Genomic DNA, 57,671 nt, shown 5'->3' with positions numbered 1-57,671 from the left:
GGCTAAGACAATTTGTTGACCAACTTATCTCAGAGCTACCCAATCAGGAGTAGTAATGGGTAGCTTTGTCCAGAAATTAAATTACAGTTTCAAGCCCCCTACACCCTGCACCCCTACACCCCTGCACCCCTAGTTTTGGTCAATTGCTTTTGGTATTATGCTAGGATTAGTCATCAAGAACGACTTACGCTACAATCACCACTCGACCAATTAGAAACGCTCCTAGCCGAGGTAGGGGATGTAGTATTACAAAACGCTCTCCGTGACTGCCAATCACAGCAATCCCCCTAGAATTGTCTCATTGTCAAATCCTCTGGCTCACTTATTTTCAGCAATGTTAAGAAAGATCCGGGTAATGGATAGCCCGCAAGCGGGGAACTCACCGGTCTGTTCTGGGGATTAGGGGTAGGGACGTGAAGCGCAGCTTTACCGGGGTGGAGTTCTTAGAGGATGTTTGGAAAGTGTCGTATTGTACCAAAATTTATTGATGATCTCCCTAAATCCACCTTAAAAAGGGGGACTTTTACCCCCCTTTTTAAGGGGGGCTAGGGGGGATCAAGTAAAATATTTGATACTTCTCAAACATCCTTTTAGGGTAATGATAAGTATTTAACCGGACTTGATATAACTTATAAAGACATACTTTTGCAAGAGTTATATTAGTTAGTTGTCAATTGTTAAGCAACATTCGACTAACGACTAACCATAATTTAATTTCAAGGAATAGATGAAATGGCTGTTAAAATTGAGCTTTTAAATCGCTATCAACTGCGTATAAAAAGTAATGACACATTACTCTTGCCGATTATTGAAATTAAACCTACTGATAGTTTTAACTTTCCTCATATCTCCAAAATTGATATTTCTGTGAGCGGAACGCCAGAAGACATGGCAGCAAAAATACAATCTGTATACAGAAGCGTTAGCTTTAGTAATAAACTACTCAAGCTTTCTACACCACAGCGATTAAAGCAAATTGACTGTGTGTGGAATGAGCCATTACCAGCAGGTGTGAACTGCACTTTGCTAGTGACTGTAGAGTATTTTGACTCGGATGAAACGGGTAACCCAAATCTGTCTTTGAGCAAAAACTCTACGTCTGAGTGCAATATATGGACTTATGCAGGCGTTGAAGATACCGTAATACAAATGTCAGTGAGAGATACGCTACCATTGCCACTACCAGGACCTTTTTACAAACCCGAACCAGTTCAAGAAAGTAAGAAGCCAGAAATTACTTATCCAGGCTGGTTTGCCATTGATTTTGGCACGTCTAACTCGACAGTGACACTCTATGATCCCAAAGTCATCGTAACTCCAGATAGTTTGCCTAGCGAGCAGGAGGTGCGGTTACGGGAACGTATGGCGGCGTGGTTAAATCAACGTCCCGTGGATGATGTACCGGGGATCAGCCGTAATGCTTGGGATCAGGAGTGGCAAAAGTTTGTAACTGAACTGAGTAAAGATTTTGTTTCCATTCCTGAGTCTGTTCGTCACAATTTGGGGGAACAACTCTTTCGAGGCGTTGACAGTGGTGAGTTGTTGGAAGCTATCCGACAGATAGAAATTTGTTTGAGCAAACGCCTAGGCTGGTTTCGTCGCGCCGCTAGCAAACGGTTGAATCAAATATATCACGAAGTTTTCCGTGTACCACCTTTAGAGTGGCAAAGTTTGATACCCGTAGAACTGGACAAAGACCGTCGTCTTAATGAAATTCCTAGTGAGTTAGAAGTCGTCAATTTGGAACCTTCTTTACCTAAAGATGATCCAGCAAAAGTGAAAGTCGTCTTGGGTGAACAAGCTAGACAGCACAGGCTAGACACGATTGGGAATGGGGAGGAAATAGAAGGGAGGTTTCTCCACTCACCTAAGCGCTATTTTGGTCAAGAACGTTCTTTTAAAATTACGGTTGATGGTGAAGAAGATACAATTGAGGTCAATAAGCTGCTGCAATCTGCTTATGCTGAACTGATTGAGTTAACCGAGAATTACCGCCAACGATATCCAGGTAAGTGTTCTGAAGGTAAATTCTACCGCGCAGTGGTTACTTACCCAACGATCGCCTCACCATTTGTGCGCCGCGAGATTGAAAATCTGGTGAAACAACTGGATATCGAAGATGTACAGATGGCTTATGACGAAGCGATATCAGTAGCCGTCTTCTTTTTGTGGCGAGAGTTTGGCGGTGATTTGAATGTGGGGATTGAGTCGTTCAAGACCCGCTGCCGTTACGATGGAGATAAATGGTGGCAAAATGTCCTCGTTTTGGATATTGGTGGCGGAACGACTGATTTAGCGCTGATTCGTCTTGCACTCGAAGAAATTAACCCGTTTGAAGCTGGGGAAGACCGAGGCGACGGCGGACGCTATTATAAATTGACTCCTAAATTATTAGGTTCTTCCGGTCATTTGCAGTTGGGAGGGGAGTTAATTACCCTGCGGTTGTTTTTGTTGTTGAAGGCGGCGATCGCAGATTGTTTACTCACAGCCGTGACTGAAGAACAATTGCCAAAAGATGTGTTGAAAGTGCAGCCAGAAGAGTTGAGCGATCGCTTTCTTGATAACGGCAAATTCTTACCTGGAAGTCTGCTGGCTTGTGTAGACAAAGAAATTCGAGAAGGCGATGCTTACAAAGACGCTTTAAATGCAGCCGAGAAAGTGCTACCCACACGCTGGAAAAATTCGTTGTCTCGCGCACAAACTTTCTACACTCTTTGGGAACAAGCGGAAAATGCCAAAATTACACTCGGTCAAAAGCGCCAACAAGGTGCACCCGAACCCATTTTCATTCTTGATGGGCAAAAAATCTCGGAACTACTGCAACAAAATGACATTGAATTATCAAGCGAAGTTGTGGATAACCTGAGTGTAACGCTCACAGTACAGCAATTTGAAAAAGCAGTATCTCCTGTGATTCGAGAAGCAGTTGGAATTGGCCAAGGATTGATAGAGAATGCTTTAGGAAATAAATCCTTTAATTCCCAAAGTCAGAAAGAGCAAGTCGATTGGTTAATTTTATCTGGAAAAACCTGCAACCTGGAATTAGTTGAGCGCGAACTTTATCGGGTATTTAGCAAGTCTGACTATTTGATTTGGAATGAAGACCGAGTTACCTTTGAACCCGAATATACAAAGCTTGCAACTTCGGCTGGAGCCTGCTTTGCAGAGAAACTAAGACAACTGGGTTTTGCGCCGAAAGAGTCCAAAGAATTGCTGCGTAGAGGAGCAAATCAACTTTATATTGATGTCAAAAATTTGTTTTATTTTCTGCCTTGCTCCTTCAAAAGGGAAGTCATTGGAGGAAATTTAGACCCAATTTTTCAGGCAGGTCAAGAACTTTATCAACTTAAAGCTGACGATGCGATGGCGAAATTTCGCAGTAGTTGGCAGGGTATGCAATTGACCAACAACATCATTCGTCAGGATTTTGAGAATATCAAACCTCAGCTTTGGGGAAGTTATAACGGTGATGCATTGAGAAAGAAACTGGAAATGAGTGAGGAGGATTTTAAAAGCCATATTAAAGTTCAGTTTGAAATTAATCAAAAGCTTGATATCGATTTGCTGCTTTGCCGAGGAAATCCTCACTATTTAATTCCTGTGAATATTCCCTGTGTTGATGCGGCAAAAGCGATAGGTACATCAGAAGTTATTGCTGATGATAGTCACGTGGTTTGCGATATTGCTGTTAATGTTGCTGAATCTGCAAATGCTCTAAAAACAGATGCTCATACTGTTCTCTTTCATGCCGAGAAAGACTACAGCAAAGATATGAGAGTTTTTCGTTATGACGATGGGGCTATACAACCACAAATCATGGGGTTAATTGCTGAATTACCGCCGTTTCCTACCAGCGGCAAACATACATTCTACTTCCAATTTCACAACCCACAATCTAATAAGTGGGAACTCATTGGTGAATTGCCTCAACCAGAAGTCAAAAGTGAGTATCCTTGCCGATACTATGTCTCTCTTAACAAGAAGGGTATGCTGAGAGTACATGCATTTGAGGTACCTTATTGGACATCAACAAATCCAGAATCTCTCAAGCAAGGAGGATGCGTTTTTCGCGACACTCTCCAACCTCAGCCTAACGATGTTAAGGCAGAACGTGACCCGTTTTCTGGAGAACACTGACGTGTTGATAAAAATATCCAGTCGTAGGGGGAGCAGAATCTGAATAGCCATGTGTTAGATGCAGGAATTGGATGATTTATTTTTTGGTCATTCACTCTTCCCCTGCGCCTAAAACTTGGGCTGCAGTCAGTTTCAAGTCAGGAAAAATAGCTGAGGCGATGTAATTGCTGCCACCAAACACTGCTTCTTCGTACAATCCGTCTACCAGCGTCAGCACTGTAACTCTTGCGTTACCAGAATCGACAATCCAGTACTCAGGAATTCCTCGTGCGGCGTACTCAGATCGCTTGTAGCGGTAGTCCCGGTCTTCGTTAACTTTACCAGGAGAGACAACCTCAACTACTAGTGCCGGAGATGGCATATCCTGAGTAATCGTAGCGCGTCTTTTATTAATTGCTGCGAATAACTCTTCAGTTAATATCATCAAATCTGGTAAGCGAACGCGAGTGCGATTACCTGTTACCACAATTTCAGTATCTTTATGGCGTATGAGTTGTATGGGAACGAGTTTGAGGAATTCCACAAGTAAGTAGAGAGAAATCAAGTTATTTTTATCACTTTCTGGTGGCATTTCCACTAATTCTCCATCAACTAGCTCATACTTGGTGTCTGTACCATCGTCATAAGCCAGGTATTCTTCCAGGGTCAGTTTTTTTGTTGCTGTGGTCATGGCGATCGCCCTCACAAGCCCTGTTGTTAGCACTACTTCAGGTATGCATCTGAATTATAGCCAAGGTCATGCCCCGTTCATCTGCCACGTCCGCTCCAACTTTTGATGCTTCCGCGCCGCCTTAATCAAATGCGACATCTCAATTGCACTTCCATCACTCGCCGCATAAAACGCCGCCGCCAAACCAATATTTTTGATATTTTCACTAACTCTCATCTTATAGTTTCGACAGTGAACCGTATTGGGTTCAAAATCATAAAACCCGGACATTTTCCAGCAGTCCACTCAAAACTTAATTTAAAACTCAAAACGGAGGAAATATGCAGCACCTCAGCAAGTTATTGAAAATTGACAACTCAAATTTAGCTTGGGTACTGCGGTTGGGTTTGCAGGGACTGCGGACTCAATTACAGGAAGCTTTAAAAACAGCAACCACAGATCCAGGAAGTCATGCTTGTCAAGAATTGCTGAGGGAATTGGATATTCTTTTAGAAGCTGCAGCTCAACAGCAGTCTTTAAGCGACGAGACAGTCTTGTCCACGGAGGATAGTTCCTCTTGGGAAGATGTGTTAGAACCAGTCACGAGTGAACAAAAAGGTGAACTCAAACTCAAACAAATTGCTGAGGCTTTGCTATCTGACCGGGAATTATTAAATTATATCGGTGATTACCAATTTCTTAGCACTAATGATGCTGATTTGTGGAACGAGATGCAACGTTTGCTGCTGCGTGTTCCTGAAAAAGTGGCTCATGCTTGGCAAGAGTATATCTTGACACAGGCGAGCCAAGTAGGTGCGACAGAAGATAAGCTGCACTTGTCACTACCTTTCACCCGCAAAGAATATATTTACCCTGGGTTGACAGGAAAGATAAAAGCGACTGGGTTGTGTTTGTCAGACCAAGTTGATTTCGATCCGCGATTGATGATGGAAACAAACCACGGGGAAATTGATTTTTTGGCTGGGGTTGTTTCTACTTGTCTTAAATTTATTGAACTAGATTTATCTTTGCACCACGCTCTTAAAAGTGTAGATAGATTCGGTGTCAGGTCTTTGAACGATGAACGAGAAAAGTCGAAATATGTCACAGCACTGATAGACCGCTTTCGCCGGGTGCAAACAACTGCGGATCATGTCGATCCAGTTGTTGCTTTACGTGCCAGACTTGATTTGGATGAAGCAATTCACTCTTTAGTATACTTACCATGTGCTGACCGTTACTCTTGGTGGGGTAAACTGCAACAAGAAGCGCGGCGTACCCTTGACCAAGTTGTTGAGAAGACGCGTGATGCTGGTTACCATGTGCAAATTCGCCCGTTATGGGGAACTTATGCAGATGTTTTTAATTGGTCAAAGGACGATTTGCAATTAGATATCGGAGGGGTACGCGGGGAGGTGTCTGCATGTTTGCGGGTTTATGCCAAAATTAACGATGAAGTGCTTCCGGGAAGAGTTCTTTTTCGTTCTTCCTGAGTGAAAATAGACACACGTAAAAAAGATTCACAACGCAAATGCTGGCTGAATATCCTATAGAAACTCTTAAGCAGGGGTAGTCGTACTGAGCGTGTCACCAAGTGCCAAGTCCTGGAATAAAGCAAAGTAGCCGAACTTTGCTCCTAATGACAGTGATCATCAAGCTACCCCTGAGTTCGGACGCTTCAATGTTCAAGAAGTCGAGTTAGCTCGTAATATAATAATTAAGGTCAAAATAATTGCCACGATACTACATATAAGAAATACTATATCAGTTATTATGAACTTGAATTTTAGCAGTGCAATTACGATAGCTAAAACTTGAGTAGTTAAGACAAGACCACTAGTAGATAAAGTTCCCAATAAGCTAAAAGGGCTAGAGGAATTCAATCTAATTGTTCTTTCTTTTAAATAGGATTCCCATCTTAATTCCGGAATATTTGTTTCAATATTTTCCCTAATGTAGGTTCCTATTCGTTTTAAAATGATGCCGTTGTAAACCCATCCAGAAGTCAAGAACAAAGCTAAGATTGGATATACAAGTAGAACTGATACCGATACGTTAGGCTGCACACCAACTGACAAAAAAGTTCCGGAAACAACCAGAATTATGTTGATAAGTTGGTAACGAAATTCGATGCGTTTCAAAATTTCATTACGTAGAGCCTGGTATTCCTCTAGCATTATTATTTTATCTTCTGTTCGTTTGGGATCAGAGGGCTGATTAGATAAAATTTTACCACTTGGGTCGCTGCTCATTTGACACTAGAACTAACGGTTATTACGGTTATTGACTGAAATAATGATACCAAGTCCTACCTTTTATGTGTGTGACAACTCATCCCTACTTAGCACTTGGTGACACGCTCAGTACGACTACCTCAAGCACAAGACCAGGGCAAAGGCATCTTGTCAATAACAACGTCTCAATCTCAATAAACTATGAAATAATCGCAGTCTTCGTCTGCTTATTGATAATCTTTTAGGCGCTCGTTTTGACACGCGCAAAAGTCACTCAAACGAGAAACTTGGTTCTTTCGTTTATACATTAACCAACTTTTTTGTCAAGAGTCATTTAGATGCGTTCGCTCTGAGCACAAGACCTAGTTAGTTTTGTGTACTTTGTAAAAATTTTTTTAACTAAAAACTTTAAATCGTAATCAAAGTAATTATATATTAAATTTTGGTTATTTATACAGGATTTGTGGCAGTTTATGTCGGTATAATCGCCTATACAAACTTAAAGCCAAAAGATTATTGGGACTCATGACACGTCATTCATCTAGGTGGATATATCAATACTTAAACACTAACCGTCGTGGGTTCGTAATTGGGACGCTGTCAGCAGCTTTTGGCGGTGCAGTCGGAATTTGCCATAAGTTGTTACCTACAGCAGCGCTACCAAAGCGATCGCGCGGAGCGCAGACGCCTAAAGGCGTATCGCCGCAGAGTACACCTAGCCAATCTGAGACTAAGGTGATCAAGTTTGCCAATGGTATTTCTTTAGAACTGGTGACACGAGACAAGGAATTTCTAGGCTTTGGTCGGATTGCAGCTGGTAATTTTCCCTTGCGTAGTGCAAGAAGACCAATGTTTGTAGAAATTCGTAATCCTAATGCAGTCACTTTTTGCAATTACACTATCACGCAACAGCAAATCACAAATCAATCCGCGATACTTGAGTTCTCGATGGACTATCGCGAAGGTGGTCTTATGGATTGGATGGTTCATAGCGTTCGCAATCGTTACAACACGGTTGATTGGACTGCTGAACCTCAACCAGCCAGTGATACTACCTTGCGGCTAGAAATCCGTCCAGTGACACGCAAGCTTGGCGATCGCAAATATATTGGTTTTAGCTATCAGTACCACTATAAAAGTCAAAGCTTTCCAATTTACAAGATTCTTGACCGTAGCACTTGGGAACCAGGTGGAAACGCTGTGGGTAGTGAGTTTTGGTTGCGTAACTCTTTTGTGCCATCTATTGCACGCATTGATACTGTGGAACAACCTTACTCAAGTGAAGGGTATCTATCTTCTGCAACGAACCCTAGCGTCTTTCAATTTCTGCCACTACAAACTGCACTCCAAGGTTTCACATTCACTGCAACAAATGCGGGTACGTTAGTCACTTGGGGAACAAAGGTCAGTCACATCCTCTCGCTGTTTGAGAAACCGCGTGGTCTTGATGAGTTCGTACACTTGCATCAACACTGTGATGATTTGGGTAATGAATTAGTCACCTCTCCTATAGAGGTACTGTGGGCACCAGGTGGCTTGGACTGGGTTGGACGAGCTAACGCCTATGAGGCAGTGCGCGAACTGGTACACGAAACTCTGCATAATGAACTAGGTATGCGCCGCGAGCGGGTGACCACTTACGGACAAATTGAGGAATGGGTCAACGCTGATTTAAAACGCTACACCGAAATTGGTTTGCCAAAACTCCTTGCAGCTGGGATCAAAACGGTGGAAGTGTCAAACCATTTCCAGAACAATATGAACACCTTTGGGGTCGCCAACATGGCTTGTACCATTGACTACAAAGTTGCAGATTCGGTGGGCGAGGACAACCTACGTACTTTCTGTAACACAGCCAAAGCGAATGGAGCCAAAGTCTATATGTGGGGTAACACAGCCCTATCAACTTTTGGTCTGAAACAATGGGAACGCAACGGCACATCTGATCGCCTTAAGTACCTCCCCAAGGAAGGGTCAATCATGGAAGTGATAGAACGTTCACGCGATCCGTTTGTCCGCAACCCCTCCAACGCAATTGAAGCTGACCACTACACCCCAGTCTTTGCCGTGCTGAACCTGCGGGACCCGGACATACGAAAGTACTGGCTCCAGCAGTGGAAACACGCACATGATGCCATCGGTCTTGAGGGTATCTTCTTCGATAGCTCGTCAAATCTTTCCAGTGATAAATTCCACTTTATTCAACTAGCTGATGCTGAGTTTAAAAGTGCGAAAGCCAACCAAGCCTTCGGCTACTACCGCCCTGCGAAAGAACCACTATCTGCCATTCTCTCGCAATATAGAGCACATTTAGAACTCGTGACAGAAATGCAGAAGATAGGCTATCGCTATTGTGGTGAAGACACTGGTGTCTTTGGCATTCACCGCAGTGGTCCTAGGGTTGAAACCCGGATTGGTAGTTTGCCATTGTGGGCGGAATGCATTACTATTTTTGATACACAAGCTTTACAAAAAGCAGGTAGTAATCCTGATGACATTTTCTTCCGTGGATTGGCTTACCGGATGATGTGGGACATTTACTGGGACGTCCAGCGCAACCAACTGAGCTTCACTTTCAATAATCGTGGTGATTTCGACCGACCAACTGATTGGCAGATATCACAGCTAAAGGTCTTCAATCAGGTCAACGATTTGATGGTTAACCGCGAAATTCTACCTGATGAGAAAGGTGTTGTGTATCGTGCAGACGGTGAGCAAGTTCTTTGGGCTTTCCAGAATTTTGACTTCAAACTGCCTGCCAATTCATCGGTTTTGAATGTCAACACAGGAGAAAAAGTACAAACTCGTCTCCTGCAAGCTGTCAAAAATCATGTTTATCATGTTAAGCCAAGTAGCAGATAGACTGAACCTTGAGAGCAGAACTCAGAACTCAGGAGTCAGAAGTCAGAAGTAAAAAGGGCTTGATGTCTGGCTTTTAGGGACTCAGGGCTTAGCAAGAATCCCCTGGCGCGTCTTTCCGTGGGGAGTGTCAATCCGAGCAAGCAGCGGTGTTCCTACTACTACGAAAAAAATCGCTCTGGTTGACTAAAACGTTCTTTCAGGAAGTCAACTAATAGTTGGATCTTGATTGAAAGATGGCGGTTTACCGGGTAGATCGCGTAAATAAAGATTTCGGGTGGATGATAGTCCGACAAGACAGTTTGCAGCTTGCCTTGTTGGAGTTCTTTGCCAACAATAAACGTAGGAAGTAATGTAATTCCTAACCCCCGAATTGCTGCATCTTTGAGTACTTCACCATTGTTAGAACACAACACGCCACGTACAGCGATCGCGTGTTCTCCATCAGGTCCAATTAACGTCCACCGATCCTCTGCTGCCACTTGACCGTAATGCAGGCAAGAATGATCACGTAGTTCGTTGGGATGGGTGGGAATGCCATGATTTTTGAGATAGGTAGGAGCCGCACACAAAACTCGTTGAGCTGGAACTAACTGATGAGCGATTAAACTGGCACTTTCTTGTAGTTTGGAAATCCGCACAGTCAGATCGAAGCCTTCCTCAATCGGGTCAATGAAGCGATCGTTGAGTGTCAGTTGTACCTCAAGAGCAGGATATTGCACCAGGAAATCGGCTAAGGCTGGAGCTAAGTGCATTGTACCAAAAGACATCGGTGCATTGACTCGCAGTTTACCCTGCGGTTCCTCATGCATTTGCATGACCGCTCGCTCTGCTGCTTCGAGACTTGCCAAAATCTCCACACAGCGATCGTAAAATGCTAACCCAGTTGCTGTCGCACTGACCCGCCGAGTGCTGCGATGCAGCAGTTGAACGCCTAGTTCATTTTCTAAGCCAATAACGAGTTTATTAACTGCCGATCGCGAAAGCCCTATTTTTCTTGCCGCCGCAGCAAATCCACCAGAGGCAACCACTTGAGTGAAGGCGCGAATACTATCAAACTTATCCATAACTCAGATATTGTAGAAACATTAGAGACAATGTGTTTAAAAAATAGTATATTGTCTTTTATTTAGAATCAATTCATAATAATAGTGTTCCTGCAAAAGATTCGCTCTAGTGAATTAGGAGATATTAAATATGATGATCGTGCGACCTGCTCAAGAACGTGGTGCTGCTAACTTTGGTTGGCTCGATAGTCGTCACACCTTCTCATTTGGCAACTACTACGACCCCAACTATATGGGCTTTGCCAACCTCCGTGTCATTAATGAAGACAAGGTGAATCCCGCAAAAGGCTTTGCTACTCATGGTCACAGGGATATGGAAATCATTTCCTACGTCCTAGAAGGTGCGTTAGAACACAAAGACAGCATTGGTACGGGATCTGTGATTCGACCAGGAGACGTGCAGCGGATGTCTGCGGGTACAGGCATTATGCATAGCGAGTACAATCACTCGGATACTGACCCCGTCCATTTCTTGCAAATCTGGATTTTACCAGACAAAAAAGGCATCGAACCCAGTTACGAGCAGAAAACGTTTACTCAGGAAGAAAAAAGCGGAACACTACGACTAGTAGGATCTCGTGATGGTCGCGGAGGTTCAATTACAATTCATCAGGATGTCGATTTGTATGCCACTTTGTTAAAGGATGGGGAAGAAGTGAGCCACCCTTTAGCAAACGGACGTGTTGCCTGGATGCAAATCGTACGTGGAGCAGTGCAATTGAATGATCAATCTCTCACAGCAGGTGATGGAGCTGCGATTTCTCAAGAAGAAAACATCACTTTGCGCGGCGCTAGTAGTGATGCCGAAGTGTTGCTGTTTGACATGGCAGCATAGCGTCAAGTGTATGGATCTCTCGAACCTAGATAGTCTGCCAGCTGCTTTACGAAGTGCAGCAACGTTCCAAAACCTAGTAGCCGGACAGGTGCTATTTCACGAAAGAGAGCCAGCACAGGCTATTTTCGCTGTTGCAGTCGGCAGATTTAGGCTCGTGCGTTATACGAGTGAAGGACAACTGTTGACCTCTCCCTGGGCTGAAGCCGCAGGGATTCTAAACTGTTGCTACAGGGAGGGCTTCAGCCGCTCCCTTCCGCTTTTTAGTTTTGGTTTCCCAGAGTTTAACCCTGGTAGGCAGGGTCAGCACTGCCCTACAGACCTTAGCTAGGCACAAACCTAACTGTGTCTCTACTTTGCGGAGGATATTGGCTGCACCGTTGCAATCCGCATTGATAAATTCACCACACTTAGTTCTATACTGTCCACGCTTCGGTCTTGTTCCTGACGCCTTCCAGTTATCGGGTTTTTCACCGTATTTTGGCAAACTGTCTGCATCCAAAAAAGAAGCCTTGGAAGTGTACGATTCTTCTATTTCAACGAACTGAATTCTATGTTGTTTACACAGTTCCTCAATTCGTTTCTTTAAACGTCCGGTTGGTGTTTGAACTATCTTCTGATTGTTGACTTTTCCGGTTTCAATACCATCTTTGTTTCCTTGGTTCCAACCAAAAATAACAGTTCCAATATTGTGAGTCAGGCAATAGTTAACAATCAGCTTTGCAGCCTTGTTAACTGCATCTTTAACTTGGCGATTGCGCTTTTCTGTTATTTCGGCAAGTCTATCGTTCCAAAAACCTTGAGGTTTGCCTTCTTTGATGATTGCAACTTGTTTGTTGTACCATTGTGTCAAGGATTTTAGCTTAAACCCATCAACAATAAAACTGTTGTCACCCGTATTTGGTACACAAGTCAGCCAATTATTTATTCCAGGGTCGATACCCAACGCTCTAGATTGATCTAGTTCACAGTTTACAACATCAGGCTGCTTGCAAACAAATTCTGCATAAAAACAACTATTTCGTGGCAGTATTCTTAGTTCTTTGATTGCCTCAAACTTAATGTTGTGAGGCATAGTCACAAACAAACTATCAAAACCAAATAGCGTTTTAAATGTATTACCAAGCGGTAATCTAATCAAACCAGTTTCGATATCAAAACTTAATGCTTGCTTGGGATAAGTCCACCCTGCCAACCCGTTTTTCTTGCGGTATTTGGGTAGACTAGGTTTATCTTTTACCTGACCTGAATACCATAACGGCAACAATTCTTTTAAGCTCGTGAATGATTCCGCAACTTCTGTGCAAATTTGCTGTGCCGCTTGTGAGTAGAAGATTTGATAGTGTGGGTTAGTTTTCAATTCTGCATGAAGTCCAAATGGATCATCCAAAATTTCTCCAAACGTGAAATAAGCTTGTCGCAGCAAATAGATTGCACAGTTACGTAGTTTATTGGATTGAAGACCTAGAAATTCCAGCACATTCATATTGTGTTGGTCTAATTTGATGAGCATTTGTTGTGTTGCGTACAGTGGTATCACCTCGTGTATTTGTGATAAGTATACAAGTATACATCTATATACACCAATTGTCTATGCCATTCCGCAAAGGTCACAAAAATAGATATACAACAAATCGAGACAAACCGTTAACCAGTAGCCCTGTATGTTTTCGATTAGATGAAGAATTAACAATTAAACTAAAGTCTGTTCCTAACTGGCAAGAGCGGTTAAGACAGATACTCCCATCGCTCATAGAGAAGTGGATGGCTGAATAAATGAGCGCCGTGCTCTCCTTCCTGCCCCTGGCGTCGATCACGGAGTACGGCACTACGTGGGGTGCTCAAGAGGGGCTTTCACGCTCCCGTCAAGTTTTTGGTAATTTTTCAGGTAGTACGCGCTGGTGAGAGCTTTTCCGAGTCGGTACTGTTTTCAGCTTAAACCGCATGAAACTACGTCTCACCCCGACCTGCATACCAGATTTCGTATCTGGGAAACCAAAACTAAAAAGCGGAACAGGACGGCAATAGATGCTCCTGTTCCGCAACAGTTTAGAATCCCCGTCTATGCACGAGCGGGGAGAGGTCAATCAAACCCCAGAGCTAGCTACTTGTCTAGTCACTTCTAAAAACTTTTGTAAAACAGACGATATTTTATCCGATCGCCAAACCATTGCCAATTCTACCTGTGAAGTTGATTCTGCCAAAGCTTTGTAAACAACCCCAACTCGTCGAAGATTTTGCACAGATGCAGGGACTAGAGCTACTCCCAACTCTGCTGCAACCAAGCTGATAATTGTTTGCATTTGAATTGCTTCCTGCGCGACTTGAGGTTGGAAACCGACTTGTTGGCACATACTCACAATTTGGTCATAAAAACCCGATCCCAAATAACGTGGGAACAAAATGAAGGGATCATTGGCTAGCGTAAGCAGCGAGATTTGTGTTTCATTTGCCAAGGGATGAACCTCTGGTAGCACCGCTACAAATGGCTCTTTGTAAACCAACTCAATCATCAGTTCCTGCTCATGTATGGGGGGACGAACAAAACCCAGATGAATTCTGTCTTCATGCAGCGCTTGAACCTGTTGAGTTGTCGTCATCTCATGCAAGCTTAGAAGAACCTCTGGAAACCGCCTGCGAAAAACTTTCAAAACTGCTGGAAGAATGCTGTAAGTTGCAGACCCCACAAAGCCTAACGTTAAACGACCAGTTTCACCTCGGTCAGCTCGTTGGACAATTTGGATTGCTTGCTCAGATCGTGTGAGAATCTGACGGGCTTCCTCTAGGAATAGCTGTCCAGCTTCGCTTAATTGAACACTGCGCTTAGTGCGGTGAAAAAGTTGAACACCTAACTCTTCCTCCAGTTGGCGAATTTGCTGACTTAGTGGCGGTTGAGCAATCTGTAATCGTTGAGCTGCTCGACCAAAGTGCAATTCCTCCGCCACAGTCACAAAATAACGCAGATGTCGAAGTTCCATCTAGTCTAATACTTTTTAGATATTAGTTTAAAACAAAAATTATATTGGACATATTTAATCAGGATTTTTACTCTGGTAAGTAAGGCGCTGCGGGTTTAGCGATCGCGCAGAGCGCCCGCCGTAGGCGATGCTCTCAGAGGGAGCCGCCCTCTGGGAACATCGCAGCAATCTCTTGATGGATAGAGCAGTTTTATTTGTAACTTTTGCTACTTATTTTTTTCACGATTTTGTTGCAGCAAAGGAGGTAAGAAATGAAAATACAGCATTTAAAAATACATGGTTTGAAAGCTTTAACGGTTGCACTCCTGTCAACTACACTGACTGTCTCGTGTAGTCCAATACAAGCACAAAACGTCACCAAACTAATTCAAATCATAAGCCAAGCATCATCTCTTAACCCTCAAATTACCCGGGAAGATAATTTTGTCAATAGTGATCCCGGTATTCAAATTTTTGTCCGCAAGGTGCAATTTAATAGTCCTTCAAATAATACTCGCGTACCCGTTTTACTGATTCACGGCGGCGGACCAGGCAGTGTAACATCATTTGATATTGATGTCCCTGGATATTCAGTTGCAGCAGACATAGCAGAAGCTGGACATCCTGTCTATCTCATGAATGTACGAGGATGGGAACAATCCACTAGTCCCACGGCACTTAATCAACCACCTCAGCAAAATCCGCCAACTGTCACCTCTTTTGAAGCAGTACGAGATATTAGCGCAGTAGTAAACTGGATTCGGCAACGTGAATCAGGACGTAAGGTGGCGCTTGTTGGTTGGGCAACGGGAGGACACTGGGCGGGGATGTACACCAGCCGCAATAACGATAACCTGAGTCATTTAGTGATGCTTAACAGTCTTTACGGGGTGAAAGCACCCTGGGAACTCGGCAAGAGCTTCGAGAATCCGGCTCGACCAGGAGAGTTTGACAAAAGTGCAGGAGCGTATCGACTGACTACAGCTTCTGGACTGGTAGCTCAATGGAATAAAACAATTCCTGTGGCAGATAAAAACCAATGGCGTGATCCAGCAGTGGCGCAAGCTTATCAGCAAGCCGTACTGGCAAGTGACCCAACAAGCAACTCTCGTCAGCCTCCCAGTTTGCGAATTCCTGGCGCATACCGATTGGAAAGTTACAACCTGGCGCGTGGTCAAAAATATTGGTCAGCTGCAGATATTACCGTGCCTACACTCGTCATTCGAGGTGAGCGAGATTTCTGGTCAAGACCTGCAGATCTCAAGGCGCTACAAGCCGAGTTAGTGAAAGCGTCAAAGGTTAAAACAGTAACGATAAAAGACGGCACACATTATCTGTTTCTTGACCGTCCTGAGCGAGGGCGCGATCGCTTCTTGCAAGAGGTGCTGTCATTCTTGTCGTGACACTCCTACACCGACAAGAGCGGTACGGTGTAGGCTTCTGCCGGAAATTATCCGGAGCAGAAATTCGTTCGTGGTACTCCAACTGTTTCCCACTACCGCAGTTTATAGTCAGGCACGTGTCCCTCCCGACTTGAATGATTGAAAAACCATTCCCCTACGTTCCTTGAAGATTTTCCATACTAGAGGCAGGAGTTAGCGTACAGCATATTTAAAACCCCACTTCCTAGTAAAACCCCTTATCTTCAGTTGTCTAGGTACAGATGGTTGACCAGAATTTTAGCCTTTGTCAACACCTCTCTATGTTAGCATAATGGGTAGATTTTGACTACCCATTATGAAAGAAGCACGATTGAATTTAAGGATATCAACAAAGCAGACTGAATAAGTTACGATTATATGCCTCAAGTAAAGATAAGACGATTACTCAAATTGTTGAAGACGCTTGTTGACTCTTTGCCCAACACGGAGATTAACAAAAACGAGGGTACCCCACTCCCGCGCTAACCTATGGTTAACATAGGTCGGGGATACGCCTCGTTTTTGTTCGGCTATTCATAAGGGCACCGACTCTTCGAGTACGGTGTGGGGCGCGTCTTTCCGTTCAAGCTAAAGAAACAGGCTTCCAGATTAGTCAGAGATACAGTGTAGCAAATCCGCTCAAATACTCCTGCGTTAATGAACTTTAGATATCACATAACTAATCGACGATTTCCATACCACTGACTCAAATCATGCTCAATTGCTTCAAGGATTGCGATCGCTTCCGTTATTGATTTTGCATCAGCAGTTAACAGAGCAAAAACTGACTCAACCCTTAGTTGATAGTCCTGTGGACAGATAACAAATGTGTTGGCAACTGCCACCGCACCCTTTTCATTCAACAAGTAATCTTCATTGAGTGCAAATAACACTTGATTGATGCAAGCCACGCTGCGGAAACAGCAACCTGCTGCATAAGCAACATCACCGCGTGCAATTGCCTTTTGTGCAATTAAGAGTGAAAAACTAATTTCCCAGGCAAAGGTATCAATAGTTGCCTGTTTAAGCTCAACAGGATAAGGTTTTGTTTTTGCCTTTAAAGCTTCTAAAATGTTATGAGGATCGTAAAGTGGCTGACAAATAGCAACTTCACCCATATAAATAGAGGACACAAAGCCGTGAGGATGTCCTGGTTGGTATTCAATGGTGATTTGCCCAGCATGGCAATCATCAATGACACGGTTAACCTGTGCCAAATCACGATAGAGAAAATCTACAGGTACACCTTGGATCTGTAACCAACCACCACCATTAATCCATTTTCCCCATTCACCAATTGCAGTGATGAGGTTTATGCGATGCTTGTCGTCAAGTTCACAGGCAAGGTGATTTAGAGCAATTAGATCCGGGGGATGCTCTGGCTTGTAATAGATCCCCAGATCCACATCTGACTTTTTAGTATGGTTGCCCCGTGCCCGTGAACCACCCAGTGTAATCGCTGCAATTCCCTCTATTGATTGCAAACGAGCAACAACATGGTTAATGAACTGGGGCAATTGCTGATTCATTGGAAGAATTTTGGTTCTTTTTAAGGTTCGCTAAATTTCCCTCCCGTTGTTCAATGCTTGTACCGCCAGCAAAGCTAATGCTGCCGTACCAGCAACTGCACCCCACTTGATCTGCGGATTCTTATCCAGCCAGTCAGAAATGCTTGGTATCACCATGTGGCTAAAGTCTCCCTCAACTCTAGTATCAGTGGGGACAGGCTCGTAAAAACTGTTTCGTTCATCTTCAGACTTTGGCTCAGTGGTGCGCTGCAGCCGGAAGCCGATAAGCAGCAACAAGGAATCTAGCAGTTCGGGCGAGAGCCGCTGTAAGATATCTAACGCCTTAGCCGCATCTCCAACGAGGAAGTCACGAGTTGGATGTTCAGCAACATAGAGGATCGCATCAGCCACTAGCTTAGGGTCATAGTAGGGTGGTATCCCTGCCGGCTTCACGCCTAACTTGGTGCGAGCATTGTTCCAAAAGGGTGTGTTGACGACTGCTGGCTTCACACTCGTCACACTGATGGGTAGTTTCTCATGTTGTAGCTCGACACGCAGGGCTTCCACAAAGCCTTCTATGCCGTGCTTTGCTGCAGAGTACGCACTCTGGTATGGGAGACTTCGTCTGCCCTCGATTGAAGATATGTGGATTAGTGCCCCCCGCCCTTCACGCTTGAGATGGGGTAGCGCCGCCATCGCACCGTATACCTGCCCCATCAAGTTAATATTAACGACGCGCTGAAACTCTTCTGGTGTGGTATTATCGAACGTGGCAAAGATGGCGATCGCTGGGCAATGCACCCACGTATCGAGTCGCCCGTATACTTCGACGGTACGGTCAGCGATCGCCTTAACCTGATCAAACACCTCTACATCGGCGACGATCGCAGTTGCTTCACCGCCAAACGCTCGAATCTCGTCCACCAAGGAATTTAGCTTTGCCTCACTGCGACTAGAGACAACCACCTTTGCCCCACGCCGTGCAAACTGGAGCGCTGTCTCACGCCCGATGCCACTCGAAGCTCCAACGACTGAAACAACTTGCTGATTTATTGGCTTTAGTTGCATTGATGCTACTACTCCTTAAAGTTCTTACTAAAAATCAACGCCCGCCAGAAACTGGCTCAACGCCTCGGTAAACTGTTCGGGACGTTCAATGTGGGGTATGTGACCGCAGTCAGGTATCAAGGCGAGTTGTCCTTTCTGTAAACGGCTGACTGCATCTTGAGCTTGTTCTTTTGGGAAAATCAAGTCTTCTGTACCCCAGACAACAAGGGTTGGCATTTGTAACTGCCCTAAAGAGTCAAGCAACACCTGGCGCTGTCCAAACAAATTCAGCTGGTCACGCAGCGAGGACAGGGTGGCTTCAAGAAAGTTGGGAAGAAGCGACATACGCTCCTGCTCTGCTATCCACTCTTCCGGAACGAGTGAGGGATGAGCAAAAAATAGCGATGCCCGTGCCCAAGCTCGCAGCTTATTGTTAGGAGGCACTTTGCACATCAGTGTCGCAGCTTCTCCGTACAACGGCACGGTCAAAAGGGACAGGATTGGGTTGACCACCTGACCCAGCCCGGAACTGTCTACCAGCACCAAGGCGGCAACTTTTTCAGAATGTGACAGTGCAAAGCGCAGGGCAACCAGACCACCTAGCGAGTTGCCGACCAGTATTGCCCGCTCAATTCCTAAAGCGTCGAGAAAATCAGCCACGAACTGCTTAAGAAATTCCACCGAGTATTCGCGGTTGGGTTTAGCAGCATCGCCGAAACCTGGAAAGTCCAATGCCAACACGCGATGACGATTAGCCAACGTGGGAATCACCCAAGACCAATCAACAGCACTGTCAGCATCTCCATGTAGGAGCACTAACGGTGGGTCATAATTGCCCGCTGTAAAGTAGCGAGTGGTTAAACCGTTTACATTTATTCGCCGCTCTTCAACCGCTGTTTTCACACTTTGCTCCATCATGTTTAAAGCATCAGCCATTGCCGTTACAAATCCCTCAAGTATGATGGGCACCATTGACTCGAAGAACTTCACCAGTGACGTAGCTGCCGGCTATGGGCGACAGCAGGAAAGCCACTGCCCAGGCAATCTCTTCGGGCTTGCCAAAACGACGGAAAGGAATTTCAGACAGAATGCGCTCTTTGACTTTGTCTGGAACCGAGTTGACCATATCAGTTTCAATAAATCCCGGTGCCACAGCGTTAGCTCGTACCCCGTAGCGAGCCGCCTCTAAAGCTAGGGACTTTGTTAGACCAATCACAGCCGCTTTGGATGCTGCGTAGTTGGTCTGACCGATGTTTCCTCGCTCACCCGAAATTGAACTGATACAGACAATCGAACCTTCCCGACGCTCGTACATCTTGGGGATAACGGGCATCAGCGTGTTGTACACTCCCTTCAAATTTGTATCAATTACCGCATCCCAGTCATCTGTCTTAAGTTTGGGAAAAAAGTTATCTCTGGTAATTCCAGCGTTAGCGACAATCCCGTAAATTGGTCCTAGTTTTTGTTCAACCTGTTGAGCCGCTTTTTCCATTGCTGCGGAGTCGGTCACATCAGCTTGAATTGCCAAAGCTTTATTCTGAGCATTGCTATCGCTACGGTATGTGTAAGCAACCTTGGTTCCCAACTCCTCTAGGAGGCTGACTATTGCCGCTCCTATCCCTCGATTACCGCCAGTTACCAAAACGACTTTGTCTTCCAGTCCCAAAGAGACCATGAATCACTTCCACTGTTGTTATATATAGCGGTTTGCAATTGGCTAAGGTACACAAAGAAATAATGAACCACAGATGGACAATAAATAAAAGTTTTTCCTCTTCCCCCCTACAAGAGGGGGGACTGAGGGGGGTGGACACAGATAAATTTGTACTTTATTCAAGTGAGAAGCGTTATAAAACCTGCTCAAGTACAGCAAGATACTGGCTGTTATTGCAATTAGACTGCCATTTCTTGCTGAATTTTGCTCTTGGCAGCTTTAAATTCAGTCGCCATTTGCTCTTTCTGCTCGTTGCTGCAATTTTTGTCGATCGCCGGGAACATCGTAAATTCTTCTTGGCGAATGTGGTCGCCAAGGACATCCATCAGCTGTTTAACTTTTGATCTGAACTCGTCGGCGGAAGCGGGGTTAATAGACTTAATTTCATCTAACATCTGCTTCATTTGGGCTTGCTCATCGTACAGTTCTTGAGTGTTGTCATCACCGTAGAACGAGCGAACTTTCGGGTAGACAACTTCTTCTTCAGCTTGAGCGTGTGCTAATAAATCTTTGTAGAGCTGCCCGAAATACTCTTGGAGCTTTTGAGGATCTTTAGTAGCTCCGATTTCAGTGAAGATGGTATTCACCTTCTCGTGATCCAGCCGGATAAGGGTCTGGATGTTCATATCCTGTTTGTCAGTGTTTTGGGTAATCACACTGCCAGCTACACCCGAGAATGCAGCGATCGCATCTTGCACCCGTGCCCAAATTCCCTGATCGGCATCAAGACCCGTCATTTCGCGGACACCGACCTGTTCGAGCATCCCCTTGAGCTGTTCTTGGTGAGCGCGACCCTCAAAGTTGACGGTATTCAAAGGCCCAATTGCCACTTCAATGTCTGCCCCTACCTTCTGAGCGGCTTTGTGGATCATGACTCCACTCATGGCTTGACCATGCTTCATGAGTTCATGGTGAATGAGTTTCTGATAAAACGTAAACTCATTGCCTGACATCATCTGCTCAAATTGCGGAATAAATATCTTGGTTGCAGCACTAGGTTCAGCTTGAATGCCGTATTGAACGATGACAGTGTCTATGATGCCTATGTTTTTCCGGTCATCCTCAAGCATATTTTGGAGACGCTTGCGAACATCTTCATCGGGGCAGGCATCTATGAGTTTTTGGTCGTTCGAGATAATTAAATTTTGAAACGCTTTCAGGTCTGCCAATCTTTCGGCGATCGCAAGCCGCTTTGTATCCTCTAAGGTTGTTACCACGTTTAGTTCTCCTCTATGGAAATAATCTGATTGCTCTCGTTTCACCGCACAGGTAATGTAGCTCAGCACAAGTTCCCCAAACGTTACTCACGTCTGGCTTTGAGAACCTGATCGAACACAATTACTTTAGTGATGGAAATAGGTTATGTATTCAAGCAACAAAAAGCTTGAATACCTTGATTTTGCAGGTGATCCAGTTTGAGTCCACCTAGCCTGGGTTAGATGTTTCGGTTTAGCCCACAAAAAGCTGAGTCGGATGGCTTGTCAAAGTCGCTCCAGTGCGATCGCCGTACCGCCACCAGTACCATGACAAACCGCTGCCAGCCCTAACTGCCCATTCCTGTGCTGCAAAGCGTTGAGCAGCGTGACCATAATTCGCGCCCCAGAAGCGCCGATGGGATGCCCTAGTGCGATCGCCCCCCCAAAGATATTGAGCTTCTCGTAAGGAATGCCCAGCACGCGATTGAACAGCACGTTGCTTAAAGCGAAAGCTTCGTTGTTCTCGAACAAGTCAAAATCGTAGATTCTCATCTTCAGCTTGTCTAAAAGCTTATTCACTGCGAGTATGGGAACTTCAGGGAAGCGCCAAGCTTCCCCACCGACCCACGATCCCCCAATCACTCGTGCTACAGGTACCAGTCCGTAACGTTCCACCGCCGTTTGGCTTGCCAAGACAAGAGCTGCTGCTCCGTCTGATATCTGGCTACTGTTACCCGCAGTGAACACCCCATCTTCTATGAAAGCAGGCTTGAGTCGGGTCAGGCTTTCCAAAGTGGTTTCCGGGCGGATTCCTTCATCTTTTTCGACCAATTCCAAACCTTTCTTCCCTTTAACCTCAATCGGTACAATCTCCTTCTGAAAGTAGCCTTGTTCCGTGGCGAGTGTTGCCCGCTGCTGTGAATAGAGAGCGACTTGATCCAAGTCAGCCCGCGTTACCTGGTAAGCTGCTGCCAGCCGTTCAGCTTGCTCTCCCATCGCTTCAGCGGTCGTGGGATCGGTAAGACCGTCGTAAAGTAAAATATCTGTGAGTTGCTCTGGGGAACCTAGCAGGAATTTGTACCCCCATCTGGCTCGGTGTGATAGGAAAAATCCGGTTTGGGACATAGATTCCATTCCGCCAGCAAGTACGATGTCGGCTTCACCAGCGCGGATAGCAGTGGCGGCGTTCATCACGCTCATCATTCCCGAGGAACACACCATGTCCACTGCATAGCCGTTCACCGTTTCTGGAATTCCAGCCTTGAAAGCCGCTTGACGGGGCAATGACTGTCCGTGACCAGCTCTCAGGACATTGCCAAAGATGTAAAGGTCTAATGCTTCCTCGGATATTCCTGCCCGTTCCAACGCAGCGCGCATGGCGATCGCACCTAAATCCACTGGCGAAAAACCCGCCAGAACACCTCCGAACCGACCAAGCGGCGTGCGTACTGCTGAGACAATATAAGCTTCTTGCATACTGATTACCATTTTTACAATCTCACGTTTTTAAGCGCTACCAACTTCAAGCGGAATGCTTATGGAAGCAAATTCCATTGGTTTATCAAAGGTGGTTTTGCTCTTCTTTAGTGTTTGCCTAACATAGCTATTGTTTGCACATTTAAGCCTTAATATTCATGTTTTCAAGAGCGCTTTACAAAAAACTATTCCCCATGAATTGTAAAAAATTTTTTTTATATATCAACCATAAGGCGAGTTATCAATTATTATTTAAACAAGTCTTAGATAAGACAATCAGTATTGTATAACAAATTAAAAGGGGCAACGACAATGGATTTGTTCAATAATTTTGAGCAGTACTTAAGACAGTTAAGCGAAATGCAAAGAGGGGTTTTTAATAGCTGGACATCGATGATGCCAAATATGCAGAACTTTACCACACCAAACTTCCGTAACAATTTCGAGAATACCCTAAAATTCCAGGAAAACGTGGTGACAAGTTCTCTAGAATTGCAAGCTCTGTTAGCTCGTATGTCACTCGAAACCCAGAAGCAATTTTGGGAGGGCTATTTCAATATGTTACGGAAAGTATGAATCAAAAAGCTGAGTGAGCAGTAGAGTGGCATTCGGTTCACATCATATATAGTGGAGTGCTTTCTGTTTTTTTAAAGTGTGTTTGTCAAGGAATTATGAAATAATTTCTCTGACAAACATACTTTGAGTATTAATAAAGCCCCCAATAATTTATTGGGGGGAGTGTTTTTCGTGTGAAACGGTTATTTTAGGGGAAACTTTTTCTATTCTTTCTTTTCATTAAGAGTTCTACTTCGCTAACAAAGCCATTGACTAAAATTTAACCCTGCAACTTTGTCTAATCTTCTATCTAAAGAGAGAAGGCATAATTTTAACCAGTTCGTATTCCTGAATACAAAACTTAAGAAATAGGTGCTGGATTTTGGGCAATTTTGTCCTCATTCCAAAACTGACAGAAAAGCCAAGTAGAGATTATTAAGAGACAACTAGCGATCGTAAACTGCACCATCGCTCCATTAAAATGATGCAAAGAGGGTTTTTTTACATCTTGCACCAGTTATAAGGACGGGTCTTGCGCCCACTCCACAAATCCATCCAATTTTTGTGGGATGGGCATCTTGCCCGTCCATACTTTAAATGGTGCAAGATTTGAGTTTTGCAATCTACTCCTCCCCGCGCTGAGCCACAATGAATTTTAGTCAATTGCTTGTTGATAAAATAGACACAATCACAAAAAACTGGGTAGAAGCAGTTCGCTTTGATAGGCAGATTTCGAGTGCCGATGATTTACCAGGCTCAGCTATACGGGATCATCTTCCCGATGTTCTCATGGCGATGGCAACCGTGCTTTCCCAATCCCAGGACAGCGATATTCAGTCGATAGTGCAGAATAGTTTGGAACATGGCGTATTGAGGGCTGCACAAGGTTTCACTCCAATAGAAATTGCGCGGGAGTATCGTCTACTGCGCCAGGTGATGTTTTCTACGTTAGAGGCAGATTTACTAGAGGGTACGGTTCGGGAAGTCATGCGAGTTTATAGTGTGATTGACGCGACGATTGACGAAGCCATTACCCAGTGCTTCAAAAGCTATGTGGACGAGCGATTGCGGGAAATACAGCAGCTACAAAGTCAGGCAGAGCTAACTAATCAGGAACTGACTCGCTTGCTAAAAGCGAATCAGGAGAATGTCTCTCAACTCGCCCACGAACTGAAAAACCCTCTGAATTCGATTATTGGCTACTCGGAGCTGATTTTGCGCTCCTCACGCAAAAACCCTGAAGTTCAGGGTACGGTTCCCCATTTGGAACACATTGAGCGAGTGGTACGCAATGGCAGACAGTTACTCCGCCTGATCAACGATACATTGGAAATCTCTCGGTATGAGGCAGGGAAGATGAAACTGAACCCAGAGCCAATAGATGTGCGATCGCTAATTGACGATGTCTTTCAAATGTTGCACCCTTTGGCTGCTGTGAAAGAGCTACAAATGGTGGTTGATTGCGAACGTGCCCCCGAAAAAGTGCTGACAGACCCTTTGCGATTGCAGCAAATTATCACTAACCTTGTAAGCAATGCGATTCGCTACACAGAGTCAGGAAGCGTCAAATTAACGTGCCAGATACTATCCGATAACCAGTGGTGTATTGCAGTCAGTGACACAGGAGTCGGGATTACGCCAGAAGACCAATTGCGTGTCTTTGACCCCTTCTTTCGAGCTGACAATAGCGGCACTCCCGTACCCGATAGTACTGGCTTAGGGCTGGCAATTGTCTCGCAGCTAGTAAAACTCATGCAAGGCAAAATAGAGCTGGTATCGCTGTTTGGAGTTGGCTCCACCTTCACTGTCATCTTGCCGCTATTCGTCAAAACACCCGCGTCACATTCAAGTACCTGAAGAATTATGAAGGAGAATTCATGGTGTCTTTCAATCGCAAAAATGCTTTAATTCTTGCCATTAATTCATCAAAATCAATCGGCTTACGGATGAAGTCATTAGCTCCTAACTCTAATCCTTGGGGAATATCAGCCTCTGCATAAGCCGTGATCAGAATAACAGGAAGAAAAGGGAGTTTTTTATTTTCCCGAATACGCCGAGTGACTTCATAGCCACTCATTCCTGGCATCATGGCATCGAGTAACACGAGATCGGGTGGCGATGCTTCTATCTTGGCTAACGCTAATTTGCCATTATTGGCAACATCAACCTCATACCCTTCTTCCATTAAAATTGCCTCTAGTAGAGACAAATTATCTTGTGTATCATCTACAACCAGGATGCGTTTAGCTTGAGGTTTAGCTTGAGAAGAAAACATAAAATCAAGTCTCCGTTTAGGTAAAGAGGCTTATATCAATTTGGCACTTAGCGACTTGCAGTTTCACAAGTGTGGTGCAAGATGTCTTTTATCAAAATGCTAGAATTTTGTCAATTTATCACTCCTGCTGAGAAGACCCTATACGCAACAAAGTGGAGTATGGGGATGAAAAGCAGGGCAGGAACTTGACTGCATAACGAGATTAGGGGAATATAACATAAGCTACTTACCATAGTCAGGGGCTAAAAAAGGGTCATTTAGTCGAGCCAAAAATCGAGCAACCTTGTTTAGGTGATGACGCTAAATGATACGGTTGAAACTCCGAAGCACTTCCGCTCAACTGGGAAACAGCTATTTAGACAACTGAATACCAATTAGATTAAGTACCGCAGGAAGTGCGGAAACTTACGCCCACGGGAGATACACGTCAACAAACCAGTGCGCCCTTGGAGGTTCCCAAAGAGTGTGCGCTCCTGGCGTTGGTGGCTACCCGCAAGGTAGTGCATCGTGTATGTATCAGCCACAGTAGTGGTTGAGCCTGGGAAGTTATGGGTGAAGCATAGCGGAACCCATAGTACTTCACAATAGCTATTTGTTGGCTTACTAACCTCCTACCTTAGGGGAGTCGCACCTTCAGCCAATCGACAATGGTTGGAGGAAGCTTCTGCTGAACCTTACTGCTCACGTAAATTCCAACGTGTCCGACAGGAAAAGAGCAAACTGTGTAGTCCTGGCTTCCGATGTACTTCTCAAGAGCCAAGGAAGATGCAGGGGGAACCAGATGATCCTGCTCGGCGTAAATGTTTAAAATCGGGATGCGGATATTCCCCAAATCTACTCGCTTCCCTCCAATCTCGATTTCACCTTTGATGAGTTTGTTTCCCTGGTAGAAGTCCTTGATGAACTGTCGGAATGTCTCCCCAGCTTGATCGGGACTGTCGAAAATCCACTTTTCCATCCGCAGAAAGTTGACAAGTTTCTCTTCATTGTCAACTATCTCTAGAAGGTCAATATACTTCTTGATTCCTAACTGAAAGGGCTTGAGCATTATGAAGGTGAAGTTTAGGAAGTCGCCGGGGATATTGCCCAAAGTATCTACCATGAGATCAACGTCCATAGCCTCTGATCCCACAGTGGATCTACCCCAAACATTGAAGAGTCCCTGATTGATGTGGAAATCAACCGGAGTGACCATAGTAATTAGGTTTTTCACCTTATTTGGGTAAAGGGAACTGTAGCAAAGGCTAAACGTTCCCCCCTGACAAATTCCTAACAAGTTGATTTGCTCCAAATTGTGGCGCTTGCGCATCACATCCACACAATTATTGATATAACCATTGATATAGTCATCAAGAGTGAGCCAGCGATCGCCTCGGGTGGGATAGCCCCAGTCAATCAGGTAGATATCCAAACCCAGTTTGAGCAAATTGGCAACGAGCGATCGCCCCTCCTGTAAATCGACCATGTAGGGACGGTTGACTAAGGCGTAAACAATGAGGATGGGGATATTATGGCGGTTTTCCTTCGAGTCGAACACATCCCCCCTACGCGATGGTATTGTGTCTACAGTAGCGGTGCCTGTTTCGGATGAATCCCTATCAGGGATTGAAATAAGCGAATGCTCGACCTTTGAGTTGAAACGGTACAGCACCACTTTATCCTCCCGGTAGACCTCCTCCTTGGGTGTCACCCCAATCTGAACGTCCTCTTCCCGCAGGCGGCTTGAGATATCAATGCCCTTAATTACTTTTTGGAATAACTCAGTAAATTCCTGCATCGCCTGCTTACAATACTTCGTTGTTAAAGGATTCTGCCAAGGTTTTTTTAAGGTTTTTGACTTCCTTTCGCAACTCATAGAGGCTGCGGTAAACCTCGTCTAATTCACTACGAGTCGGCAAGTCATTCATCTTGAGAAACACTTCCATCAGCTGTTGCTGGTGTAGCCGCCAGGTTATGGCTGCATTCATGAATTTTCCCTGGATCTCAAGGGCATCCTCTGAATGGAACCTCTGTGCGAATACTCGGTCAAATATACTACTCCAGACTTGCAGAAACTGCCGCAAGTTCTCAACCGTTTCACCCTTATTTTGGGAAGAGATTAACTCCCGCATCAGTTCCTCAAATGCCCTCACCCAGATATCAAGCAGCACTAACAGATAGTCAAAGCTCGCCTTACTGAAGTTTATCCAAACATCAAAGGTCTGAAGCAGTTTGTTAAACTCACCGGTGTACTGCTGGTGTGCAAGCATCAGGGTTTACTCCATGGAAATGCCTCTTCTACAGATAACAAATTTTCAAGCAAATAAAGGTTGTGTTGGAAAAACTTGTTGAGGGAGTGAGGGAGTGAGGGAGAATAACTAATGACTAATGACTAATGACTAAGGACTAAGGACTGCCAAAACTTGTTAACTTTATTTGTAGCGATCTACTTAATTCTCAGCCTCACCATCCCCAAGAACCGGGAATACCTTTGAAAGGTCCAACGACATCGCTGGTTATCCAACCACCGTAGAAATTTCCTGGTTGCGGCTGCACCTTTTCTCCGTTGACGTAGCAAGCATCCATGACGTGAGCGTAAAAAGCGACATAGTCTTTTATTGATGCAAAGGCGGGTGTAGGGTCGCGATAAAACCATGCAGCATTCTGAACTTCTTTGTCACCAACACGAATTGTGTAGTAACTAGCACCTCCCTTCCACTCACAAAAGCTAGATTGCGGTGTGAGCAAGAGGTGTTCCGTTTTGATATCCTCAGGTGGGATGTAGTAATTCGGTGGGTGGCTGGTTTCTAAAACGCGCTTAGCACGGTGAGTATCTGCAATAGTGACACCATTAAAGATGATTTGGATATGTTTGTCGGTATCCTCAAGGCGAGGCGGACGGGGATAATCCCATACTGATTCTTGTCCGGGAGCTGGTTCAATGCGTTGGGGTCTAAACATTTTGGATTTTATGATTAGATTTAGAACCACAGATGGACACAGATTAACACAGATGGTAAGTACATAAAAATGGTGCGTCAACGTAGCTAACGCACCCTACTGTAGCTTATTTTAACTAATTCTGCGGAAGTCCCTACCCGAGCGCGTAGCGGGGTAGGGATGGATAGCAGGGAGGTTGGGAGGTGCATCCCTTGTGGATGTCTGAGCAACCTCCAAATTTTTCTGGATTAGTTTTATCGCTAAATCTATATTGTGATAAAATAAAAAACTAGGAGGTGATTTTGAGTGTTGCATAAAGCTGTACAAGTCCGTTTATACCCGACTAAAGAACAACAAACACTATTAGCTCAAGCATTTGGATGCTCTCGTTGGTGGTGGAATTATGCTTTGAATAAGTCAATTGAAACTTATAAAGAAACAGGCAAAGGACTTGGACGTTCAGCACTCAATGCCCTTCTTCCCGCCCTTAAAAAAGCAGAAGATACCTGTTGGTTAGCCAATTGTTATAGCCAAGTTTTGCAGGCTACAACACTGAATCTAACTACAGCATATAAGAACTTTTTTGATGGTAGAGCCGGATTCCCTCGGTTCAAGTCAAAACACGGTAAACAGTCAATTCAGTATCCTCAAAATGTCAAAATTGTAGATGGTGAGTCCAGTCCTGTTCGCGCAGCGTGTCCGAAGGACATAGGAGGGTCTCCCGACCTAGGGAACTGGCGAACCCGTAAGGGTAATGTAAAACTTCCTGGGAATATCGGGATAGTCAAAGCCAAGATACACAGACAGATTGAAGGGAAAATTAAGACTGTCACTGTTAGTAAGACTCCATCAGGTAAATATTTTGCATCTATCCTGACTGAGGTAGAAGGTGAAAATCCCACTATCTCAGAAGGTAAGATTTATGGTATTGATTTAGGATTGAAACATTTTGCTGTTATCACAGATGGCGAAAAAATTTCTAAGTACGACAATCCTAAACACATTACTAAGCACGAGAAAAACCTAAAGCGCAAGCAACATAAGTTAGCGCGTAAACAAAAAGGAAGTAATTCAAGACATAAGTATAGAAAAGTTGTTGCCAGAGTGTACGAACGAGTTAGTAACTCACGGCAAGATTTTCTACATAAACTTAGTTACAAGTTGGTCAGCGATAGCCAAGCTGTTATAGTAGAGAATCTTCATGTTAAAGGCATGGTATGCGCTGAGTCCTTCGGACACGCTACGCGAACGCGCACGCTACGCGAACGTAATCACAATTTGGCAAAAGCAATATCTGATTGTGGATGGGGAATGTTCACCAATTTTCTAGCGTATAAGCTAGAACGCAAAGGCGGAAAGTTGGTTGAAGTAGATAGATGGTTCCCCAGTTCCAAACTCTGCTCTAATTGTTTTTATCACATGGGTGAGATGCCACTAGATGTGAGGGAATGGGTTTGTCCTCACTGCGGTACTCACCATGATCGAGATGGGAATGCAGCTATCAACATTAGAGCAGAGGGTATCAGATGGCTATTGGCGGAAGGTTCAGCCGTCTGGAGCTGTAGGAGGGGAGGTAAGACCAAAAATGGGACGAAAGTCTCATTTGAGGCACTCGCCTATGAGTACAGAAGCCCAAACCTCAGCGTAGCGCGTTTGGGTAGTTCACCGCACCTGTTTAAGACTTTCAACTTCCTTAGTAAACAACTCCGTAAATAAACTCAAGACGGTCCGTTCTTCGCGTACTTTGATATTGGCGGTAATACCCATACCTGACTGCAAAGACAATTTTCTACCATGAGCATTGAGAGATTGTTGTGCTAAACGAATTTTTACGGGGAAACGATAATATTGGTGTGTTTGGTCGGGTGGTAAAGCATCTGAACCAACCGAAACAACTTCTCCCTTAATATCACCAAACTCGCTGTAAGGGAATGAATCAAGTCTAACATCAACTTTCATTCCTTCCTTGACGAAACCAATATCCTTGTTCGTAATGAAAGCTTCAGCAATAAAGTTATCGTTTGGTACGATGGTGAGAAGTTTTTGGCTGTTTTGTGCCACAAAACCAGGATTTTTAGCTTGCAAATCAAAAACAACCCCAGATACAGGAGAGCGAAGTTTTTGATATTTAATATTTGTTTCCGCTTGTATGATTTTGCTGTCCACGTCAGCCAGTTGCTTCTCATTGTCACGCAGAATTCTAGAGAATTGGCTGTCGATTTCGGCAATACGCTGTTTGTTATTGGCTATCTTTTCCTGCACGTTTTTGCTAGAAACAGCTACTGTATTTTTCGTCTCTTGTTGTCCCTGTTCAATTTCATACTTCAGACGTCGCTGTTCCTCAACAAATTGTGCTACTTGTGCTTTGATATTCTGCACTTGTTTTTGTTGCTGGAGGTACTGAAGCTGAGCGATCGCTCCTTCTTCGGCTAAGAGTTTCATTTTACTTAAAATCTGCTGCTCAATTGCTAAAGTTCCTTTAGCATCATCGAGTTGAACTTGGTTTTGAGCCAGTTTCTGCTTGCTCTGTTCGACTTTTAAACGCGCAGCAGCAGATCGAGTATCTAATTCAGTTTTAGCTGTTTCTAGACGTTCTTGTTCGTCACTATCCAAGCCTACGACAGCACCAGTGTTTTTAAATTCTTTACGCAATAACTCATTTTCTGAAACTAATGCGGCTCGATTTTTCAGCAGAAAAGCAGCTTCTCTTGGCAAGTTACCTCGCATAAATTCTACTTCAGCCGCTACTCCAGAACCAATCTCCATTAAACGGCGATAAAGCTGGTTTTCTTGCATTAATGAAGCACGAACTTTTTTGAGAGAATTTAATTCACCATTAGTTGTGACGGAATCAAAAGTGAGCAGTAAATCTCCTGGATTGACTTTTTGCCCATCTTTAACATAAACTCCTTTCACCACTCCATTAAGCGGAGCTTGAATGTCTTTCACTGTTCCTTCCGGCTTCAATTGACCCTGTGATGCAGGAACGACTTGCTCAATTTTTGCAAAGTATGCCCAACCAATTCCAAAACAGGCTAACACCATCAATGTCACCATAATAGTGCGTGACCACACTGGAGATTGGCGTAGGACAACCGATTGCTCTAATTGCTCAAAGTTGTACTGCTTAAAATCCCTTTCAGATGCTCTAGGACGCTTGGAGTCAGCAGTAACCACTCTTGCATCCGAAGACTTTCCATTTTGATAAGTTCCATTACGGCTATGACCGTTGAGGTGATTTTCATTAACTTGAGTCATGATATTTACCTGAAGATTAAGATAGAGAGAATGAAAATGATGAATTATAAATTAATGAATTATGAATTATAAATTTAGTGTTTTTTCCACTTTCATAATTCATAATTCTTCTTACCAACAAGAACTCAGAACTCAGAACTCAGAACTCAGAACTCAGAATGACTCCTGTACTCAGGGATGCGGATGAGTCGAGGTTTAAAGCCCCTACTTTTAAGTAGGTCGAAGTAAAAATGCGGAGCATCGTATTTGAAACCCCCGGATTCATCCGTGGGGATATTCTGAATTCTGAGTTCTGACTTCTGACTCCTTTTCATAGCTTCACTTCTTGTTGGTTGTAAAGGTAGAAATAATGACCTCTCAAAGCCATTAAATCATCATGGTTTCCTTGTTCGATAACCTTACCACCATCCATTACAACAATAATGTCTGCATTTCTGATGGTGTTGAGACGGTGAGTAATAAAGAATACTGTGCTACCCTTGAATTCATCTGCTAAATTTAGACAAACTTGTCGTTCTGTGGGGTAATCCAAAGCGCTCGTTGCTTCGTCTAAAACTAATAATTGTGGTTTTTGTAAGACAGAACGAGCGATCGCTATTCTTTGTCTTTGTCCACCAGAAAGTCCAGCACCCCTTTCGCCGACTCGCGTATTATAACCATTCGGTAAGTTCATAATGAATTCATGCGCTGCTCCAACTTTTGCGGCTTCAATAATTTCCTCGGTTGATGCTTCCGGATTCGTGAGAGCAATATTTTCCTGAATCGTTCCATCAAACAACAGCGTCTCTTGAGGAACGACACCAACCTGTCGCCGCAAAGAATAAAGTTCTACCTTGGAAACGTCGTAACCATCAATGAAAATTCTGCCAGCCTCTGGTTCGTAAAGTCTCAGCAGCAATTTCATCATCGTGCTTTTACCCGAACCACTTTGTCCAACTATTCCTACAAATTTGCCAGCAGGAATATCGAGATTGACATTGCAAAGTTGCAATGGACCGCTGCTTGCAAACCTGAAGGAAACATTGTCATATTTGACTGCTCCTACAACAGGAGGTAAGGTAATATTGCCACGGTCTTTTTCGGCTTCCTGAGGTGTATCGACAATATCGCTTAAACGCTCTAAAGATAAAGCAGTTTCTTGGAAGTTTTGCCACAGTTGAGCTAATCGCAATATAGGGCTGGTAACATACCCTGAAATAATCCTAAAAGCAATTAATTCCCCTAGAGTCAAGTCTCCTTCCAGTACCAAATATGCTCCTACCCACAAAACAAGCAAACTGCTAAGTTTGTTGAGAAAGCTACTTGTAGAATTGGCGAGGGTGGAGGTAACTACAGTTTTAAAGCCAGCGCCTACATAACGAGCATAACGCTCTTGCCAGGAAAAACGCGCTCGCAACTCGATATTTTGCGCTTTCACTGTTTGAATTCCTGACATCACCTCAACCAAATAAGATTGAGTGTCGGCGTTGCGTTCAGCTTTGCTTCGTAGTTGTCTGCTCACCGTAGGAGAGGCAATCAAAGTAATGGCAACAAATATTGGAATTGTTCCCAAACCAACCAAGGTTAACTGCCAGCTATAAATTAGCATCACGATGATATAAACCACCGAGAAAAGCGCATCTAATCCTACTGTTAAAGCAGTCCCGGTGAGAAACTGGCGAATATTCTCTAATTCGTTGATGCGAGTAGAAAGTTCCCCTACCGGTCGGCGTTCAAAATAGCGCAACGGTAGACGCAGCATATGGTCGATAATTTCCGACCCCAAACCCATATCGATGCGGTTGGTGGTATCTACAAATAAGTAAGTTCGCAAAGTGCTAAGCACGGCTTCAAACAGACCTACTACTAATAGCAAAACACCCAAAACGTGCAGGGTACTGATACTGTTTTGAGCGATGACTTTATCAATAATCATCTGAATGACCAGCGGATTTGCCAGCGCTGCTAACTGCACGAAGAAGGAAGCAACAAAGACTTCTATAAGGACTCGGCGATAACGCGACAAATAAGGGACAAACCACTGAACACCGAAACGTTGGCGGGGTGTTGCTGGCGTGGAAGAAAGGAGCAATACCCTCATCTGGGGGAGATCATTGCTTTCCTCAACTTCCAACTGGGCGATGAAATCAGCGGGTTTGAAGCGTACAATTCCCTTAGATGGGACACCTAAAACAACACTGCGCTCACCTGTTTCATACAGAACAGCATAGCTATCACCATAACGAACCAGCGCTGGTGTCGGTATACGTGTTACAGAGGATGTCGGTACATCTACCAACTGCGCCCTTAACCCAATTAACTCTGCTAGGTAAGCACACAGCTGAAAAGATATCACACCCTGACGATTCATCTGGTCGTTGAAAATGCGGCGAATGACTTCGCGTCGAAACGGCATTTCCAAATGTTTCGATAACATTTGGAAACAGGCGATCGCCGAATTGAGTTGTCCCTTACCCCCAAAGAATGGGTATTTTGTGGTCTTTTGTTTCCCTTGCACCGTCGAGGGCTGTGGTGGTGCTATTTCTTCGTCCGGTGCGTATGGAATCTCTATATCGTCTGTTGTCTGCGGGTGACTAGCATCTACTTGATGCTGTTGTCGCTGGATACTATCAAGCAGTAACAAATCCGACGCACGCAAACCAATTAACCGCGCCGGATTCCCCTGTACCTCAACTGTGTTATGCAAATCAGTCAATTCCAACCGAGAACCAATAGAGAAGCCTTTTACCGTTCCGCCGCCACTGACAAACCAAATGCAATCGCTATCTTGTTGGTTATAAGGAGTTTTTCCTGGTGAGAGGTAATCTACTTTTGCCCCAGCGCAAGCGTGTTGAGTCAGTTCTTTGAGGTTGGTACCACCTAAAGCTTGCACTTCGTTTTGGACACTGAGGACATCGAACACTTCCACCAAATGACAGCGGTTTTTACGCTCCCTGGCAAAAGCTGGGTACATCGTGAGTAAGCGTAAATACTCCGTAGCGCTTAATGTTAAACATATGACTTCACTCGAAGCGATCGCTGTTTCGCAGGCAATTTCCCGTAACAGACTAATTTCGCCAAGAATTGCGCCTCTTTCCAGCAAACTCAACGTATTTGGCATTTGCGTACGCGGATCGTATGCTAATAAGCGGGCTTTCCCTTCATAAATAATTGTGACTCGTTCAGGGGTTTTGTCTTTGCCGATAATCTTCTGACCTATCCGGTAGCGCAAAGGTTGGAGTTGTTGTGATAATGAGGCAATCACCTCGGTTGGTAATTGGTCAAAACCCTCTAAGGTGGCGATAAATTCTTGGAAAGCAGAGCTTTTAATATAGGTCATATCAAATATAGTCAAGAGTTCAGAGTCAGGAATAAAGGTAAAATTTCTAGGTGGTTCCACCAGAACTGCGGTTTCCTGCAAATATTTAGCGTACTTAGTAGAAGATTGGCTTTTCGTATACGCTCAAACGGCGGCTCCCTGTAGATATATTAAGGTAAAGTAACCAGTTAAGATACCATTAAAATGTTAACTTCTAACTTTTAAATTTAGAAGAGTTGCAATTCCAAAGTATTGAATTTGTCCGTTCTGCATCACGACTCCCTTTTCTTTGTCAATTCTTAAAATTCCTCTGTTTAAGGTAAATTGATGCGCCTGTACTTGGGATAGGAGTACCAACAAAGCTTTACAGTTAGGCTGAGATTGCCCAGTTGCAATACTGGAGACGCACTGTTTTTTGGTGGTGGGGCAACTTTTTATTGCCAGTGTTATAAATTGTCTCAGATAAAAGAGTGCGAAAGCCTTGAGACTATGTAATCAATAGGTAAAGATTGTATAAATGATTATTTTTTTGTTGAATTTGCATTTTTTTTCTTTTTTTGGATTTATTATTCGTAAAACGCTTTCTTAAGCTAACAGAACCCCCGCAATCAAATTACGGGGGTTCGTGTAGAGGTAGCTTACAGGCAAGTGAAAAGTGTAGGGTAGGCTAAGGTTTTGTGAGCACAGAAAATTTATTGATAGAGAGATTCATTTAGTTTAAGGGTATCAACAGACTTAGGTAAAACGTCTACAGAATCTAATGGGTGTAGAGATTGCCAAAAGTTGAGAATCTGTTCTGCCACAAGCTGGGGTTGAAAGAAATGAAAAAAATGTCGTCCTTCGGGGCATTCGCATAGGCGATCGCCCTCTTTTAAGTATGGTTGCCATCCGTGTAAAGCATCGGTATCGACAATAATGTCGTCCATGCTTCCACAAACCATAAAGGGTACTGGAACTCGTTCTGGAGGGATACTCAGCCGTTTAAAAAGCGAATGAGGTGAAAGCGAGCAATTTAAGTCTTCCTCCAAAATTTTCATCAAACGCTTGATAGTATATTCCTTCTGATAGCCAAAAAGGTTATAGGCAAAACTATTGAGAGTCTTTTGCCGACTTAAGAATGGGCGATGGACGTAGTAGTGTGCTTGCCAGTCAATACCCGCATCAACACCCACAGCTAACACAGTTAAAGACTTGACTTTTTCTGGATACTTACGAGTGTAGAGTAGCCCTAACAATCCTCCTGTGCTGTGACCAACAAGATGCACAGGTTGCTCGCAGGATTTCAGATAATCTTGCAGCAGTTCAACTGCATCATCTAGTGAACTAGCCTCATCCTGGGTTTGGTGATATTCCCATAATGCAACAGTCATTTTGTGTGACAGCTGATACATCAACGGCTGAGCAAAGCATTGTAAACTAGGACTTGTATTCAACCAAATAACATCTGGCAATTTCGACATTTAATTTACCTGCGAATTAATTATCAATTCAGCAATTACCAATTAGCATTTTTTTACTACTAATTCCTAATTGCCGCAAGAGTTGAAAGCTACAAAAAAAAATCTTTTTTTCACCAGAACTACCCAGGTTTTGACACGCTCTTGCGTCAAATCATATTGCTTATCTTCATCAAGAGCCAAGCCGACAAATTTACCGTTCTTCAATGCTTTTGATTCATTGAAATCATAGCCGTCTGTAGACCAAAAACCAGCCGTAGTGCCGCCTCCAACATCCCAGGTAGGGCTGCCAATGATGAGATATTGATAGTTTTAAAAATCACTATCTTCTGCCTCTAAAATGTTATGTAATGTCACGATATTCTCACCACCGAATTCTTTCTGAATCATCTCGGCGAGAGATTCAGTTTTACCTGTTGTAGATCCAAAAAATAGACCAATTTTTGACATAGACTGCTTTTGGCTTACCTTAAAATCAGCAAAGTAGTAACCTTACTTAACCCTTGTTCGTATATTGCAAGGTCAGAATTATCACTCATACAACTCAAATAAAGCCATTCCTCCAGTTTCAGATCACAACAAAATTAATCCTGTATAAGCTATGTGAACGTCTAGCAGCTGACCATTTTTTGAATTCGCTCATTCGCGAAATTCTTAGTTCAAAATTTAAGAAAAAATTTTGAATTGACACTTGGGATACAAGACAGGAGGCTGCGCGACATGGAAAACAAGCCGAAAGTGCATCCTTGCTTCAAGCCCCTGGCTTTAGCCATAGGGTATTATTTTTGAATTTTGAATTTTGAATTTTGAATTGTTTTGACTGGAGGGCTTCTTTCCTGATGAAAGCAACCTGCAATGACTTCTGTTATTTACTTTTTGAGAAATAATTGCATTTTTATAGCAATCAAGAATAACGTTATTTTGCCTAAAAATACAAAAATCTCATTAAGCAGGTTATATCATGTCCGGTTATATAACCGTGCGGAAGTTCGTAGTGAGGAATGCGCGTCCTCTTTCCCGACCAAGCAAGGACTGAAGTCCTTACTACAAACAAGTTTTATTATAGGCAAGTCAGCGAACATGATATTACAGAATCACCTCAAATATAGTCATGGTTATAGCCCGTTAGGCCAGCATGAGCAACCTGAATGCACAGTAATTTCCCTGATAATCTGAAGAGCTTTCTATTACCAACACACTAAGACGAGTCAGCAGGGTCTTGATTCACGAATAACGGACTTGTAGAGGTTATTGCCATTCCACACCTATGAACATTATTTGATAAAGATATTCAACAAGCTTGAGAAATAGCTTACACTAAAAATGAAATTAATGAAAGATTATCTCAATAAAAAAATAGGAGATGGCGAGAGACGGCTTCACTGTAGTGCAGATACAAGCACACAAATAAAGCCTGCGGAGGCAGGCTGGGTATGTATAGCTGAGGCAGTGCGTTGCAAAGCGTAAGCTAGATGTCGCTATCCACTAATGGAGTATTCAAAAGCCACATTGCCAGTCAAGTTAATACCTCCCTCAAGAACAGAGGAGGGTTGGGTGATGTCGCTGCTAGCACTTCCGTTCAGCAGGAGGTTGGGATTGGGAGTGCGGGGGTTGTAGCTGGTGGTGTCAATTGTCAACGGATTGGGGAAGGCGTAGGCGATGTTTTCCCAAGGCACAAGCTTAAAGTTGGTGTTGACGTTGCTGAGTTCCCCATCATCCTCCACAAGACGTGCTGGTTCGTTAGAACCATCTTGAGTGACGAACAAACCATACGGGAAGTTGGAACCCAGTGGCACGTTGATAACATCTGCACCATCTGACTCTTGAACGCTGTCAATTGCTCCATTGTTACCAACAGCAAAGCGCCCTACAAAGTCATTGTGACCCTCGCGACTGTAAACTGCAAAGGTGTTGTCACCTTGGCTAGAGGCTAGCAGGTAGCCAGTGCCATCTTTGCCGTAGTAGATGGAGAGCCCTTCTACATCGTCTTCTACATAGCTACCGCCCAAGTCTTTCACTTTGTCAATCAGTGTACCAGTCGTGCCACCGTTTGGTTCTGCTTGATACTTCCAAATCCCTACATCTTCCTGCCCAATGTAGAGGAAACCGAGTTCTTGATCTGCCACCATGCCTTCTAGCTGAGCATCGCGTCCAGCCGTTGTAGGTACAGTGAAATTACGTACTCTTTCAGCCCCAATCTTACCATGACCTGTGTCAATTAATTTGTACTGGGCGACATCTCCAGTTTCTCGGCGATTGGCAAAGACGTAGTAATCATCTGTCACAGGACTGTGGTACAAGCTTACGCCATAAGCACTCCGCGATGATGGCGAGTAGGGAGGCTCAAAGGGCGACGCTTGAAACAAAGTACCGATACTGCTATCAGTGATATCTTCGAGATATTCAGCGGACGCGCTGGGATGGGAATTGATTTTGAAGATAGCCAGCTTATCGTTGTTGCGGTCTGTGGCTACGGCAATATCAACAGAATCACCGCCTAAGTTAAAGTTATATTGCAGGTCGATATTGTTGTAACGGATACCACCTGGATTGACCTCCTGCAACAGATTACCAGACAAATCATAGACCCGTAAGCCTGCATTTTTCACTGCTGTTAGTACCAGGCTTTGTTCTGGATTAGAGGAATTTACGTAGATAGCTGGGTCATCCGCATCCGCACGTTGGTCGCGTGGTAAATTTGGGTCATTAGACAGGTCAGGACGGGTTTCGACTGTAGGCGCTGCGGTAGGAACTAAGTCTGCACCTAAAGCGAGGATTTGAGTAAATTGGGTCTGGCTGAAGTTGTTGTCACTCACCAAAACGATGGACTGACGACCGTCAGACAGTTGAGGACCAAAACTGATGCCCTCTATGTTATCTGTGCCTGTAGGTAAGTTCAGCGAGTTGAGATTCAACACCAAACGCTTCTCGGCAGGTTTGATATCTGCTAGTTGTTCAGTACTGATATTATTGAGAGAATCGTAGTACTTGATGTCAGTTGCTCCTTGCAAACTGACTTCGTAAATTTTGATAGTATTACCAACCCCTGCGGAGAAGGAGCGCTCCAACGCGAGTAGGGTACCTCGGTTATCAAGTGCGAGTAAATCCACTAAACCATTATCACCCGAACCTGTAGTGGGCGGTGCGGCTACCGGGTCGATGTTATAGAGATATTCCTTCTCTGGCTGTCCGCTCACCAAGTTATATTGTAGGATGCGAGAACGGCTGCCATCAGTGAGGGTGGCAACAGCACCATCTTGGAACAGGGCGTTTTCGGTTGCTGTGTATAAAGTCTTTTGGTTAGGCGTAATCGTGAGGCTTTCAAATGCCAGGTTATTGCGAACACCCGACACTTGGGTATCACCTGTATCTACAACCCCATTCCCGTTGGTATCCTGCACAACAGGGAGGAACTTGTTTGGTACGGGCAAGGAATTGACTTGCTGTCCTGTGGTTAAAGAGAATTGATTAATGAAAGGATTTGTAACTCGACCCGCATTGATATTTACCTCTCCCTCAGAAGAAATGAATACTGTGTTATTCTTGCTCAATGCAATGCCTTCAGGGTCGAGACTGTTGAGTGGAAACTCGTTGCCATTCTCATCTTTAAGGGTGGTAACATCTGTAAAGGTGACACCCAAGCCAGTTTCTTGAGAAGATGGAGTTTCTAGGGTAAATGTGTAGAAGCGGGCGGGAGCAATTTGGGAACGGTCATCAGAGATACTATAGAAGCGATTATTTGCTGCATCGTAGGTGACACCGGACAGTCCACCAACAGGAGTTTCTTGTCCATCCACAGTTCCAGCCGCACCATTCGGGATATAACCAGTGGGAAAGATGGTTTGACCTGAAAAGTCCACATTAGGAACAGTTCTGCCTGCTTCTGTGGGCGGTACCTGTAAATCTGCCCATATTAAGCGATGGTCGGAACTCGGGAAACCGGTAGGAGGTGTATTCGGGTTATAAGTGCCTACCAGTGGGAACAGAGGGTCAGTATTGAGGGGCCAAAATACGGCTGAGTTGGTGATATTTAAGTCAGTAGATGGTAACACATAATCTGTCCGCAAGTTGCCAGGAGTCGTATCGGCAAAATCTGCGGTGTCAAAAGCAGGGTTTCCGCGATGATTCAGATTTGCCCCACCCTGCAACACGGCTTGTTGGGAACCGCCAGGACTGGAGGGGATGAAATTCGTATTGATGTTAGGGTTTTGTAACAGTTGGCGGATAGCGTTGTTGTAGCTGTCGCCATCAAAGGGGTCTGCATTTTGGTCACCCATGATCACGAAGCGTGACCCACCAGCAAGACCACCTTCTTGACCCTGATCGTCATAGATATAATCACCTTTGTCAGGGGTAATGTAATCTGCCCAGAAACGAATCTCGTCGTAGTTACGCTTGCCATTACGGTCTTCGGGACCATCGAACGTGGGGGGTGTGGGATGGCTGACCAAAGCGTGAATTGTCTCGCCATTTACTGTAATGGGAACGTCCCAATGATTCTTGGAAGAGAGGCGCAACACGGCTTGTTCTTCTTCAGAATACCAAGGTGTATCAGAACCAGGAAGAGCAACAGTAGGTAGCAGTGACCCCGGTATGTCTTTCCATAGGAAGTTCTGGAACGTCCGCACATTAGCCGTGTCGATGGGGTACTTCGACAGCAACAACATCCCGTACTGACCTGGGAACTCACCGAAGCCAAAAGCATCGTCACCATATCCCCGTGTACCAGGAGTTGTGACGACTGTACCGTCGTTGTTCAAGTCAAATCCAGAAGGAATGCCAGTATTTGAGGGTGCGATGTAGACGTAAGGGTATTCAACTGGGGTTGCACCGTTTTGGCTGACCGAGAGATAATTTTGCTGTAATAATCGGACTGGCTCAAGAGGATCTGCCTCGACGTAGTCAAACTCGTTAATCAGCAGCACATCTGGATTCGTACGCTGGATGATTTCAGCAACAGCTTTCGCTTGAGGGTTGTCAGGCGTGGACAAATCGGTTACTAACTCACCTTCGGCGCTGCGGTTCAAAGAAGCATTGAACTGTGAAAAGCGGATTGTGTTAGCGGTCATATATTCTTCTAAGATGATTAGGGTTCACTGGTGCAACAAATAAATTGTTCTTCGTAATCATTAGACCTCTTGCGGAATGTGAGTTCCATCTGTACGGCAGTTGCTTCAACGGGGGGAACCCCCCTCCGGGTTCACCAGTCGCCTGGCTGTCGGGAAACCCTCCTGCAGCGCTGGTTCACCGCAACGCACTGCCTCGTCCATCTGTGGTTAATTATTCTTTTTTTTGGACTTTTGCAATAAGTCTATAAGTTTCAAAAAAAGATGACTTATTAAATTTTTGCAAGAATCAGGTTTAGGATATTTGGAACCAGAGATAAGCACAGATAATTCATCTGTGCTTATCTCTGGTTACATCTTGTCTTTTGCAAGAAATGTCACCAATGAGTCCATAGCCCCTGATCTGTTGACTATTAACATTAATGATTTCAGCAAAATTTACTTGAACAACCACGTCATTGTAATCCAAATCTTCACCACCAAATCGCTCTTCAAACCCAAATTTTTTATTTCCCAATATACGAATAGAATCTACGCCATCGTTAATTTCTATTCCAGTATTATCTTGATTTTCTTGCAAATAAATAATATTGCATAATTTCTAATTGTTAACAATCCGGTCAGCAAGTGCGGCAAACTTACCACTGCCCAAGTCATCATCTATATTGCTTGTTGTTGATTCACCTTTACCGTTTGCTCATAAATAAACTTCTTAGAAAGATTAGGTTCAGGATATTTGGAACCACAAAGGTTTATCTGTGGTTTCATTTACAAAAACAAGCTTTACAGTCGGGGTAATGATAATGTGCACATCACTGTATCACGCATCCCTCCTACAAAGAAGCGTGGATTTTGAATGAAATGATTGTCATCTTTAGTTTGTATTAATTTGTATTCAGTACCCTCAAATTATCTCAATAACGTTAAGAAGTAGATAGCAAAAGGTTAAGACATGAGATTGACATACTCCCCAGCCTGAAGGCATGAGGATTCTAGGCTCAAGCAGTGATAGCAGCTCTGAGCAACCACCTCTGAGTCGGCTAAAGAACCTGAACGAAACACAACATCAATTCCTCTTGTCACTCAATCCACATATTGATTCGTTAGCAACACTTCTACATTTACCTTAGGATATTGATAAATGAATTCTGAAATCCAGCCATTCAAAACAGTCACGCCAAATACAGTTGAGGCAGAGATTCGCAGTGTTCCATAGGGAAGGGATTGCATTTGTGGCACGGTTAAGGTGGCTTCTGCCAAATCCCCCAGAATTTTCACTCTTCCGGAGCAATTTGAAGGAGAACAGTATGACCATTGAGGCGGTTACTAAAACGATTGGACTGATCCTTGCCCCGGTTGTGATGATTACTGCCTGTGCCCTGATACTCAATGGACTGTTGGCTCGCTACGCCTCTATTGGCGATCGCCTGCGTTTGGTAAATCAGGAACGACTGAATCTACTGGAACTGGATTTAAGCCAAAATCGTTTCAAAGCAGATCGCCTGCACGAACTTGATTGCATCCTGCCTGATTTACTGCGCCACCATCATCTTGTGCATGATGTGCTGGTGCTTGTTTATCTTGCCATTCTGGTATTCATGTTGGATATGTTAGTGATTGCATTAGCGATTTCTACGCTTATCAGCTGGTTATCTCAATTCGTCGTAATCGTCTTTCTGATTGGGATTGGAATTTTATTTTGGGGTATGGTGCTCATTGCCCATGAGCTTCGCACCTCCCACCGCTCTATTCAGTTTGAAGTGCATCGAACCTGTCAGTTATGCAGGAAAAGTTCCAGTAACTCAGTGAACAAGTGATTTACCAGAATCAGTATGCAATAGATGAATGGTACTCGTAAGTTTTGTTCTTGAGTATAAATTTCAGCTGACTAGAAAATAGAACTCCGCAGCTAGGAACGCAGAAGAAAAAATAAATTTTCATCTGTCCTGGTGAAGCAGCCCTGCTCTCCGGGAGCCACTGCGTTGCCCTGAGCAACGACAGGCTTCCAAACAGATTTGACAGTGTTGCATCCCGTGTTGTCTGATGTAGGGATAGTTAGTAGTTTGTCGATTAATAATGAAAGACAAGTATGTGTTACTGACAGGGGGCACTGGGGGGTTGGGTTTAGGTGTCACTCCTGTTGTACTGGCACGAGGTGCGCTCGTCACGGTGCCTTATCGCAAAGCGGAAGAAACAGAGCGGCTCAAAGAAGCTATCTCCCCTGCCGATCAGGGCAGAATCCAGTTTACTCCTGCTGATCTGCAAGATGAGCAAGCTGTTCAACACCTAGTGGATGATATGCCGCGAGTCGATGTGTTGATCCATCTGGTTGGAGGTTTTGCGATTGGTAAAACCCATGAGTATCCTTTTGCTGATTGGCAACGGGACTTTGGGTTGAATCTCAACACAACCTTTTTAGTCTGCAAGCATAGTCTACGACGTATGTTAGAGCATGGGTATGGACGGATTGTCACGGTCGGTTCGCGGGGGGCTGTAGAACCAAGCGGACAACTCGCAGCTTATTGTGCTTCCAAAGCAGGAGTCGTTGCCCTGACCAAGGCGATCGCTGATGAAACCAAGGGAACCAACATTACAGCCAATGTGGTTCTACCCAGCATTATTGATACCCCTACCAATCGAGTAGCATTGGGAGCTGAGAACGCGCACAACTGGGTTAAACCTGAATCTTTAGCTCAAGTTATTTGTTTCTTAGCATCTGAAGCGGCTCAAGATGTTCGAGGAGCAGCAGTTCCAGTCTATGGCAGTGCTTAATGCTGTCAAGAATCGATTTTCTTATAGACTAGAACGCGAACGAGTATCATTGTAAAAATTACGGAAGAATTGTAGCCATGCAATCAGCTAACCCAGCAGATCCAACGCCCCCAACCCTTGAGAAGAAACTTGCTCTGCTACAAAAGTTAAGAGATGAATTAGGCAGTGGAGACACGATTCGCCGTCTATTTTTTGGCGATTTGGAACCCATTGCACTCCAACCAGGAGGAGCTGGCACAGTCGTCCATCTCTATAACAAAGCCAATGATGTCACCATTGCTTATTGCGCAACCTACGATGTATTTTTGGCTGCCCGACCAGGACGAGTCACCGAATTCGATCCTGCCGAAATCAAGTAGGGGGTAAACTAAATCTGAGAAAACCTATGCAAGTAACTCAAAAGTGTCCTTAATTGCTGCTGTCATCTGATTTGGTAGTGGCTTTTGCACGCTTGACGATGATTGGTTTCATCTCCCAAACCAGAGCTTAAGCGCACCCGCTAGGGACAGCGGGTAATACTCACTTTCATATTTCAGAGCTTTTGTTTTAAACTTAGGAAGTAACCATCCAAAGCTTAAAGCATCTGACACTGAATACCCAATTGAATGTAAGTATTGAACAGTGCGACTAACTAGGATCGCTTCCACTTCACGCTTATCGCATGTACCGAGTAATTTGGTTGTCCTGTCCTCGAATGCGGACATTTATCGCCGCATTCAAATCAGCCTGAATTACGTCCTTCGCGTAACGAATAAAGCGATCTCCTTCACGGCGACCCAAAAGCGTCCCGGTCTGGCTATCAACTTGCGACGTATAAGCTGGATTGACCACTGATATTGTCGATCCAGTCTCCAAAGAGATTTTCTCAATTGAAGCTTGTAATTCCCCTTTCATCCATTGGTTAAGCTTGCGATTAATTCGTTTCGCTGGTGCTTTACTTTTAATGGGTTGGGTAAGATCTTCGCAGATGATATCAACGGGTGAAGTGATATTCCGTCGTAAATCATTGCGAATAAAATTCCTAATAGTTTCCTTTTCGCGTTGAAGCTTGCGAGATTTTACCTTGTGACCAAGATTGTTTTCTAGAATTCGTGCTGCTTTTTGTGGATCGTGGGGCTTTAAATTCTCCCCAAGCGCTCTCATGCGATATTGGTTACGGTTAGTTTTAGCAATTCGCTCGGTCTTTTCGGTCATCAACTTACCAAGTCCACCTTACAGAAAAGCGCTGTAATTTTCTAGCTCAAAGACTAGCAAATGACATAAAAAAATCACGCCAAAACCAGCAACAGTTACCCTGTAGGATCACATCTCCTACGCAATCGGTTGAACTTTGCGTCTTGGCGTCTTGGCGCGAAACTAATTTTTAACCATGAATTAGCGGCGGAATTTTTTGGGATCTAGGCGATAGCCAGTTTGAGGTTGAGACTGCTGACGACCAAGCGATACACCATTGCTGAGTTTTCCTCCGGTACCGCGATCGCTACGATCTAGGAAAGGTTTGAGATTGATCGGGTCTTTAGAAGAAGCAGAGGGTTTTTTACCACCGCCGAAAATTGTTCGCCCTAAGTTGGACAGTTCGTCATTATTATTGGTGTAAGTGTTAACGCCAAAAGTTTGCTGACCACTATCAGCAGATGCCAAGTTTTGGAAAACGCTATTGCGGACAGCATAGGGGTCTTGGTTGGCTGGGACTGTCAGCACAATTCGACAGTAAGGATTCGCTTCGGTGGTTACGCACAGAATGTTCTCTCTGTTTTCTACCGCAGTCTTCAGTTCCACTAAACCATCTGGGCGGTAAGATTCCAACCGCTGGGCAATTGCGTCGCAACGCTTTTGTGCATTCCAGCCGTCTCCTAAAGTCCTAGGAGTTGCCCAAGCGAAGTATTGACCCGGTTGACTTTCAGGCTGATACATAACGGTATACTGACCGTTGTAAAACTGACAGCTAAACCGATTAGCGCTATCAATAGGTGATGAGGTATTTGTTGTCGTTGTTGAGGAGGAACCTGGTCCGGTTGTTGTTGTGGTTGATGTTGAACCATTACCAGCTGGTGATGTTGGTACGACAACATCACCAGATCCACGCACTTGAGCGAATGCAGGGGATTGACCAAAAACTAAGGATAAACCAAGACCGCTCAAAAAAAGAAACTTCAGAGGTTGAGATAGCATAAACAATCCTAAAACGGGATTTGCAGTAGGGAGTTGATAATTTTAGTGACGAATAATGTTGTGATTTTGATTCATCGACGGCGTCCCTTTTTATCTTTTCTTTCTTTTTCCTCTTTGAGTATCTGTTTCGCCTTTGCTTGAATTTCTGTGTGACGCGCGACTCCTTCGTAGGCGTAGCGGTTGTATTTATTGCGTGAAATCAACTCTTCTAGTGAGCGAACTCGTTCATTGCCGCCTGGGTGAGAAGATAACCAACTCGGAGGAGCATTTTTCTGTTGTTTATCCAATGTTACCATCAAGTTACGCAAGCCATCAGCAGCGTAACCGGTTGCAGTAATGAGGCGCGTACCCAAAGTATCAGCTTGGCGTTCCATGTCGCGGCTGTAACTGAGTGCAAACAGTTGACCGACGATACCGCCATAAGGAACATACTGAGTGACGTTAGCAATCAAGTTTCCCTGAGTAACTAATTGAAAACCATGGGAGAGGACGACGTGGGATAATTCATGACCGATTAACCCAGCTAATTCTGCTTCAGAATTGGTTTTGGCAATGGCACCTGCGTTAAGAAAGATTTTGCCTCCTGGTAGGGCAAAGGCGTTCAGATCTGGCTCTGGGATGACGAAAAACTCGTATTTAAACTCATTACGTCCTGCCACTTTCGCCAGTTTCTGTCCGATTTCATCGACGTATCCTAAAACAGTTTCATCCTTAACTAATTTCAGTTGCTTTTTCGCCTGCTTTGCCACCGACTCACCGATAGATTCTTCTCCCCGTAGCATCATAATGGTGGTGTCAAGGGCAGTAAACGGACCGAAAAGACTACCAGTGACGGCGTAACCTAAAACACCAGTGATGATGTTGGCGATCGCATTGCCTCTAATTTTTCCTCGGATATGCGATTGGTAACGTTTGAGATTGTCTTCTGCCAGTTTTGTAAACTCAGGTGCTTGCGGATCGTTTGGGTTGAGAAGAGCAAATTGACGTGCCGCAAGCGAGGCTTCCATCCATTTTTTAGCTTTGGAGAGTGCTGCAACTCGTGTTTTAATTAAATCAGGTTGATTAGGATACAGCGTCGCTGCGTTGTCTAATACCTGCAATGCTTTTTTCTCTTCACCGTATTCTTTAAGGACTTCAGCATATTTGATATGACCAGGGATAAATTCCGGGTTCTTCTCAACCAAAAGTTCTAGCGCTACTCTCGTCCTAGTTTGCATCTGACTGGCAATTCCCGCTTCTGCTTCCCGCCAGTACACTTGACCACCTGGGGATAGTTGCGCCAGGTCAACTATTGGTTTTTTGATTTCTTGTGTATCAGATGTTTTGGCAAAAGGTTCTTTAACCTCTCGATAGAGTTTTTCCGCAGCAGCTGTTTGTCCGGCTTGGTAAAGCTTGTCCGCTTCTATCAGTTTTTGCTGACGGGCGATTTCTTCGGGAGTCGGTGGAGCTTCCACCGCTGACTCCGGCTTTTTATGATCAGAAGAAGTTGGTTGTTTTGATTCAGTCGGTTTCTTTGTATTAGAGGCTTCTGAGTTGGGTGTTGCGGATGGTGACTTTTCTTCGGTGGGTACTATAACTGGTTCATTATGACTCGTGGATGCTGCGGGTTCTTTTGCTGGCGATATTATCGGTTGTGTCAGGATAATCAGAATAGATGTTCCGACTGAGAGTAAAACCCAGCTAAAGGCAAGCAGCAGTGACTTCCATTTGCGTTTCATGGCGGGTGGAACCTATACAAAAGCTCTTTGCAAGCCTAATGAAATCACAAAACGAGTGCTTAGGCAGCCTTCAAATAATATTAGCAGAAAATTGCTGGATACCTGATGAAGTCATAGTTACCTAACTATCGGCACTCAGAAATACTTCGTTAGTGTGAAAAAAATTAACATTATTAAAAATTATAATGACTTTCATCAAAAGTGAATACATAAATGAACGAGTTGTGACTCGAGTGACAAATGAGTGATAAATATCTGCTCAAACTATATGTTACAGGAGCCACCGACCGATCCCAGCGAGCCATCTCCAATTTGATTCAGTTGTGTGAGTTACATCTGCGAAATAGACACGAGATAGTCATTATAGACGTGCTGGAGCAACTACAAATTGCTGAAGCTGAGAAAATTTTAGTAACTCCAACTTTAATCAAGGAATTTCCCTTGCCAAAAGTGCGAATTATCGGTGATTTATCAGATACAAAGACAGTTTTGTTAGGGCTTAATATTCATTAGAGATATCGGCATACATTAGTGAAACTAATCATATATATTATATTTATTAATATAGAAATAAAATTTTATAAATGAATCAAAAAAGAGAACAAGATTTGGTTGAGAAGATTATCACAGGAATTCCTGGCTTTGACATATTATCTGAAGGAGGATTGCCTGTAGGTCGGGTAACATTGGTAGTTGGCACCGCAGGCGCTGGTAAGACTGTATTTGCATCTCAGTATCTTGCTGAGGGAATTAGACGGGGCGAGAATGGGGTATTTGTCACCTTTGAAGAATCTCCTGGGCGTATACGGAAAAATATGCGTGGGTTTGGGTGGGATATCCGCCAATGGGAGGAAGAAGGCAAATGGGTGTTTGTGGATGCCTCTGTTCAACCTGGCGAAAAGCCTTTAATTAGTGGAGAATACGACTTCGATTCTTTAGTTGCTCGCATTAAGTATGCCATCAATCAGGTGAATGCAGTGCGAGTCTCTATGGATTGCCTGAGCGCAATTTTTACCTATTTGCATGATAAAGCTGAAATGCGCAATAACCTATTCATGATTGCTTCGGTACTGGGACAAATTGAAAGTACGGTAGTTGTTACTTCCGAGCGCTCTCAAGAATATGGTGACATTAGCACTTACGGTGTTGAGGAGTTTGTTGCTGACAATGTAATTATCCTACGGAATGCGATCGCTCAGGAGAAACGCCGACGGACTATAGAAATTCTTAAATATAGAGGCAGTTCTCATAAACAGGGAGAATTTCCTTTTTCCATCCTTTGTGACAAAGGGATTGTGATGATTCCCCTCTCCACAACCGAGACAGGAGAGGGTGGTAGTTCTGATACCCGCACCACCTCTGGAATTGCGGAACTTGATGCTATGTGTAGCGGTGGTTTCTTCCGTAATTCCATCATCTTAGTGTCAGGAGCTACAGGTACAGGTAAAACTTTGCTATCAACCCAGTTTATTGGTGCTGGAGTTAATAATAACGAACGCTGCATACTGTTTGCTTTCGAGGAAAACCGAGAACTGATATTTAGAAATGCCCTCAATTGGAGTGTTGACTTCCGGCAAATGGAACGAGATGGGAAATTGCTAGTTGTCTGTCGCTACCCAGAGGCAAATCCGCTAGAGTACCACCTGATCAGAATGCAAGAGATTATCGAGGAATTTCAACCAAATCGGGTAGCAATTGATAGTCTATCGGCATTGGAGTGGGCTTCTAGCACTCAAGGGTTTCGGCAATTTCTTGTTGGTCTTAACTCAATGGTCAGACAGCGGAAAATTACAGCACTGTATAGTTCCACAATCCCGATGACACTTGTCAGCGGCACCTCGACTTCAGAAGCTCATATCTCTACAACGACTGATGTCATTATATTACTGCGCTATGTTGAAGTTTATGGGGAAATTCGCCGAGGAATAACGGTTATTAAAATGCGCGGTTCACAGCATGATAAGCAAATCCGAGAGTTTACAATTGACAATCAGGGTATGCACATTGGTGCCCCTTTACGTAATATCACTGGTATTCTTGCGGGTAATCCGGTATCTTTAGAACCAAGCGAATTGGAGCGTCTGACGAATCTCTTTCCACAGGGAGAATCAGAAACATAAGTCTTTGGGTGATATGATGCCGAAACAATAACTATTAATATTTGTTCATAATAATCACCCGTCTATTAAGACCAGCTAAAAGTGGATGATAAATGCACCATTTTATTTTTATTTACCTCTCCCCAATCTACAGAACATATTCTGGCTTTGATGAATGGGGCTGATTTTGCAGTGAACTATCGGTGTGTGGCAACACAAGCTGATTACTTGACTGATCTCAATTCTAGTTGGGATGCGATCGTTGCTGAGTACAGCTTAAATGATTTTGATGCCTTGGAGGCATTGCACACAATGCAAGCACAAGGGTTGAATGTCCCTTTTGTGATTGTTAATGGCACAGATAAGGCATCTGTTGCTGTCAAGTGCATCAAGGCAGGAGCAGCGGACTACCTACCCAAAGATGAACTCGTACGGCTGCCCCAAGTTATTAAACAGGCACTTGCTAAGAAAACACAACCGTCAGAATTAGATAAGAAAGATTTAGAACAACGGCTACAAGCACAAACGGCAGAACTCAGAAAACAAGAAGATCGCTTGCAACAAGTCGAAGCCGCACTGGAAAGGATTTCGGTGCAGTTGCAAACGCTGATTACTAAGAATGCTGACGGCATTGTGGTGGTGGATCGCCAAGGTATCGTACGTTTTATCAACCCAGCAGCACTGAAACTATTTGGTTGCAAGCAAGAAGAGCTATTGGGTGAATTGTTTGGCTTTCCTGTTGTTGGCAGTGATAACACAGAGGTTGATATTTACCCATACAACAGAGAAAGCACGGCAGCAAACGGGAGTTTGGAAAAAATTGCCCAAATGCGCGTGGTAGAAATTGAGTGGCAAGGAGAAACTGCTTATCTTGTTTCCCTAAGAGATATCACAGAACGCAGGCGAGTGGAACAAGAGCGAAATAAACTTTTGGAACAAGCTGAAGTCGCCAACCGCATCAAAGATGAGTTTCTCGCTGTCCTCTCTCATGAATTGCGTACACCGCTTAATCCAATCTTGGGGTGGGTGAAACTTTTACGGAGTCGCAAGCTTGATGCAAATAAGACAAATCAAGCTCTGGAAACTATTGAGCGTAACGCTTGCTTGCAGGTACAACTTATTAATGACTTGCTGAGTGTGTCTAAGATTTTGCGCGGTAAGTTAACTCTCCATCCAATTGCTGTTGATTTGCAAAGCACAATTGCTGCTGCTATCGAAAGTGTTTCTCTTGCTGCTCAAGCGAAGTCAATTAAAATCACGACTGTATTTGATACGAATGTGGGACTGGTTTTGGGCGATCCCAAACGATTGCAGCAAGTCATGTGGAATCTACTTTCTAACGCTGTTAAATTTACACCTTTTAGGGGAGAAGTCACAGTTCGCTTAGAAACGGTTAACTCATATGCTCAGATTCAAGTAATCGATACAGGCAAAGGCATTAAACCAGATTTTTTACCTTACGTATTTGATTACTTCCGTCAACAAGATAGTAGCTACTCCAGAAAGTTTGGCGGGCTGGGATTAGGTCTTCCTCTTGTCCGCCACTTGGTTGAACTGCACGGCGGAACCGTCCAAGCAGAAAGTTTTGGTGAAGGAAAGGGAGCATGTTTTACTGTCAAGCTTCCTCTGATGCTTGAGTCCTCGATGACAATTCAAGGTGAGACTCAAAAAGATGGTAATAACCCAGATCTCAGCGGAGTGCGGGTGCTAGTTGTGGATGATGAACCAGATAACCGTAATTTTCTGGTTTTCCTACTAGAAGCTTATGGAGCTTCTGTACGTGCCGCCGCCTCAGGACATGAAGCGCTTTCATCACTGGTTGAAGAACAGCCAGATTTGCTGGTGAGTGACATTGGAATGCCAGAAATGGACGGATATACGCTGATTCGTGAAATCAGGTCTTTACCAGCTGAACAAGGTGGACAAATTCCGGCGATCGCCCTCACTGCTTATGCAGCAAAGACTGCTCAACAACAAGCATTAGGAAGTGGTTTCACGCTTCATGTTCCTAAGCCAGTCGAGCCGGTTCTCTTGGCGACAGCTATTGCAAACTTGATTGAAAAATAAGTTTTTCATCAAAGTTTTACAATACCAAGTTGCGTTCAAAGATGGTAGTTTTTGGCAAGCAGACTGAGAGGAGCCTACTATTTTTGATTGCAACTTGGTGTTATAGAACCCATTTGACATCTTTTACTGTGTTGAAGTAAAGTTACCGCAAAAATCGTATCCAGCAGCTATGCCATATTCTAGCAGTCTAACAGACGAAGAGTGGGTAATCCTCGAACCCCTACTATTATCTCAGATATTGCCAACTAAGAAGCAGACAAGACCGCCTAACTGGACAAAGCGAGAAATTTTAGATGGCATCTTCTATCAACTCAAGAATCGTTAATAAGCAAGCATTAATGCAATTATTTTGGACTTTATTGACACTGATGTGTTCTTGTTGACAAGATGCGCTTACCCTGACTTGTGTGGGTTGTGCCCAATATCGTCCAATAGCACCCGGTGTCACCAACCGCCGTACAAGTGCTGAAAGTCTTGCTAACCAAGACTTTGATAAAAATTTCTTTGGTCACAAATACGATTAATGCCAACTTTAATTTTATTTTTGAAATCTTTTTTTGCCACATAGCCGATGACTTTGGCTTCAGGCAGTTAGCACTTTTGCTACTTCTACCAGATTAATACCAGTTTTTGCAACACAACCGTTTTTCCAAGACAACCGCCAATAGCATCTGTATAAGTTCACAAAACCAAAACCTATATATATATGTAGCTCTCCAGAACATTGAGAAAAAATGGTCTCTGGTGAAATAGGTTCGCTGTTGATGTCATGTTTGATGAGAAGCGAGGTAATTTTAAAACCTATGGTAGCACCGTCAAGATACTGGATAATGTGGATTATTGATTCTCCTAGAGTGGAAAATAATCAGCTAAAAGACGGCTACAAACCCAAGACAATCCACCTCGCACAGGAGTTCTTTAGGATACAATTTCCCAACCTAGCCAGCCAACCCACACTATCGCCGGAAGAAAACAGACATATTCAAGCTGTTGTGTGGAAACTTTTTCGTTCAGCTGACGATATCCGCGATCGCGCTTTTGCTGGACTTTGTCTGAGATGCTATGTATCTGAGATAATTCTCATCAGCTGTAAAAAAATTCCTCACACCTGTAGATCCGAAGTTGAGAAGCCTTTCAGCTATATTGATTTGCTTCCATTCGTTTTGAATGACGATGGTAGAGAACAGGTGCTGTTGGATAGTGAAGAGCAAACTCAACTTATCTTGAATCATGATGACACAACTCGACCAATAGCTAAAGGAGGAGAGTTTTTTAGCGTTGAAATTTTGCGGACATTTAATCCAACCTTAAGTTCCAGTGAAAGCTTAGATAATTGGACTTGGAGACTAACGCAACAAAATCAAAATTTAAGGTTATTTCTGTGGGAGTTGGGGGTAGGGACTCCTAGTGACTGGGCATTATTATGTAAACATATTCCCCGTTCCTTGGAACCGCATCTTGAAAAAGGAGACCGAGAAATTGTAGAGGTTTTTCATGCAGTCTATCGCCGAGACAGACGCAACTCACATGAAAAAGGACGTTGTTCTGAACCGACGCTAAATCAACTGCAGGAAATGCGCGATTTGTTGCAGCAACGAAATATCATTCATTCTCAGAGAAAACTAATTTATCATCTCAAAAGAATCGCAGAAATCTTACGTCAGGATACGCTTTCTAGGAGAACAGGTAGTCCCAAAACAATACCTATAGAAGTGTATGATAACTCCACTAATGATTCTGTCCCCAATCTAGAATTAAGTTATTATACTGACACCGCACTAGAGGAGATTGAATTAGACCAATTAAAAGAGGATTGTCATATTTTATTTGAAGAAGTATTATATGAAGCGATATCAGAAGTGATTTGCCAAAAAATTGAAGACTTAAAAAAAAGTAAAGGTTACAAAAAATTTGCTCAACAATTCCATGAAGGTTTGTTACTTTACTACCAAGAGGATATGTCTTTAGGGGAGATTGCTAAATTGTGGGGGATACCTTGGTGTCAAGCTAGACGCATATTTAAATTAGAAAATTTGCTGGATAATGTTCAGTATCGAACCGAAGAAAAATTTATTGATAAAATTTCAAAATCGCCTAGCAAATCCAAATATCGATTAACAACAATTTGCAATAGCCCAGACTATCTAAAAAATGTTGCTGAGGAAATTAGAAATTATGCTTTGAATAAAACATTCACAGATGCACACGCAGAAATCCTAAGCGGTAAAAAACAGAAAAAAAACAGCTTATTTGCTCAAATGATACGCCGCTATCTTAATGATTCAACCAAAGAGGCAGCATGAGCAAATTATTTACGAGAAAATACTTGAGCGCAGCGTACTATAGAACCATGAGCTAAGTTATGATTAACACCTCTGTTTATTCAAGATACTGGAGACAAGAATTGTCACCAAAAGTTATTTGGCTGGAACCGGAACATTTTGAGTCAGCTAAAGAAATTAGCGACCGAAACTTAAGCGAAGCACACCAGTGGACAATTTATTTAAATGCATTAGCGCTACTTGGTTTTGAAGAATGGCTGAGAGAACGAATTCCAGATGTCAAAATTAATCGAGATAACTGTTCGATATTTCAATCCGACAGCGCTCATGTGATTGATGTTGTTTGTCATCTAAGATTAGGTGGATTTAACCTTTGCTTAATTAGTGTTGACAACCTAATTAATGATTTTGTAACTGTACCAAAAGAAGTTATCAATTCCCCAGATAAGACTGCTCATTTTTATGTATTACTTGAGGTGTTAGAAGAGGAAGAACAATTAAAGATCCATGGTTTTTTACGTTACGATAAACTCGTGAAATATTGCCAATCAATTAATTTGGAAGCGAAATCTGATAGTTATTATCAGCTACCGCTTTCTTGGTTTGATCCTGAAATAAATAACTTATTGTTATACTCGTGCTTCTTGTCACCAACTGCTATTCCTTTACCATCAGTAGCTGAGGTTAATCATACAGATATACAAAGTCTAAGCCAGACTATAAGCATCGTTAATAAAGCGTTAGTAAACGTGAGTAGTTGGTGGCTTGGAGTTTTTGAAGAAGGTTGGCAATCCACCAAAGATATTCTAAAGACGCTTGATAGTAACTATGCTTGGGGTTCTGCAAGAAGCAAGTCACTGGATTCTACTTATGGGGCGAAAAAATTAGATTTTGGACTATTACTAAATGGTCAAGCATTAGCTTTAGTCATCAATGTAAAACGGTTGGAAGATAATGAAGTGGATGTGCTTGTACAGGTTATTCCTTACAATGAGGAATCTGGCAATGAGGAATATCTACCCCCTGCTTTGAAGCTGAAAGTGACTCTTAATCCTAACACCTCTGAGTCAGAAAGTCAGGAAGTCACTGCGAGGAAAGCTGATAATATCATTCAGTTAGAATTTAGTGAAATTCTAGGTAGGCAATTTCAGGTTGAAGTCAGCTTTCAGGGTGCTGTGATTACTGAGATTTTTTTGTTGTAATTTTTTTTACTGGTGTTTTAGCCTAGAGTAGGCGGTCGCTAGTGCTTATAGCTTGACTAAAATCAACAGCTATGGCAAAGTAACTCAGCAGTGCCTCCTCAAACAGAACACATACAAAAGGATAAACAATTAGAAAGTCAAGCTGACTGAAAGGCTGATTCGTTTTGCTTTTTATTCCCTTTTGTTGAATTGACTGCATAAGTATATCTTTCTCGTCCAGATATTCTGTCCTCGACAAGTTTTTACAACACAAACCTTGTATTGACCTCAGAAAAGTGTATAAGTCGATTAGACTTGAACCTATATAAAAGTAGAAGCAGGATAAACAAGCAATTACCTTCTGAACAATATCGATATAATTTCTTGCTTGTTTTCTCCTTTTTACCATCACTTCTTCCTAACCAAAGCTTTGCTTAGGTTTCGCGTACATTTTGGTTCCAATGCTACTCACGGGCAAAGTTGATCCAGCCGGAAGTTGGTGGTTACCCTTTACCTACCAGAAATTTCGCAACTAAAAGTAATAGGAGATTCGTTCGATGTTAGACGTATTAGCATCCATCGCACTGCAACTAGCACCATCTGTACTGGGAGAATTAGTCCCCATTCTTGGAGAAAAGTTACGACAAAAATTGCTATCTCCTACACAGGAAGGTACCACACCGAGAGTAGAAATCAAAGACGCAGAAATCATAGAGAAAATCAAAGAAACATTACAAAAACGAGATGAACTTATTAAAGATGACATTAAAAATAACCATGAAACTATGAAACAGCTCATTCAGCAGGTGTTGGATGAGATTAAAATACTGTCTGCAAGGACTCCTGACTTGGAAGTTGGATCTGACGAGATCGGACTTTCAGAACCAATTCAGCAAATAGATAAAGAGTTTGATTCTCAGGAACTGGAGGCAAGGCTAGAGGAAATTAAGAGAAGTCTAGAAGAAAGCATAGCTAAAAGGCTTACAGAAATCCAAACGGGATTGACCTCACAAGTTAACAATATTCCCCTGTCAGTAATACATAAGGATGACAAACAAGAGTTGGCACCTGGTACAAACGTGGAAATGCCAGTTCCAGCCAATTCCCCATCTAAAATAATCTCACAAACTGACAATATCACTAAGCAAGTGAGATCGGAGCCATCTAAATCCGAACAACGAGGTAATCAGGATGAAAAGCAAGGCTTGCCACTTAGCAAAAACATGGAAGCGCAAGTTCCAGAAAATCCCCAATCCAAAATAATGTTGGAGAACCTGCACAAATACAAAGAGTATGGTGAGGGTGTACTGCGAGGACTAAAATCGTTGGAACCATACCAGTCCTCAGCAAATGAAATTTTAGACAACCGCCAACTACAAGACTGTCTCAAAAGCCTCAAGGATGCCGCTAACAAAACCGTGGAACTGGCATCCTCCCCTGTGAAAATCGCCGTTA

General features: G+C 43.7%; 45 protein-coding genes and 2 pseudogenes (1 of these 47 running past the window's edge). 20 read left to right on the top strand and 27 right to left on the bottom strand.

Annotated elements, in window-relative coordinates; genetic code table 11:
- Positions 1–53, top strand: partial view of a hypothetical protein gene (locus tag ACM0OZ_RS32090; protein ID WP_096563343.1) — the 3' portion only. The gene continues 133 nt to the left of window position 1, outside the view; the window shows 53 of its 186 coding nt (coding positions 134–186); its start codon lies off the left edge, out of view; the stop codon is at positions 51–53.
- 679 nt (positions 54–732) lie between these two features.
- The gene (locus ACM0OZ_RS32085; RefSeq protein ID WP_414586878.1) at positions 733–4,137 is read left to right on the top strand and encodes a molecular chaperone; all 3,405 of its coding nucleotides are present in this window, start codon (positions 733–735) and stop codon (positions 4,135–4,137) included.
- A gap of 91 nt (positions 4,138–4,228) precedes the next feature.
- Here the strand turns inward: ACM0OZ_RS32085 and ACM0OZ_RS32080 are convergent, their stop codons facing one another.
- On the bottom strand, positions 4,229–4,807 hold the full coding sequence (locus tag ACM0OZ_RS32080; RefSeq protein WP_414586882.1) for a Uma2 family endonuclease: 579 nt from the start codon (positions 4,805–4,807) through the stop codon (positions 4,229–4,231).
- A 66-nt stretch (positions 4,808–4,873) separates the two neighbouring features.
- Positions 4,874–5,077 carry a hypothetical protein gene (locus tag ACM0OZ_RS32075; RefSeq protein WP_414586877.1) on the bottom strand — a complete coding sequence of 68 codons (204 nt, stop codon included), beginning with the start codon at positions 5,075–5,077 and terminating at the stop codon, positions 4,874–4,876.
- Positions 5,078–5,127: 50 nt separating this feature from the next.
- Here ACM0OZ_RS32075 and ACM0OZ_RS32070 point away from each other — a divergent pair, with 50 nt between their 5' ends.
- The gene (locus ACM0OZ_RS32070; protein ID WP_414586876.1) at positions 5,128–6,279 is read left to right on the top strand and encodes a hypothetical protein; all 1,152 of its coding nucleotides are present in this window, start codon (positions 5,128–5,130) and stop codon (positions 6,277–6,279) included.
- Between the two features lie 192 nt (positions 6,280–6,471).
- Here ACM0OZ_RS32070 and ACM0OZ_RS32065 read toward each other — a convergent pair whose 3' ends face one another.
- Positions 6,472–7,038 (bottom strand): hypothetical protein, encoded by a 567-nt coding sequence (locus ACM0OZ_RS32065; RefSeq protein WP_414586875.1) that lies wholly within the window; start codon positions 7,036–7,038, stop codon positions 6,472–6,474.
- A gap of 507 nt (positions 7,039–7,545) precedes the next feature.
- Between ACM0OZ_RS32065 and ACM0OZ_RS32060 the strand changes: the two genes are divergently transcribed.
- Positions 7,546–9,882, top strand: coding sequence for a hypothetical protein (locus tag ACM0OZ_RS32060; RefSeq protein ID WP_414586874.1), 2,337 nt, complete (start codon positions 7,546–7,548; stop codon positions 9,880–9,882).
- Between the two features lie 158 nt (positions 9,883–10,040).
- Here the strand turns inward: ACM0OZ_RS32060 and ACM0OZ_RS32055 are convergent, their stop codons facing one another.
- Positions 10,041–10,946, bottom strand: a complete 906-nt coding sequence (locus tag ACM0OZ_RS32055) for a LysR family transcriptional regulator (RefSeq protein WP_414586873.1) — start codon at positions 10,944–10,946, stop codon at positions 10,041–10,043.
- Positions 10,947–11,076: 130 nt separating this feature from the next.
- Between ACM0OZ_RS32055 and ACM0OZ_RS32050 the strand changes: the two genes are divergently transcribed.
- Complete coding sequence (locus ACM0OZ_RS32050) at positions 11,077–11,781, top strand: pirin family protein (protein WP_414586872.1); 705 nt, start codon at positions 11,077–11,079, stop codon at positions 11,779–11,781.
- A 214-nt stretch (positions 11,782–11,995) separates the two neighbouring features.
- Here ACM0OZ_RS32050 and ACM0OZ_RS32045 read toward each other — a convergent pair whose 3' ends face one another.
- Positions 11,996–13,291: an RNA-guided endonuclease InsQ/TnpB family protein gene (locus tag ACM0OZ_RS32045; RefSeq protein ID WP_414586871.1), complete on the bottom strand. Its 1,296-nt coding sequence runs from the start codon at positions 13,289–13,291 to the stop codon at positions 11,996–11,998.
- A gap of 80 nt (positions 13,292–13,371) precedes the next feature.
- On the opposite strand from ACM0OZ_RS32045, the gene ACM0OZ_RS32040 reads away from it, so the two are divergent.
- On the top strand, positions 13,372–13,554 hold the full coding sequence (locus tag ACM0OZ_RS32040) for a hypothetical protein (protein WP_414586870.1): 183 nt from the start codon (positions 13,372–13,374) through the stop codon (positions 13,552–13,554).
- 311 nt (positions 13,555–13,865) lie between these two features.
- On the opposite strand, the gene ACM0OZ_RS32035 is transcribed toward ACM0OZ_RS32040, so the two are convergent.
- Positions 13,866–14,756 (bottom strand): LysR substrate-binding domain-containing protein, encoded by an 891-nt coding sequence (locus tag ACM0OZ_RS32035; protein ID WP_414586869.1) that lies wholly within the window; start codon positions 14,754–14,756, stop codon positions 13,866–13,868.
- Positions 14,757–15,007: 251 nt separating this feature from the next.
- On the opposite strand from ACM0OZ_RS32035, the gene ACM0OZ_RS32030 reads away from it, so the two are divergent.
- Entirely contained in the window at positions 15,008–16,138 is a 1,131-nt protein-coding gene (locus ACM0OZ_RS32030; protein WP_414586868.1) for an alpha/beta hydrolase, read from the top strand.
- Between the two features lie 689 nt (positions 16,139–16,827).
- Here the strand turns inward: ACM0OZ_RS32030 and ACM0OZ_RS32025 are convergent.
- The 6 genes from ACM0OZ_RS32025 to phaA all read right to left on the bottom strand — a co-directional run bounded on the left by ACM0OZ_RS32025 (position 16,828) and on the right by phaA (position 23,109).
- Positions 16,828–17,685, bottom strand: a complete 858-nt coding sequence (locus ACM0OZ_RS32025; RefSeq protein WP_414586867.1) for a nucleotidyltransferase domain-containing protein — start codon at positions 17,683–17,685, stop codon at positions 16,828–16,830.
- Positions 17,686–17,715: 30 nt separating this feature from the next.
- The gene (locus ACM0OZ_RS32020) at positions 17,716–18,732 is read right to left on the bottom strand and encodes an SDR family oxidoreductase (protein ID WP_414586866.1); all 1,017 of its coding nucleotides are present in this window, start codon (positions 18,730–18,732) and stop codon (positions 17,716–17,718) included.
- 27 nt (positions 18,733–18,759) lie between these two features.
- Positions 18,760–19,683 carry an alpha/beta fold hydrolase gene (locus ACM0OZ_RS32015; protein ID WP_414586865.1) on the bottom strand — a complete coding sequence of 308 codons (924 nt, stop codon included), beginning with the start codon at positions 19,681–19,683 and terminating at the stop codon, positions 18,760–18,762.
- Positions 19,664–20,386, bottom strand: a complete 723-nt coding sequence (gene phaB / locus ACM0OZ_RS32010; protein ID WP_414586863.1) for an acetoacetyl-CoA reductase PhaB — start codon at positions 20,384–20,386, stop codon at positions 19,664–19,666. Before phaB ends, ACM0OZ_RS32015 begins: the two co-directional genes overlap by 20 nt.
- A gap of 218 nt (positions 20,387–20,604) precedes the next feature.
- Positions 20,605–21,642, bottom strand: a complete 1,038-nt coding sequence (locus ACM0OZ_RS32005; protein WP_414586862.1) for a hemerythrin domain-containing protein — start codon at positions 21,640–21,642, stop codon at positions 20,605–20,607.
- 264 nt (positions 21,643–21,906) lie between these two features.
- A complete protein-coding gene (gene phaA / locus ACM0OZ_RS32000) occupies positions 21,907–23,109 on the bottom strand; it encodes an acetyl-CoA acetyltransferase PhaA (RefSeq protein ID WP_414586861.1) in 1,203 nt (400 codons plus the stop codon).
- Between the two features lie 300 nt (positions 23,110–23,409).
- Between phaA and ACM0OZ_RS31995 the strand changes: the two genes are divergently transcribed.
- Both ACM0OZ_RS31995 and ACM0OZ_RS31990 read left to right on the top strand, forming a co-directional pair.
- Positions 23,410–23,673 carry a hypothetical protein gene (locus ACM0OZ_RS31995; protein ID WP_414586860.1) on the top strand — a complete coding sequence of 88 codons (264 nt, stop codon included), beginning with the start codon at positions 23,410–23,412 and terminating at the stop codon, positions 23,671–23,673.
- 627 nt (positions 23,674–24,300) lie between these two features.
- Positions 24,301–25,509, top strand: coding sequence for a sensor histidine kinase (locus tag ACM0OZ_RS31990; RefSeq protein ID WP_414586859.1), 1,209 nt, complete (start codon positions 24,301–24,303; stop codon positions 25,507–25,509).
- Between the two features lie 4 nt (positions 25,510–25,513).
- Here the strand turns inward: ACM0OZ_RS31990 and ACM0OZ_RS31985 are convergent, their stop codons facing one another.
- The 4 genes from ACM0OZ_RS31985 to ACM0OZ_RS31970 all read right to left on the bottom strand — a co-directional run bounded on the left by ACM0OZ_RS31985 (position 25,514) and on the right by ACM0OZ_RS31970 (position 28,867).
- The gene (locus ACM0OZ_RS31985; protein ID WP_414586858.1) at positions 25,514–25,927 is read right to left on the bottom strand and encodes a response regulator transcription factor; all 414 of its coding nucleotides are present in this window, start codon (positions 25,925–25,927) and stop codon (positions 25,514–25,516) included.
- Positions 25,928–26,543: 616 nt separating this feature from the next.
- Entirely contained in the window at positions 26,544–27,704 is a 1,161-nt protein-coding gene (gene phaC / locus ACM0OZ_RS31980) for a class III poly(R)-hydroxyalkanoic acid synthase subunit PhaC (RefSeq protein WP_414586857.1), read from the bottom strand.
- Between the two features lie 7 nt (positions 27,705–27,711).
- Positions 27,712–28,176 carry a poly(R)-hydroxyalkanoic acid synthase subunit PhaE gene (locus tag ACM0OZ_RS31975; protein ID WP_414586856.1) on the bottom strand — a complete coding sequence of 155 codons (465 nt, stop codon included), beginning with the start codon at positions 28,174–28,176 and terminating at the stop codon, positions 27,712–27,714.
- A 193-nt stretch (positions 28,177–28,369) separates the two neighbouring features.
- Positions 28,370–28,867 (bottom strand): DUF427 domain-containing protein, encoded by a 498-nt coding sequence (locus ACM0OZ_RS31970; protein WP_414586855.1) that lies wholly within the window; start codon positions 28,865–28,867, stop codon positions 28,370–28,372.
- A gap of 285 nt (positions 28,868–29,152) precedes the next feature.
- Here ACM0OZ_RS31970 and ACM0OZ_RS31965 point away from each other — a divergent pair.
- Positions 29,153–30,494, top strand: a pseudogene (locus ACM0OZ_RS31965) (RNA-guided endonuclease InsQ/TnpB family protein).
- A gap of 14 nt (positions 30,495–30,508) precedes the next feature.
- On the opposite strand, the gene ACM0OZ_RS31960 reads toward ACM0OZ_RS31965, so the two are convergent.
- From ACM0OZ_RS31960 to ACM0OZ_RS31930, 7 genes and pseudogenes are all read right to left on the bottom strand, one after another.
- Positions 30,509–32,104 carry an HlyD family efflux transporter periplasmic adaptor subunit gene (locus ACM0OZ_RS31960; RefSeq protein ID WP_414586854.1) on the bottom strand — a complete coding sequence of 532 codons (1,596 nt, stop codon included), beginning with the start codon at positions 32,102–32,104 and terminating at the stop codon, positions 30,509–30,511.
- Positions 32,105–32,414: 310 nt separating this feature from the next.
- A complete protein-coding gene (locus ACM0OZ_RS31955; protein WP_414586880.1) occupies positions 32,415–35,423 on the bottom strand; it encodes a peptidase domain-containing ABC transporter in 3,009 nt (1,002 codons plus the stop codon).
- Positions 35,424–36,094: 671 nt separating this feature from the next.
- A complete protein-coding gene (locus ACM0OZ_RS31950) occupies positions 36,095–36,862 on the bottom strand; it encodes an alpha/beta fold hydrolase (RefSeq protein ID WP_414586853.1) in 768 nt (255 codons plus the stop codon).
- Positions 36,863–36,928: 66 nt separating this feature from the next.
- Positions 36,929–37,309 (bottom strand): annotated as a pseudogene (locus ACM0OZ_RS31945) (flavodoxin domain-containing protein).
- Positions 37,310–38,337: 1,028 nt separating this feature from the next.
- The gene (locus ACM0OZ_RS31940; RefSeq protein ID WP_414586852.1) at positions 38,338–41,928 is read right to left on the bottom strand and encodes a phytase; all 3,591 of its coding nucleotides are present in this window, start codon (positions 41,926–41,928) and stop codon (positions 38,338–38,340) included.
- A 328-nt stretch (positions 41,929–42,256) separates the two neighbouring features.
- Complete coding sequence (locus ACM0OZ_RS31935; protein WP_414586851.1) at positions 42,257–42,505, bottom strand: hypothetical protein; 249 nt, start codon at positions 42,503–42,505, stop codon at positions 42,257–42,259.
- A gap of 503 nt (positions 42,506–43,008) precedes the next feature.
- Positions 43,009–43,203 carry a hypothetical protein gene (locus ACM0OZ_RS31930; RefSeq protein WP_414586850.1) on the bottom strand — a complete coding sequence of 65 codons (195 nt, stop codon included), beginning with the start codon at positions 43,201–43,203 and terminating at the stop codon, positions 43,009–43,011.
- Positions 43,204–43,232: 29 nt separating this feature from the next.
- On the opposite strand from ACM0OZ_RS31930, the gene ACM0OZ_RS31925 reads away from it, so the two are divergent.
- From ACM0OZ_RS31925 to ACM0OZ_RS31915, 3 genes are all read left to right on the top strand, one after another.
- Positions 43,233–43,742: a DUF2721 domain-containing protein gene (locus ACM0OZ_RS31925; protein WP_414586849.1), complete on the top strand. Its 510-nt coding sequence runs from the start codon at positions 43,233–43,235 to the stop codon at positions 43,740–43,742.
- A 259-nt stretch (positions 43,743–44,001) separates the two neighbouring features.
- Entirely contained in the window at positions 44,002–44,697 is a 696-nt protein-coding gene (gene fabG / locus ACM0OZ_RS31920; RefSeq protein WP_414586847.1) for a 3-oxoacyl-ACP reductase FabG, read from the top strand.
- A 77-nt stretch (positions 44,698–44,774) separates the two neighbouring features.
- The gene (locus ACM0OZ_RS31915; RefSeq protein WP_414586846.1) at positions 44,775–45,056 is read left to right on the top strand and encodes a hypothetical protein; all 282 of its coding nucleotides are present in this window, start codon (positions 44,775–44,777) and stop codon (positions 45,054–45,056) included.
- Between the two features lie 295 nt (positions 45,057–45,351).
- Here the strand turns inward: ACM0OZ_RS31915 and ACM0OZ_RS31910 are convergent, their stop codons facing one another.
- From ACM0OZ_RS31910 to ACM0OZ_RS31900, 3 genes are all read right to left on the bottom strand, one after another.
- Positions 45,352–45,891 (bottom strand): IS200/IS605 family accessory protein TnpB-related protein, encoded by a 540-nt coding sequence (locus ACM0OZ_RS31910; protein WP_414586845.1) that lies wholly within the window; start codon positions 45,889–45,891, stop codon positions 45,352–45,354.
- Positions 45,892–46,071: 180 nt separating this feature from the next.
- Complete coding sequence (locus tag ACM0OZ_RS31905) at positions 46,072–46,869, bottom strand: COP23 domain-containing protein (protein WP_332994461.1); 798 nt, start codon at positions 46,867–46,869, stop codon at positions 46,072–46,074.
- A gap of 71 nt (positions 46,870–46,940) precedes the next feature.
- Complete coding sequence (locus ACM0OZ_RS31900) at positions 46,941–48,587, bottom strand: M48 family metalloprotease (RefSeq protein WP_414586844.1); 1,647 nt, start codon at positions 48,585–48,587, stop codon at positions 46,941–46,943.
- Between the two features lie 240 nt (positions 48,588–48,827).
- Here ACM0OZ_RS31900 and ACM0OZ_RS31895 point away from each other — a divergent pair, with 240 nt between their 5' ends.
- From ACM0OZ_RS31895 to ACM0OZ_RS31880, 4 genes are all read left to right on the top strand, one after another.
- A complete protein-coding gene (locus ACM0OZ_RS31895; protein ID WP_414586843.1) occupies positions 48,828–49,100 on the top strand; it encodes a circadian clock KaiB family protein in 273 nt (90 codons plus the stop codon).
- A 71-nt stretch (positions 49,101–49,171) separates the two neighbouring features.
- Positions 49,172–50,707, top strand: a complete 1,536-nt coding sequence (gene kaiC / locus ACM0OZ_RS31890; RefSeq protein ID WP_414586842.1) for a circadian clock protein KaiC — start codon at positions 49,172–49,174, stop codon at positions 50,705–50,707.
- Between the two features lie 81 nt (positions 50,708–50,788).
- On the top strand, positions 50,789–52,753 hold the full coding sequence (locus ACM0OZ_RS31885) for a response regulator (protein ID WP_414586841.1): 1,965 nt from the start codon (positions 50,789–50,791) through the stop codon (positions 52,751–52,753).
- A 169-nt stretch (positions 52,754–52,922) separates the two neighbouring features.
- The gene (locus ACM0OZ_RS31880; RefSeq protein WP_414586840.1) at positions 52,923–53,078 is read left to right on the top strand and encodes a transposase; all 156 of its coding nucleotides are present in this window, start codon (positions 52,923–52,925) and stop codon (positions 53,076–53,078) included.
- 685 nt (positions 53,079–53,763) lie between these two features.
- On the opposite strand, the gene ACM0OZ_RS31875 is transcribed toward ACM0OZ_RS31880, so the two are convergent.
- Positions 53,764–53,985 (bottom strand): hypothetical protein, encoded by a 222-nt coding sequence (locus ACM0OZ_RS31875; protein ID WP_414586839.1) that lies wholly within the window; start codon positions 53,983–53,985, stop codon positions 53,764–53,766.
- On the opposite strand from ACM0OZ_RS31875, the gene ACM0OZ_RS31870 reads away from it, so the two are divergent.
- From ACM0OZ_RS31870 to ACM0OZ_RS31860, 3 genes are all read left to right on the top strand, one after another.
- Positions 53,977–55,056 carry a hypothetical protein gene (locus tag ACM0OZ_RS31870; RefSeq protein WP_414586838.1) on the top strand — a complete coding sequence of 360 codons (1,080 nt, stop codon included), beginning with the start codon at positions 53,977–53,979 and terminating at the stop codon, positions 55,054–55,056. The genes ACM0OZ_RS31875 and ACM0OZ_RS31870 overlap by 9 nt on opposite strands.
- Positions 55,057–55,115: 59 nt before the next feature.
- Entirely contained in the window at positions 55,116–56,237 is a 1,122-nt protein-coding gene (locus ACM0OZ_RS31865) for a DUF1822 family protein (protein WP_414586837.1), read from the top strand.
- A 536-nt stretch (positions 56,238–56,773) separates the two neighbouring features.
- Positions 56,774–57,671 (top strand): hypothetical protein (locus tag ACM0OZ_RS31860; protein ID WP_414586836.1); only part of this gene is annotated, 898 nt, incomplete at its 3' end.

The sequence above is a fragment of the Scytonema sp. PCC 10023 genome (assembly GCF_963920835.1).
GTDB lineage: Bacteria > Cyanobacteriota > Cyanobacteriia > Cyanobacteriales > Nostocaceae > Kalymmatonema.
Note: the sequence above shows the minus strand (reverse complement) of the source record. Positions and strands in the feature narration are given on the sequence as shown.

Bases quoted from the DNA above. Each gene is read 5' to 3' on its own strand.
- ACM0OZ_RS32070 (WP_414586876.1), top strand. From the start codon at position 5,128: ATGCAGCACCTCAGCAAGTTATTGAAAATTGACAACTCAAATTTAGCT.
- ACM0OZ_RS32055 (WP_414586873.1), bottom strand. From the start codon at position 10,946: ATGGATAAGTTTGATAGTATTCGCGCCTTCACTCAAGTGGTTGCCTCT.
- ACM0OZ_RS31910 (WP_414586845.1), bottom strand. From the start codon at position 45,891: ATGACCGAAAAGACCGAGCGAATTGCTAAAACTAACCGTAACCAATAT.
- ACM0OZ_RS32065 (WP_414586875.1), bottom strand. From the start codon at position 7,038: ATGAGCAGCGACCCAAGTGGTAAAATTTTATCTAATCAGCCCTCTGAT.
- ACM0OZ_RS31950 (WP_414586853.1), bottom strand. From the start codon at position 36,862: ATGTCGAAATTGCCAGATGTTATTTGGTTGAATACAAGTCCTAGTTTA.
- fabG (WP_414586847.1), top strand. From the start codon at position 44,002: ATGAAAGACAAGTATGTGTTACTGACAGGGGGCACTGGGGGGTTGGGT.
- ACM0OZ_RS32030 (WP_414586868.1), top strand. From the start codon at position 15,008: ATGAAAATACAGCATTTAAAAATACATGGTTTGAAAGCTTTAACGGTT.
- ACM0OZ_RS31880 (WP_414586840.1), top strand. From the start codon at position 52,923: ATGCCATATTCTAGCAGTCTAACAGACGAAGAGTGGGTAATCCTCGAA.
- ACM0OZ_RS31875 (WP_414586839.1), bottom strand. From the start codon at position 53,985: ATGATTCAAGATAAGTTGAGTTTGCTCTTCACTATCCAACAGCACCTG.
- ACM0OZ_RS31915 (WP_414586846.1), top strand. From the start codon at position 44,775: ATGCAATCAGCTAACCCAGCAGATCCAACGCCCCCAACCCTTGAGAAG.
- phaA (WP_414586861.1), bottom strand. From the start codon at position 23,109: ATGGTAATCAGTATGCAAGAAGCTTATATTGTCTCAGCAGTACGCACG.
- ACM0OZ_RS32085 (WP_414586878.1), top strand. From the start codon at position 733: ATGGCTGTTAAAATTGAGCTTTTAAATCGCTATCAACTGCGTATAAAA.
- ACM0OZ_RS32075 (WP_414586877.1), bottom strand. From the start codon at position 5,077: ATGTCCGGGTTTTATGATTTTGAACCCAATACGGTTCACTGTCGAAAC.
- ACM0OZ_RS31955 (WP_414586880.1), bottom strand. From the start codon at position 35,423: ATGACCTATATTAAAAGCTCTGCTTTCCAAGAATTTATCGCCACCTTA.
- ACM0OZ_RS31925 (WP_414586849.1), top strand. From the start codon at position 43,233: ATGACCATTGAGGCGGTTACTAAAACGATTGGACTGATCCTTGCCCCG.
- ACM0OZ_RS31975 (WP_414586856.1), bottom strand. From the start codon at position 28,176: ATGCTTGCACACCAGCAGTACACCGGTGAGTTTAACAAACTGCTTCAG.
- ACM0OZ_RS32045 (WP_414586871.1), bottom strand. From the start codon at position 13,291: ATGCTCATCAAATTAGACCAACACAATATGAATGTGCTGGAATTTCTA.
- ACM0OZ_RS32025 (WP_414586867.1), bottom strand. From the start codon at position 17,685: ATGAATCAGCAATTGCCCCAGTTCATTAACCATGTTGTTGCTCGTTTG.
- ACM0OZ_RS32015 (WP_414586865.1), bottom strand. From the start codon at position 19,683: ATGGTGCCCATCATACTTGAGGGATTTGTAACGGCAATGGCTGATGCT.
- ACM0OZ_RS31960 (WP_414586854.1), bottom strand. From the start codon at position 32,104: ATGACTCAAGTTAATGAAAATCACCTCAACGGTCATAGCCGTAATGGA.
- ACM0OZ_RS32080 (WP_414586882.1), bottom strand. From the start codon at position 4,807: ATGACCACAGCAACAAAAAAACTGACCCTGGAAGAATACCTGGCTTAT.
- kaiC (WP_414586842.1), top strand. From the start codon at position 49,172: ATGAATCAAAAAAGAGAACAAGATTTGGTTGAGAAGATTATCACAGGA.
- ACM0OZ_RS31895 (WP_414586843.1), top strand. From the start codon at position 48,828: ATGAGTGATAAATATCTGCTCAAACTATATGTTACAGGAGCCACCGAC.
- ACM0OZ_RS31940 (WP_414586852.1), bottom strand. From the start codon at position 41,928: ATGACCGCTAACACAATCCGCTTTTCACAGTTCAATGCTTCTTTGAAC.
- ACM0OZ_RS32060 (WP_414586874.1), top strand. From the start codon at position 7,546: ATGACACGTCATTCATCTAGGTGGATATATCAATACTTAAACACTAAC.
- ACM0OZ_RS32035 (WP_414586869.1), bottom strand. From the start codon at position 14,756: ATGGAACTTCGACATCTGCGTTATTTTGTGACTGTGGCGGAGGAATTG.
- ACM0OZ_RS31985 (WP_414586858.1), bottom strand. From the start codon at position 25,927: ATGTTTTCTTCTCAAGCTAAACCTCAAGCTAAACGCATCCTGGTTGTA.
- ACM0OZ_RS32020 (WP_414586866.1), bottom strand. From the start codon at position 18,732: ATGCAACTAAAGCCAATAAATCAGCAAGTTGTTTCAGTCGTTGGAGCT.
- ACM0OZ_RS32040 (WP_414586870.1), top strand. From the start codon at position 13,372: ATGCCATTCCGCAAAGGTCACAAAAATAGATATACAACAAATCGAGAC.
- ACM0OZ_RS31865 (WP_414586837.1), top strand. From the start codon at position 55,116: ATGATTAACACCTCTGTTTATTCAAGATACTGGAGACAAGAATTGTCA.
- ACM0OZ_RS31970 (WP_414586855.1), bottom strand. From the start codon at position 28,867: ATGTTTAGACCCCAACGCATTGAACCAGCTCCCGGACAAGAATCAGTA.
- ACM0OZ_RS32050 (WP_414586872.1), top strand. From the start codon at position 11,077: ATGATGATCGTGCGACCTGCTCAAGAACGTGGTGCTGCTAACTTTGGT.
- ACM0OZ_RS31905 (WP_332994461.1), bottom strand. From the start codon at position 46,869: ATGCTATCTCAACCTCTGAAGTTTCTTTTTTTGAGCGGTCTTGGTTTA.
- ACM0OZ_RS31990 (WP_414586859.1), top strand. From the start codon at position 24,301: ATGAATTTTAGTCAATTGCTTGTTGATAAAATAGACACAATCACAAAA.
- phaC (WP_414586857.1), bottom strand. From the start codon at position 27,704: ATGCAGGAATTTACTGAGTTATTCCAAAAAGTAATTAAGGGCATTGAT.
- phaB (WP_414586863.1), bottom strand. From the start codon at position 20,386: ATGGTCTCTTTGGGACTGGAAGACAAAGTCGTTTTGGTAACTGGCGGT.
- ACM0OZ_RS31995 (WP_414586860.1), top strand. From the start codon at position 23,410: ATGGATTTGTTCAATAATTTTGAGCAGTACTTAAGACAGTTAAGCGAA.
- ACM0OZ_RS31900 (WP_414586844.1), bottom strand. From the start codon at position 48,587: ATGAAACGCAAATGGAAGTCACTGCTGCTTGCCTTTAGCTGGGTTTTA.